The sequence below is a fragment of the Moraxella sp. CTOTU49097 genome (genome assembly GCF_032064105.1).
Taxonomy (GTDB): domain Bacteria; phylum Pseudomonadota; class Gammaproteobacteria; order Pseudomonadales; family Moraxellaceae; genus Faucicola; species Faucicola osloensis_B.
In genome coordinates, this window is sequence record NZ_DAMBOA010000004.1 from 19,306 (window position 1) to 76,976 (window position 57,671).

A 57,671-nucleotide genomic window follows, 5' to 3' on the forward strand; every position below is an offset into this window, starting at 1 on the left:
CATCAGCGGCTTTGGTAAAACTGCCTTTTTCTACGATGGTGCGAAACACTTGCAAACTTTTGAGCGTATCCATGTGTATCCTTAAGTGAGTTAATGCATACAATTAATTAATGCTTGAATGCGTCATTTCAATTATCAACTAATAAGAAATAATATATCAATATTTTATGTGTTTTTCTCTTAATAAGATATCAATATAATGGCGTCATCACATATATTCATGACTGTAATTTTAGACTAATAGGACACAACAATGAACAATGTTTCTCGATACCAACCTTATGTACTTGGCTTGCTTCGCATTGTACTGGGCTACACCTTTATGCTACATGGCATGGCAAAATTATTTGGGGTGCCGCATGTGGCGATGTTTGATGGCTTGCAATTGTTTTCGCTGATGGGCTTAGCAGGCGTGTTAGAATTGGTCGGTGGCGTGTTACTGATTTTGGGCTGGTTCACGCGTCCTGTCGCCTTTATTTTGTCAGGTCAAATGGCGGTGGCATACTTTATGATGCACGCGGGCATTGATAATTTTTGGTTGCCACTGCTCAACCAAGGGGAAGCCGCTGTGCTGTATAGCTTTGCTTTCTTATACTTATCTGTCGCAGGCGCGGGTGCTTTCTCCGTTGATAATCGCGGACAAGCTGTCAGTGCCTAGTTAATAAAATCTTAGGTAATAAAAATCTTAGTTGATAAAAGTTTTAGATGATAAAAGTTTTAGATGATAACAATAGGAGGTCGCCATGAAGGGTTTAACATTAACCGATGTATTAGGCGCAAGCATTGATGAGCCAACGCTGCCGAGTTTATTTATCTCGCATGGCGCACCGACGATTGCGATCGAAGATACACCATTTACTCAGGCGCTGCATCAGCTCGGTGCAACTTTACCCAAGCCTAGGCTTATCATCATCATGTCGGCGCACTGGGAAAGTGGCGAGTGGTTGATCAACGCCAATCCAGCCCCGAGCACTTGGCATGATTTTGGGGGCTTTCCTAAAGCGTTATTTGAAATCCAATACCCCGCAGCCGGTCATCCAGCCGCTGCGCAAAGTATCGCCAAGCAGCTAGCGCAAATGCAAGTGGCGGTTAAAGTGGTCGACAATCAACCATTTGACCATGGTGTTTGGACACCGCTGCTACACATGTACCCCAATGCCGATGTGCCAATCGTGCAGGTGTCGTTGCCACACGGGTTTAGCCCCAGTCAGTTGTATCAGCTTGGGCAGTTGTTTGCGCCGCTACGGCAACAAGGGGTGTTGATTGTGGCATCGGGCAGTATTACCCATAACTTATACAATGTGCGTTTTAATAGCCAACAGATTGAGCCGCAAGCCAAAACCTTTAAATACTGGATAATAGATCAGCTAAAAGCCAATGACAAAACGATGTTTGATTGGCAGACGCATAGCTTGGCGCGCCACAATCACCCAACGCCCGAGCATTTACTGCCTGTATTTTTTGCACGTGGTGCAGGGGATGTGATGTCGGTGGTGCATGAAAGCTTTGCTCACTACAATCTGGGTATGGATATCTATCGGTTTGATTAGTGGATAAAAAAAGGCGAATTAACCGCAGTAAATTTGCCTTATCATCAATCTATCGCAAAAGCTTTATAAGGCTTCCTAAGAATGTCATTTGTATTGCTTTATTTTTGCACTTTTACCCAATATTGTAGCGGCTGAACCAACCTCAAAAAAAGCCGCAAAAAAAGCCATTATTCTAGGATAATGGCTTTTTTATAGCGATAGAAAAGCTTTGATAATTACCGCTCAAGGATTAAGTTGAAAATTGTTTACTTGTATGTAAAGGATTGTAGCTAGCCGTCAGCAACCCTGCTATCAATCCTCAATATCTGCTAAAATAACACAGATAATTTTAAACTACTGATAATCAATTATGAGTTTATTTCGTTTTTTTGAAAATCGGCTGGAAGTCTATCCAGAAGACAATTACAACCTACCGACGGATAATTTTCTGAAGTTTCTGTGGGCGTGTACCAAGGGTCTGCGCGGTTGGATTTTTGCCTTCATGTTCTTGACAGGCTTGATAGGCGTGTATGAGTCGCTACTGTACAAGTGGATTGGCGATATTGTCAACTGGCTGGGTGCCTATACGCCCGCTAATCTGTGGGCAGAAAAAGGCGATAGTTTGCTAATGATGGCGGCCGTGTTGGTGGTCAGCCCGATTTTGGTTGGGTTAAGTTCGCTGATTCATTTTCAGACCCTGCAAGGCGTATTCCCGATGCAGATGCGTTGGCGTTTTCATCGTCAAATGCTCGGTCAATCCATGCAGTTTTATCAAGACGAGTTTTCCGGTCGGGTGTCTGCCAAGGTGATGCAAACCGCGCTTGCGGTGCGCGATACCATTATGACCATTGCCGATATGCTGGTGTATGTATTGGTGTATTTTGTCAGTAGTGGCATTATTTTATTTCATCTTGATGGTTGGTTACTTATCCCATTTCTGTTGTGGATGGTGATGTTCTTTGCCACTGTGGCGTATTTTATCCCCAAGCTTAAAAACTCTGCCAGTCGCCAAGCCGATGCGCGTGCCTTGATGACCGGGCGGATTACGGATGCGTATGCCAATATCACGACAGTAAAATTATTTAGCCACTCTCGCCGTGAGCTGACTTATGCCAAAGATGCGATGAGCCAGTTTTTGGGTACGGTGCATGACCAAATGCGCTGGGTGTCCCGCCTTGAGCTGGTTAATCATTTGATTAATGTGGTGTTGGTCGGCACTACGGTAGCCCTCGGTTTGTACCTGTGGTATTACAACGGCTTGAGCGTGGGGGCGATTGCGGCAGCGACTGCGATGGCGATGCGTCTTAATGGATTGACCCACTGGATAATGTGGCAAACGGCGGCATTGTTTGAGAATATCGGTACCGTGCAGGACGGCATGAAAACCTTGTCAAAACCGCATACCGTGGTAGATAAGCCGAACGCTAGGGATTTACTCATCACGCAAGGCGAAATCAACTTTAGCCATGTCGATTTTAATTATGGTCGCAGTGGTAATAAAACCAATGACGCCGATGCCAAACAAAAACTACTCGATGATTTTAACCTTGAGATTAAAGCAGGTGAAAAAATCGGTCTAGTGGGACGCTCTGGCGCAGGTAAATCAACCTTGGTGAATTTGCTACTGCGCTTTTATGATGTCGATGGTGGTGCGATTTTGATTGATAATCAAAATATCAGCGATGTCACCCAAGAAAGCTTACGCCAACAAATCGGCATGGTCACCCAAGATACCTCACTACTGCACCGCACCGTGCGAGAAAATATTGCCTATGGTCGCCCAGATGCCACCGATGAGCAAATCATCAGCGCCGCCAAACAAGCCCATGCGTGGGAGTTTATCCAACATTTAAGCGACGCCAAAGGCAATGTCGGCTTGGATACCCAAGTCGGTGAACGAGGGGTCAAACTCTCGGGTGGACAACGCCAGCGCATTGCCATCGCCCGTGTCATGCTCAAAAATGCCCCGATTTTGCTCCTCGATGAAGCGACCTCGGCACTCGATAGCGAAGTGGAATACGCCATCACTGACAGCCTTAACGATATGATGGCAGGCAAGACCGTGATTGCAATTGCCCACCGATTATCGACGATTGCGTCGATGGATAGATTGGTGGTGATGGATAGAGGGCAAATTGTCGAGCAAGGTAGCCATGCCCAGCTTTTAGCTCAAAATGGTGTGTATGCCAAATTGTGGGCAAGACAAAGTGGCGGTTTTCTTGGCGAAGATGATTAAATAAAAGAAGTGCCAACTTACTTTAGATTTGATACCGCCCAACGGCAAGCGTGAATGCCAAGTCACAAAACGGGTAGCCATAACTTTTCACTGGGTCTTATAATCAAGTAACCAAGTCACCTTTTAGTCACCTTTTAGTCACTAAAAAGTGGCTAAAAAAGTGATTAATTAGGACAATTGGCATGGAAGAACAACGCATCAAGCTAAATGGCAAAAACGCCAAATACTATAACATCAAAAACCCCACCGCCAGCCAGACTGCCCATTTTTACGGCGGTAACGGCTTTGCCTTAGGCGTCTATGAGCCACTCTTGAGCGATTTAGCGCAACATCTTAACATCACCGCGCTAACCATGCGGGGGGAATGGTACGATAAACCGACCGCGGACAAAATGACTCGTGAAGAAGATGCGGATGTCTTAATCGAATTTTTGCAAAAAACACAGGACAAACCAATCATCGGTATCGGGCATTCTCAAGGGGCAACTGCCACCACCATGGCGGCTGCCAAACGCCCAGACTTGTTTAGCGCGCTTTATTTGCTTGAGCCTGTCACCTTTACCAATCAGCAAGGCAAGCTTTATAGTCTGGTGCCACGCATGGTGAAAATGACCCGAGAACCCTTTAAAAGCACCCAAGTCAAACAAGCCGACTGGCACAGTGTGGATGCGTATTATCAATTTCTTCGCCGTCATAAAGCGTACAAACGTATCACCGATGAACACCTTTTAACCTATGCCAAAAATAGTTTAGAGGCTGGTCAATCTGCTGAACTCACGCTACGTTTTTCACCCAAGCAAGAGCTCGCCAATTATTTTGGTACACCGCTGATTATGAAGCCATTACAACAGCTTATTGCCGACAACAAAGTACCTGTGCAGTTAATCATCGGTAAGCCGTCGATGTTTATCAGTCAACAAGTGCGCCAAATGTGGGATAAATTCGTACCCAATGAGCAAATGACGGTACTCAATGACTATGGACATTTACTGCCACTTGAAGCGCCAGAATTATGCGCCAAGCTCATTTTTCAAAAGCTAAAGTTGACAAGCTAACATGACATTATTTGCCGCCAATCCCAATGAGAATTTATTGCCATACGATGGCATTGTCAATGATTTTGGGCAGGTTTTTGACAACTCCGCTGATGAGCCCAATGCGCTTTATCGGCATTTTTTAACGCATTTACCTTGGCAGCATGACGTTGTCACAATTTTTGGCAAAACCCATGTCACCCACCGCCAAATCGTGTGGATGAGTGAAAACGACTACCACTATTCTGGACAACGTAAGACGGCAACGCCTTGGACCGCGGATGTTTTGGCATTAAAACAGCACATAGAACTGCTGCTAGCTGAGCAACAGATGAGCGCAAATTTTAACGCCTGTTTGTTTAATTATTACCCCACAGGCGATGATGGTATGGGCTACCATGCCGATAATGAAAGCGAACTGGGTAATGAGCCCATTATCGCGTCTATCTCACTAGGGGCAACCCGTAAATTTGTATTCAAGCACCGCATCACCAAGGAAAAAGTCGAGATTCCCTTGCAAAATGGACAGCTCATTGTCATGCGCGGACAGACCCAACGTCATTGGCTACACAGCCTGCCTAAGACCAAAAAAGTAACGGAAGGTAGAATTAATCTGACCTTCCGTCATATAGCGAATTAAATATCATTTAGCTATCGAGCGAGTAGCGCCTGCTAGCTATCGAGAAGCGCCTGCGCCGCAGCAATATCGAGGGTACCTTCATAAATGGCACGGCCTGTGATGATACCTTCAAGATAATCACTGTAGGGTTTTAGATTTTCGATGTCTTGTAAGTCCGTCACCCCACCTGAGGCAATCACCGGAATGCCGCCTTCTTTTGCCAAGTTGACCGTTTGCTCGACATTGACGCCTTGCATCATACCATCACGCGCAATATCGGTATAGACGATAGAAGACACGCCTGCATCGGCAAAGCGTTTTGCCAAATCTACCGCTTTAACATCGGTCACATTTGCCCAGCCATGCGTCGCTACCATGCCATCTTTGGCATCAATACCCACAATGATATGACCGGCAAATTCTTGACACGCTTGTTCAACAAATTCAGGTTGTTCGACTGCTTTGGTACCGATAATAATATAGGTCAAACCCGCTTCTAAATAATGACGGATGGTGTCAAGGCTACGGATACCGCCACCGAGTTGTATGGGTAAATTTGGGTAGGCTTTGGCAATCGCGGTGACGACGTCTTTATGCACCGGCACACCATCGAAAGCACCGTTTAAATCCACCAAATGCAGGCGTCGAGCGCCTTCTTTTACCCAGCGGCTTGCCATTGCGACAGGGTCGTCACTAAATACGGTATCGTCTTCCATACGCCCTTGTTTTAGGCGGACACATTTGCCGTCTTTGAGGTCAATGGCAGGGATAATTAAAGTTGGCATAGTTGATAACGTCGTCATGGGGTTGTCCTGTTGTCAGTTGGCGCAAATTGAGCTAGGTTGGTCAAAATGCGTGTCGCTAGAATTTGGCAATAATTTTACCGTATAATGCCAACTAAGGTTAAGATATTTTGCATGTGGGTATTAGCATAACAGGGGTAGCGATAATGTTATACGTGGTGATAGCAGGGATTTTTATATTAGGGTATATGGCGATTGCCTTTGAGCACAACATCCATGTCAACAAAGCTGCCAGCGCGCTACTGACTGCGATTGCGTTATGGGTACTGCTGAGCTTTGGTATCGATACGCTTGTTGCCAACCATTCGGTGACCGCCAGTCTTGCCAATCATCAAGATTCCTTGCATTTTGTCGGTGAGCAGTTACGTGAGCATCTGGCAGAAATCGCCGAGATTTTGTTCTTCTTGATGGGCGCGATGGCGATTGTTGAGCTGATTGATGCGCATGATGGCTTTCGAGTGATTACCGATAAAATCCATACCAAAAATGCCAGTAAGCTACTCGCCATTATTACGATTATCACCTTTTTTCTCTCATCGTTACTCGACAACTTAACCACCACCATTGTGATGGTATCACTGGTGTCCAAATTGATTGATGACCAAAAAATGCGATGGTATTTTGCCGGTCTTATTGTGATTGCTGCCAATGCAGGCGGCGCTTGGTCACCTGTGGGTGATGTCACCACCACCATGCTATGGATTGGTGGGCAGATTACAGCAACAGGCATTATGGCAAATGTGTTTATCCCAAGTATCGTATGTACATTAATCCCAATGGGCTTGGTGATGATGCAGCTAAAGGGTCAAACCGTGACCGCGCCTGTACTGCCAAGCGGACAAGAATCTGACAGTGAATTGGCTAGTATGCCTATAGAGCAGCGTATCGAAAGCCTACGTGCTACCATCAAATCAAACGCTCAAGACAGCATCAGTCAAAAAACGCGCATGACAGTGTTACTACTGGGTTTGGGGGCATTGGCATTTGTGCCAATTTTTAAAACCATTACCCATTTGCCCCCTTATGTGGGCGTGTTGTTTGGCTTGGCTGTACTGTGGATGGTCACTGAAATCATGCACCGTCACCAAGATGATTATATCCGTGAGCGTATCGGGGTTGAAGGCGTACTAAGCCGCATTGATATTCCCAGTATTTTATTTTTCCTCGGTATTTTATTGGCGGTGGCAGCACTTGCCACTGCGGGCATACTCGGTGACGTAGCAAAATGGCTGGATGCCACTTTTGGCAATGTGTATCTCATCAATGTCATGATTGGCTTGTTATCCTCAATCGTGGACAACGTGCCTTTGGTAGCAGGGGCAATGAATATGTATCCGCTGACCACCGATGCCAGTATCGCGCAAGCGGCGGCAGGTGAGGCAGCGCGCCTTGAGCTGTTTCGTCAAGATGGCATGTTTTGGGAGTTTTTGGCTTATTGTGCGGGGACAGGCGGTAGCTGTTTGATTATCGGCTCAGCCGCGGGCGTGGCAGCGATGGGCATGGAGAAAATCCCGTTTATGTGGTACATGAAAAAAATCACTTGGCTTGCACTGATTGGCTATCTGGTCGGGGCAGGGGTATATGTGCTGATTGAAACGATGAAACGATAATTGGCTGCTATTGACATAATAGGCTATTCAATCATTAAACAAGGCGCAAATAAGCGCCTTTCTTATTGACTGGTTTTATGCACTGGTTTTATCGACTTGTGAGTGATGCTATCGCCTCAATGTGATTAAACTTGCGCTAAATATAAAAAGTCAAAATTTAGCCCAAAAAGCTATTGATTTTGATAAAAATATGCTAAACTATTGCCCTTTTTGGTGTACCTAAACTTTGCTAAAACTGTATTTATGCCGTTTTTTCAATTGTTTGGGTCTTTTAGGCTCTAACCACTGAACTAGATTCAATTGATTGCATTCACAGAGAGAACATTATGGTAGTTATCCGTTTACAACGCGGTGGTGCGAAAAAACGCCCATTTTATCAAATCGTGGTAACCGACTCACGCAATGCCCGTGACGGTCGTTACATCGAAAACATCGGGTTTTTTAACCCACTAGCGCAAGGTCAAGAAGTGCCATTACGCATCAACGCTGACGCTTACCAAGCGTGGATCAACAAAGGTGCCCAACCTTCTGACCGTGTTGCCGCTTTATTTAAAGCAGCTAGCAAAGCACAAGCAACGGCTTAATTTTTTATAAAAATTAAGTAGAGCGGACTTTAATATGGCAAAACAACCGACAGACTTGCATACCAATGAGGCTAACGCATCGCTGTTTAAAATCGGTGAGCTAAAAAAGCCTTATGGCATTCATGGCTGGCTATGGGTATTTAGCTTTACTGAAGACCGTGAAGCGATATTTCATATGCAGCCTTGGGTCATCAATACTGCCATGGGTCAAAAGACCTTAACGGTAAAAAACTGGCGACAACAAGGTAAAGGCTACGTGGTACAACTTAACGAAGTGCCCGACCGCAATATCGCAGAAACCATGTTTGGCGTGAGCCTTTGGGCAGAAAAAAACAATCTGTCTGAGCTTGCAGAAGACGAATATTATTGGTCAGATTTGATTGGTTTGACGGTGATTAGCCAGTCAGAAAATGTCATTTTAGGACGGGTAAAAGAGCTGTTTGAAACAGGGGCGCATGCCATTATGGTAGTCGAGCCGACTGCTGATAGTGTGGATGGTGAAGAACGACTGATTCCCTGGCACAAACAGACCATTGGCGAGGTGAATTTAGCCAAGCAAACCCTGATGGTTGATTGGGGCAGTGATTACTAAACGTTGATAACTAGCATTGATAACTGACATTTGCGTATTCATCCTTGATGGGTGCTTAGCATTTATTCGATGGGAGTTGTCAATTAACAAGGCATTGTTAATGCCAAGCTAAAGTGAGTGTAGCGTATGTTTTTTGCGGTAATAACCATTTTGCCCGAAATGTTTGCTAGTATTACTGACTTTGGCATCACTGGGCGGGCGCTCGCTCGCAAGCAAGCGGAAATCTTGCTGATTAACCCAAGAGACTTTACCACAGACAATTATCGGCGCATCGATGAGCGTCCGTTTGGTGGGGGCCCTGGCATGGTGATGATGGCAGAGCCGTTACAAAAAGCCATCGACTACGCCAAAACGCAAGCCAATGCGCGCGGTAAAACCTGTCCTGTGGTTTATTTATCGCCACAAGGCAAGACACTGAGCGAAAGCAGGGTGCTTGATTTTTGCCAATATGACGGCTTGATTTTGTTATGCGGTCGTTATGAAGGCATCGATGAAAGACTACTGAGTCAGTATGTCGATATCGAGTGCTCAATTGGTGATTACGTGCTGACAGGCGGTGAATTGCCCGCGATGGTATTGATGGATAGTGTGATACGCCGATTGCCCAATGTAATGGGTGATGATTTATCGGCGCAGCAAGACTCCTTCGTGGATGGCTTGCTCGATTGTCCACAATATACCAAACCGACTGAATTTCAAGGGATGAAAGTGCCTGACGTGCTGTTGTCAGGACATCATGCTAATATCGCCAAGTGGCGATTTATTCAGCAGGCAACACGCACCCAGCTAAGACGTCCTGATTTGTGGCAAGCCTTTGTGCCAACCAAACAGCAACAAAAATGGCTGACAGAAGCAGAGCAATCTGCTAAAGACAGCAACCCAGATTCATCCACTTGACGGATGCCCTAATCGTGTCGATTGCTATCAAGGCACATAAAATTAGCGGGGAGTATGCGCATTTGCTGACGCCAACTAACCATAGTCAGCTTAGCCTCTGTCCCCAGTGAGAGGAGAAAATCTCATGAGTAACAAACATCCTTTGGTTCAACAAATCGAAAATAGCCAGCTTAAGCAAGACGTACCAAGTTTTGGTCCTGGTGACACTGTTGTCGTACAAGTAAAAGTGCGTGAAGGCGACCGTGAGCGTCTACAAGCATTTGAAGGTGTTGTTATCGCTAAACGTAACCGCGGCTTAAACTCTGCGTTTACCGTACGTAAAATCTCTAGTGGTGTAGGTGTTGAACGTGCGTTCCAAACCCATTCACCACAAATTGCAAAAATTGAAGTAAAACGTCGTGGTGATGTACGCCGTGCCAAACTTTACTACCTACGTGACCGTTCTGGTAAATCAGCACGTATCCGTGAAAAACTGTCAGTGCGTAAAGAAGAAGCGCAAGCTTAAGGCTTTAACTGCGTTATTTATTATCTGCCTAAATGGGTTAAACTTTGATTGTCATGGTTTAATCAACACCAAAAAAGCAAAAACCCCAAATAAATCTATTTGGGGTTTTTTGTTGGCTAACTTTAGCCTTTTATGAGTGGGCTAGTCATGATTAATTAAGCTATGCTCTTTGGTATCTTTCATACGAGTATAAACAATCAATGAAATCCCAATCATAATCGTCACATACAAGAAAAACCATTCTTCATGACCTGCTTGCTTGAAGGATAGTGCCACATACTCCGCTGTACCGCCAAACAAAGTATTAGCAATGGCATAGGGTAACGCCACGCCCAACGCACGAATATGCGCAGGGAACATTTCAGCTTTGACTACGGCATTAATTGAGGTATAGCCTGTGACAATTATCAAACCAAACAAACATAACGCAAACGCCATCCACGGGTCTGTCGTGCCTGCCAAGGTGTTAAAAATAAAGTAAGTAAATAACACCCCCATCACACCAAATCCTATCATCAGCGGCTTACGCCCGATTCTATCGGATAATGCCCCAGCCACAGGTTGCAAAAGCATAAAAATAAATAATGCAATAGCGGTGATTTGGGTCGCTGACTCTTTACTAAAGCCTGACGTGTTGACCAAGAATTTTTGCAAATAAGTGGTGTAAGCATAAAATGCCAAGGTACCGCCTGCGGTCAATCCAATAACCGTAAATGCCGCTTTCGGGTGTTCTTTAAATAACGCCAATGCGCTGGATTTTTTTTGCGAACTACTTGTATCAACTTTATTAAAGGATTCTGTTTCAAGCAAGCCACGGCGAATATAAAATACGAAAAACGCCAATAAAGCCCCAATGACAAACGGAATCCGCCAGCCCCAAGCTTTGAGCTCAGCAGGGGTTAAGACTTGCTGTAAAATAATCAGAAGCACCAGCGCAATTAACTGCCCAGAAATTAGCGTAACATATTGAAAACTGGAAAAAAATCCGCGTTTGTCTTTACCCGCCATCTCGCTGAGGTAAGTGGCACTTGCCCCATATTCGCCACCTACACTGATACCCTGAATTAAACGAGCAGTCACCAACAGTATTGGGGCGAAAATCCCAATACTGTCATAACTTGGGGTAACCGCAATCATCAATGAGCCTAAGCACATTAATGTTACCGATAGTGTAAGACCTGCTTTACGACCTTTCTTGTCCGCATAAACGCCCATTATCCATGCACCGATCGGTCGCATGACAAAACCCACCGCAAAAATCGCTGCGGCACTTAATAATTGAGCCGTTTGGTTGCCTTTTGGAAAAAATACAGGGGCAAAATATAAGGTAAAAGCCGCATACGCATACCAGTCGTACCATTCGACCATGTTACCCGCTGAACCGCCTAAAATAGATTTTAACCGTGTTTTTTGGTCAATAGTTTCAATCGATTGAGACATTGAAAATCCTTGTCAAAGACTTGTTGAATACATGCTAAAGGTTATTTTTGCGCTGTCCAGCCTTTGGGGCGTTCGTAGTCTTCATTATCCAAAAATTTATTGCGCTGCTCGGTAATAAATTTTTTGGCTTCTGGGTCAATCATGCTCAAGTGATTTTCATTGATGAGCATGGTTTGGTGCTCTAGCCATTCATTCCACGCTTTGGCAGACACGGTGTTTTGCAATTCTTCACCCAGCTTGTTAGGGAACGGCGGTTTTGACATTTTGGGTAGCTTTTGTTTGTATTTACGGCACATGACCATGTGGTCAGCGGGGTTATAAGTTTCCATTTGTTATCCTGTTAATAATTACTAGTTTGTGTCGCTTGCATCGGCATAAATCCAAGCGGTAGCGCCACTGTCAAAGTGACCTTCCACTCGTGCGTAGGCATCGACTTCGTAGCGGTCGGCTTGGGCAAGCTCATCATCGGTAATGTCAAAAATCACACCTGCCACTTTGTCGGTTGGGTTATTGGTTTTAAGTAGTATCGGATGAAAACGTTTGCCACTTTTGGCGACCACATCGTCATCGGTGATTTCGATTTCACCCAACTGGTAGCCAATGAGTTGGTCTTTACTACCCACCAGTGTACGCCCAAAGGTGGCAAGCTGTACATTTTCTTGTTGTAATGTGCCATACGAGAACAGTTTTGGCATATTAATAGCCTAATTGTTCGATACGCTGACGCCCACGCTCAATCGCCATTTTGACTTGATTAGGCGCTGTACCGCCGATGTGGTTACGGGCATTGAGCGAGCCTTCAAGGGTTAGATATTCAAACACGTCCTCACCAATCAAGTCGCTAAAGCCTTGAAGCTCATCGAGCGATAATTCACTCAAATCTACGCCTTTTTGCACGCCTAACGCTACTGCTTTACCCACTACTTCATGCGCGTCGCGGAAGGCTAAGCCTTTACGCACTAGATAATCCGCCAAATCGGTGGCGGTCGCATAACCTTTCATGGTCGCGGCACGCATATTTTCTTTATTTGGAATTAAGTTTGGTAGCATATCAGCAAAGGCAAGTAGGGAGCCGGTTAAAGTATCTACCACATCAAATAGCGGCTCTTTATCTTCTTGGTTGTCTTTGTTGTAAGCCAGCGGTTGGTTTTTCATCAAGGTCAATAGGGTAATCATATCGCCAAACACGCGCGCCGCTTTACCCCGTACCAGCTCTGGTACATCGGGATTTTTCTTCTGTGGCATAATCGATGAGCCTGTGCAAAAACGATCGGGGACGACCACAAACCCAAATTGCGCTGACATCCACAAGATGATTTCTTCACTCATACGTGACAAGTGCATCATTAACAGGCTTGCGCTACTGGCAAATTCAATGGCAAAATCACGGTCGGATACGGCATCGAGCGAATTTTGACAAATCCCTTCAAAACCCAAAAGCTCGGCAGTAAATTCCCGCTCAATCGGATAAGTGGTACCTGCCAGCGCTGCGGCGCCTAGGGGCATTTGGTTGATACGTTTTCGACCATCAATCAAGCGCTCGCTATCACGCATTAGCATCTCAAACCATGCCATCACATGATGACCAAAACTGACAGGCTGCGCGGTCTGCAGATGGGTAAAGCCGGGCATGATAGTGTCGGTATGCTGGCTTGCCAAATCAAGTAAGCCCGTTTGTAGACGTTTTAGTAATCCTAAAATAATATCGGTTTGGTCACGCAGATATAAACGAATATCGGTTGCGACTTGGTCATTACGGCTACGCCCTGTATGTAGTTTTTTGCCGACATCGCCAATAATAGCGGTCAGACGAGACTCCACATTCATGTGCACGTCTTCAAGCGCCACCGACCACACAAATTTGCCATCGGCGATTTCTTGTTTGATTTGGGTCAAACCGCCAACGATTTGGTTTTTTTCCGCCTCGGTAATAATGCCCGCTTTGGCAAGCATGGTGGCATGAGCAATTGAGCCTGCGATGTCTTGATTGGCAAAACGTTGGTCAAATCCGACAGACGCGGTAAATTCAGCGACAAAACTGTCAGTGGCTTCGCTAAAACGTCCACCCCACATACTAGATGTGCTAGAATCAGCGGAAATTTGATTGCTCATAATACGTCCATTTTTTGTGTAAGTGTGAAAGGAATAAAGACAATGAGATTGCTGGAGCTGTTAATTCCCTCTGCAAAATCTAGGGCTAGTATAGCAAAAACTGAGGATACCTCACAAATTTCACTCAAGCGGATTAAAGAGCCGCTCACCAGCACTTTTTTCCTGCCCAATCTAAGCGAAAAACAGACCATCAAACTGTGGGCAAGCTATATCGCGTTTTTTTCACTGGTTTCGATTGTAACGCAGTTAACTTTTACCCATGATATCAGTTTGATTATCCGCCATAGCATTGAAACGGTGGTGATTACTAGCTTAGTTGTGACGGGTGAAATGGTTTTTGTGGCGAATTCTGCCAAAAAATTCAGAGAATTTAATTGGCGTTCAAAACAAATCACCGCCTATCTGCTGTCAACCGTGTTTATTATTGTGCCGGTACTGAGCTTGCTAGGTCGGTTGATTTTATTCTTTACGTTCGGCTATGAAGTCAGTTTAAATGCGCTGATATTAGAAACCATTGCAAATACTTTGTTTGCTTTTTTGATGATAGCGGTGCTGCTCACTTATTTTGAGATACAGTACCAAAATATTCGCCGCGTTGAACTGCGTACCCAACAAAAACTCATCGAACAAAACGAGCAGTTAAAGGCGCGTATCACCCCGCATTTTTTCTTTAATTTACTCAATACTATGCAGTATCTGATAGAAACCGATGCGTATGAAGCGGAGAGAATGATTCGTCATATCTCAAATCTATATCGGGTGAGCTTTGATGACACGCGTGAGATTGCGCTCCTTGATGAGATGGCGCTATGCGAAAGCTATTTGAGCATCGAAAAATACCGTTTTGATAAAAAGCTGAAAGTAACTTGGCAGTTGCCCGATGAAGATTTGCTCTATGATATGGTGATTACCTCGTTATCGCTGCAAATGGTGATTGAAAAACTGATTGTACTGATTGTTGAAAACAGCACCGACCCCATTCACATTACTATTAGTATCGATTGGCAAAACGATGTTGCTAAAATTGATATCGAAATTGAGCTACCGGCAACGACGTATCAGCTGATTTGTCACGATATTCACCAAAAACTGCAGTTTAACAGTCAACTGGCAATTTTACGTCAGTACTTTGGTGATGAAGCTAGCATTCACTTTGAATTATCTGGACATGTGTTAGTGACTCAAATTCGCTATCCCCTCAAAGATGTCGCGGCTTTTTAGCCCAGTCATTTTGTTAGTTGGAATGGGCATAAAAAAGTCACCAATCTGACGCGGCATTTCACATTTTATCTAACAAACTATGGTATATTAATTTGCGTCTACTTAAAACAGTGCGTTTATTAGTTTATCTAATCAGTTAAGCGCTATTTTATGAGTGTTTGATTGCTCACCAAGCGGTTTTGTTGGATTTGGCATTAGATTGTGAAGAAAGTAAGACTTGTAGGGTTAAATACATGTGTTTTTGACCTCAAAGGAGCAAAGGAGTAAACAATGAGAGTTGTGATCTGTGACGATGAGCCACTGGCCCGAGAGAGGCTAACGCGTATCGTAAGAGAAGAAGGACATGAGGTTGTTGCACAGGCAGCCACAGGTATTGAGGCCATTGCAAAAGTCAAAGAAACCGCACCCGATGTAATTTTGTTAGACATTCGTATGCCAGAAATGGACGGTATCCGCTGCGCCAAAGAGCTCAATGAACTTAACAATCCACCAGCCATTATTTTTGTGACCGCGTACGACCATTATGCGATTGCCGCATTCAAAGCACACGCGATTGGCTATTTGCTAAAGCCTGCCAACAAAGAAGAGTTGTTACAGGTACTATCAAGAGCGTCATTGCTTAGTAATGCACAGCTCAATGAAATCAGTCGATTAGAAGACCCGTTAGCACAGTCCAATCGTCAGCATATTGCGGCGCGTACCCATCGCGGGGTGGAGCTGATTGCGCTGCAAGATATCTATTACTTTACGGCGGACCAAAAATACGTGCAAATCCGTCATAAAGGCGGCACGGTTTTAATTGATGAAACCCTCAAAGAGCTTGAGCAAGAATTTGGTGATGCGTTCTTTCGTATCCATCGCAATGCGTTAATCAATGTTAACTACCTAGAAATGCTTGAAGCGATTGACCAAGGTCAGTACCAAGTGCGTTTCAAAGGTTTGCCCGACCAGCTTGCAGTTAGCCGCCGTCATTTGCCATTACTACGCGATAAAATCCAATCAATGTAGTGTATGTAGTGTCGTCTTTCGTATGTTTCCGTATGCTTTAGCCAGCAGTCAGAGAAATTATCCTGACATTTTGCTATACTGATGGCTAACTCGCTGAATTAATGCCAGATACCCATCTGACAAATGCCTAGCTTAGAGAGTTAGGCATTTTTATTGCTTGCTAAAAAAGATACTGCTATGACTACGTTAACCACTTTAAATATTGCCACTCGCCAAAGCCCGCTTGCATTGTGGCAAGCTGAACATATCCAAGCGCGGTTGCAATCGTTGTACCCAAGCCTGACCGTCAATCTAGTACCGATGGTCACCAAAGGCGACAAAATCCTAGATACCCCGTTAGCCAAAATCGGCGGAAAAGGTCTGTTTGTTAAAGAGCTTGAGCAAGCCTTATATGAAAAACGTGCCGATATCGCCGTGCATTCACTCAAAGACGTACCTATGGTGCTTCCTGAAGGTTTGACGCTTGGCGCATATTGTGAGCGTGAGCAGCCAACCGATGCGTTTATATCAAATCACTATGCGAGTCTAGATGCGTTGCCACAAGGGGCTAAACTTGGCACGTCAAGTTTACGCCGTCAATGCCAAATCCAGCAATATCGTCCTGACTTAGAGATTATCAGCTTACGCGGCAATGTAGGCACGCGCTTATCCAAGCTGGATGCAGGTGAGTATGATGCCATTATTTTGGCAACTAGTGGCTTGACGCGTTTGGGGCTTACCGATCGTATTCGCCATGAACTTGATACGCATATCAGTTTGCCAGCGGTCGGACAAGGTGCGCTTGCCATTGAATGCCGAAGTGATGATGCCGATGTGCTTGCACTACTAAAACCGCTCAATGATGAGCCAAGCCGTTTATGCGTGATGGCAGAACGCGCCATGAATCGTCATTTGCAGGGTGGTTGCCAAGTACCGATTGCAGGCTTTGCTACCATTCAAGAGGGACAAATTTATTTACAGGGTCGGGTCGGCAGTGTAGATGGTAAAACCTTGTTAAAAGCAGAGCATCATAACGCGTTAGTTGATGACGTACGGGAGTCTGAGCAAATTGCTGAAGCCATGGGCGTGGTGGTGGCTGAAGCGCTCATTGCACAAGGTGCGGACAAAATCTTGGCGCAGATTTATCAAGACCGCTGATATTGAACGATACGCATAGCCATGCAATTTATTAATACCAGACCCGATCAGCGAGCCAAGGCGCTAAGTCTATTTTTGCGCCAGCATGGCGTTAAAGTGATTGAGCTGCCGCTGTTGGCATTGGTAGAAAAGCCGTTGACAGTGGCAGAGACAGCAGTTTTACAAACGATTGACCGTTATCAAGTGGTGGTACTAGTCAGTGAAGCGGCAGTAAAGTATGGCTTAGCAAGGCTTGCCGCCTTGGTCAAGCTAACGGAATTGTCCAAAAAGATTACCTGGGTTGCGGTGGGTGACAAAACCGCGAATTACTTTAACCAGACCTGGCAGCAGCTCACAGAGTTGCCAGCGCCCACGGTTATCTTTCCTGATGAAAAACGCGCGCAAAACAATGAAGGGCTATTGAATTTGCCGGTAATCCAAGCGCTTGGTAAAGGCGATTATTTGCAGGTATGGCGCGGCATCGGCGGGCGAGAATTATTGGCGGATACATTGGCGGCAAAAGGTGTGCAAGTACATTTGCTAAACTTGTACCAACGGGTTTTACCAAGCGCAACCACCCACGCATTCGCGGTTTGGCAGCAAACGCAGAGCCACAACCAACCCATCATTGTACTCATCTCAAGTTTGACTGCCTGGCAAAACTGGCAACAACTAACAGCAAACACTCAAATGGTTGCCAATTGTTATTATTTGGTCTTGCAGTCGCGTATTGCACAGCAAATGTTATTACAGCAGACCAATCTTAACATAACTATCATCCCTGACTTAATGCCTGCGACGATTCTACAAGCATTAACCCTTTGTCAATAGCTGCATGGCTTTCGGTTTGGCTAAGCTGTTTTGCGCTGAATCATCTACCCATGACAGCGTTTGCAGCGCTTGTTGCAGTGTTTGCGTCAGCCGCATACCTTGCTCTATGGTCAGCGTCATGGTCAGCGGGGTCAAAAACCAATGAAAATGGGTAAGGCTATGTTTGACAGTATCAGGGCTATCTAAATTAACCTGCTGGATATTTAGCAGCTGCTCGGCTTGTAAGAATTCAAAAATAATCTGCTCAGCGATATTGTATTCGACTTCAAATGTCGTCTCTTGCTGCCAAGTTGCCAGTAGTGGCGCGCCTGGTTTTTTTTCGCCCGATTGTTTTTTGATAAATGCCAATGGTAAACACCACAGTCCGCCCCAAATCCCAGTGTCAGGACGTTGTAGCCACAAGGTTTTGTCATCGCAAACTAGCTTTAACGCTAGCGAAAACTTAGACGGATTGGGCGATTTTTTACTTTTTACCGGATAAAAACTTTGCTTACCTTGGGCATTTGCTACGCAGTCGGCTTGCACAGGACACAATAGGCAGGCAGGTTTGGCTTTGGTGCATAGCGTCGCCCCCATATCCATCATCGCTTGGGCGTAGTGTCCGCTGTCACGGGTCGGTGTTAGGCGCTCGGCGAGTTGCCAAAGCGCTTTGGTTGTGGCAGTTTTGGTGATATCGCCGTCAATACCAGCCCAACGGGTCAGCACACGTTTGACATTACCATCGCAAATCACCCCCCTGTCACCGCCATATTGGTCAGCTCTGACGCCCATCGCCACAATCGCGCCTGCCGTAGATTGACCCACCCCTGAAATCTGCTCCCAGTGGGCAACCGTTTGCGGAAATTTGCCAGTTTGCTCGATGATATCCACCAGCTGCTTGGCACCTTTATGCAGGTTGCGCGCACGCGCATAGTAACCCAGCCCTGCCCAGTGCTCAGCGACTTGCTCCCAAGATGCGTTTGCCAAATCCTGCACGGTGGGGAAACTTGCCATAAATCGCTCAAAATAAGGAATCACCGTCGCCACTTGGGTCTGCTGTAGCATGATTTCAGATAACCACACCGGATAGGGGTCTGGCGTGTCAAGCAGATGCTGCTGCCACGGCAAATCATGACGCCCGCTATGGTCAAACCAGGTCAAAATACGCGGCGCAAAACTATCAAGCTCTATTTCGGTATGCGCTTCGGTATGCGCTTCGGCATGATTGTGGCTTAAGTGCTGATTGGGACTTTGCATTATTGAGTGGCTAGTGTTCGGATGTGCGTTCAAAATTCACCATCGGGTTACTATCGTGATAGCTATATAAGACTTTCTAGTTAGTATTCAATAGTGACTGACAACAGAGTTAACAAAGCTGGACCCAAACTGGGACGTAGGCATAAAAAAAGCAATATCATGATGGATATTGCTTTTGGGACTAACGATGTAACGGCTGTATGTTATACAAGATTGTCCTGCATAAACGCAATCATTTCATCCCAGCTGGCTTTTGCAGCATCGGCATCATAACCCAAATCCACGCCATTTTCTTCGGCGCGTTTGTCAGCATTAGGATTGGTAAAGCCGTGCTTGGCGCCTTCGTACACATCGACTGTGTATTCTACATCGGCGTTATCCAGCTCTTTTTTTAGTCCTTCAATGGCATCCATCGATACCATGCTATCGGCTTCACCATGTGCCACCAATACTTTGGCGGTGAATTTGCCTTTTTGTGCCGGTTGTTTTGGGGTAGGGTTGCCGTGGAAAGTCGCCACTGCTTTAAGTGGGAAGCCTTCACGCGCCATGTCTAGGGCGATTTTACCGCCAAAGCAAAACCCAATCGCGCCCAGACGGTTTGCGTCAACGGCTTCAAGGTCGGTAAAGTCATCCATAATGAGTTTACAGCGCGCCATCAACATGTCTTGGTCGGCGAGCATTTGGCTCATCCATTCATTGGCTTGAGCGGCATCTGTGGTCAGTTTACCTTCCCCATACACATCCATGGCGACGGCAGCAAAACCCGCTTCGGCTAAACGCTCAGTGACTTTTTGTGGATGCTCAACCACGCCCCACCATTCAGGCGCCACCAAAATCCCTGGGGCAGGGTTATCGTGGCTAGCTGATTCTGGTAGACAGACATAGCTTTTGAGCTCCACGCCATCGGTGGTGGTAGATTCGAGTTGTAAAATTTGAATTGGCATCATGGATCCTTATGTTAAGTTATCTTAAATGACATTTTTGATTTGCTATTGTTATAAAACACTGGCGTTATAAAAACGCTGGATTCATACGCTACTCAGAGCGTGGCAAGTCAGTGCAACGGTTAATACAGGCATTACTGTATACTGAAATCATCGCATTTTCCGTTATAATACTGTCACTGTTTTATACAAGCCAAAAGTTGAAAACATAATGAGCCAATCTGTTACCTTACGCCCGCAATTTTGGGAGCGATTTTCGTTAGAACAATTGACCCAAGCTGAATGGGAAGCCTTGTGTGATGGCTGTGGGGCGTGTTGTTTGATTAAATTTAAAGACGATGACACCGATGAAGTTGAATACAGTGATGTCGCCTGTCGACTGCTTGATTGTGCCACAGGGGCTTGCCAACATTACCCAACAAGGCGCGACTATGTACCTGACTGCATCAGCCTAACCATCGATAACATTGGCGAGATGTACTGGCTACCGGCAAGTTGCGCCTACAAGCGCTTGTACTACGGGCAACCATTACCAAGCTGGCATTTATTGCTCACTCAAGATGCCGCCGTGACACAAACTATGATGCGCCAAAAAAATATCAGCGTGGCGGGACGCTGTCAGTCCGAAACTGAAGTCTCTGAGCTTGAGCAAGAAGAACGGGTGATTCATTGGATTCGCCAATAGCGCTTGTTTATTCAAGGCTTTGCTAGTATTCAACAAGCTGATGGATGAGTAAAATCAGCCAAAAAATACAATAAAATTAAGAAAAATACCATTGCAATCATCATGGGCTTAAGGTAAGGTAAAAAAATCTTTCGCCATATGAGGGTCTCGTCGGCTATGTCAGACGACAATTCGAGTTCACACCTGTCAAACAAACAACAAAGCAGTAGCTGGTCACGCGGTCTGAAACGCTGGCTATCCACCGCCCCTGAAACCCGTGATGAACTAGTCAAATTGGTACATGATTCGCGTCGATTTTTGGCGCCCGACACCGTCGATATGTTAGAGGGTGTCTTAGATTTACCCGCTATTCAAGTGCGAGAAATCATGACCCCTGTCAGCCACGTTGCAGGCATCACCCAGCACCAAAACTTGCAAGACATCATGTCGCTCTATATGGAAACCGCCCATTCGCGTTATCCTGTATTTACCGATGACAACAAAGACACAGTAATGGGTATCTTACTTGCCAAAGATTTGATTCCGTTTTTGGTCGCCAAGGCGCAAGGTCAAAATATTGACCATTTTAATCTTGAGAAGATTGTACGCCAGCCAATTTATATCAGTGAAACTGCGCGCTCTGACAACCTGCTGCGTCTGTTTCAAAAAAACCAAATTCATATGGCAATCGTCATTGATGAGTTTGGGGTGACAGCAGGCGTGGTGACGATGGAAGACTTACTCGAGGAAATTGTCGGTGATATCATCGATGAGCATGACGACATCGAAGAAGACACCGATATCAATCATATAGTGCCTGTGCCAAACCAGCCTGACACATGGATTGTGCAATCCATCACCTCAGTCTCAGACTGTAATGAACAGCTAGGTACCCATTTTGATAGTGAGGATGTCGCCAGTATGGGTGGACTGGTCATGCAAGAGCTTGGCGAAGTCAATGAAGTATTGGGTCAAACCGTCTTTATTGATGATTGTCGTTTGACGGTATTGTCAGCAGATGGTCGATTTATCCAAGAAATTGAACTGGTTAAAGGGTATAATCAGCTCGACGATTAGTCCCATTACTTATGTTTGCAAAACCGTTTAACCCTAAAGGCAATACTCGCCAATGCGTCTTACTACCCAGTCCCTAAAAAAGCAACTTTCTATACAATCTCATCACGATAGTGCCAAATCTGCAAATACCAAACAGCCCCTGTTACCCAAACTGGTGCTGGCTTGGCTTGCGGGTGCGGCATTTGTCTTTGCGTTAGCGCCTTATGATTTTTGGCTAGTGGCACTGTTATCGCCACTGGTGCTATATTGGCTATTATTGCCCCCAATGTCAAATTGGCGGGCGTTTTGGCTTGGTGAAATGTATGGCATGGGATTGTGGAGCGTGGGTGCGTTTTGGTTGTTTACCTCCATCCATACCTATGGCGATACCCCTACCTTGTTAGCCTTACTGATGATTGGTTTTGTTGGCTTAGGGATGGGATTGTTTCATGGTGCCTTGGCGGTCATTTTTAACCGCTTTGTGGCAAAACAGCCGCTAAGCTTTGCGTCGTTATGGGTGGTACAAGAGTGGTTAAAGACCTGGCTATTTACGGGTTTTCCTTGGCTATTTGTGGGCTATGCTTATACAGCACAACCTTGGCTGACGAGCCTTGCGCCAATCTTTGGGGTGTTGGCGCTGAGCTTTGTATCGGTGTTTGTCTCAGCCAGTCTGGTGGAAGCGGCGCGAAAAAAATACCGTTATTTAATCCCATCGGCTGTGATGTTACTGGCAAGCGTTGCGCTGTGGCTTATTGCCCCGCAATGGACGACCCCCAAAGGCACGCCGAATCTGAAAGTCTCCTTAGTACAAGGCAATATTCCGCAGGACTTAAAATGGCTGCAAGAATACCAAATCCAAACACTGGGTATCTATGCAGGCTTGAGTAAAACAGAATGGGGGCAGGACATTGTCTTATGGCCAGAGTCGTCAATTCCGATGTTTCAAACCGATGCCATGCCCTTTATCAGCCAAATTGCTGCCCAAGCCCGCGAAAGCAATAGCGCATGGCTCACCGGTATTCCGTATGTCGATGTCAATGAATATGACCCAAAAGTTGATAAATACGAGCCATTTTACAACAGTGTGATTGCTTTGGGCGCCGATGCCAAAGGCTTATACAAAAAGCAAAATTTGGTACCCGTGGGCGAATATATCCCGTTTGAAGGTATGTTAGATTGGGCATTACCAAACTTGATGGGCGGCACCATGAGTTTTCGCAGTGGTTCTGCGCACCAAGCGCCCTTGCAAGTCAAAAACCACCCAGTCGGCGTGGCGATTTGTTATGAAGTCGCCTATCCTGATACCACCCGTCGCAATGCCAAAAATACCGACTTTTTATTGACCGTATCCAATGATGCTTGGTTTGGCACATCGGCAGGTCCATTACAGCATCTACAAATGGTGCAAATGCGCTCGATTGAAACCGGTCGCTGGTTTATGCGCGCGACCAATACGGGCGTGACCGCAATCATCAATGATAAAGGCAATATTGTTGCCAAAGCGCCAGCCTTTGAGCGGACGGTGCTACGGGGTGAGATCCAATCGCGCGTTGGTAATACGCCATTTATGCGCTGGGGTAGTTATCCTATCTTGGCACTGGCAGCGCTATTGCTACTGATTAGTTGGCTGATTCGTAAAACACGTTAAAAACCTTAGATGCAGTAAGGTTTTGTCACCAATTGCAAAAATTTAGTATATAATGGTTACAAAGTTCCGTATAATAGTTAAAAAATAGACTTGAATTCATTTAGATTCAACAACTCTTGCCCCAATGATTTACAGTGAGGTTTACGATGGCTCATCATGAAGTCGTGGAAAACAATGTCAAAAAAGAACTTAGTTACGCTTTAATTGGCATTTTAGCGTTTCTAGGCTTGGTTTTATTAATCCTTATTTCAGCAATTGTTCGCCCCGCTGGTAACCATGTCGACGTTGCAAAACTCAATGCTGAAGTGGAAGCCAAAGCCGCTGCATCTGCTGCTGCCGCTGCCAAACCAGCAGGTTCGACGCCTGCGGCAACCTCACCTGCGGCGGGTGAAACCACCACCGCCACTGCCAATGCAGACACCGCAACAGGTCCAAATGCCACGGTTGCCAGCCCAGATAATGCCTCGATGACGCCATCTTCTGCACCAACGGCTACTGCAAAAACATCGACCATTGAAGCGCGCAATGCCTCAACGGCTGAAGCCAAAGCAGAGATTAAAGCCAAAACAGGTGAAACCCCAAATATCGCACCACCTGTTGCCTCAGCGGTCAAATCTCAAGAACAATCAAAATAAAACATCGATACCTAAATAAAAAAACCACAACTGCATAAAAAAACCACGTTAGATAACGTGGTTTTTTTGTGCGCTAAGTCGTCACTGTCAAGCTTAAGCTTTTTGGTAAGTGACAAACTGATAGCTTAACCCGTTTTGCTCATCCGTGAATTTTTCACTTTCTGATGTTTTGACAAAATCACTGGTAATCTCTGGATAAAATGCCGTTGCGTTGTCAATCACGGTATCGACCTGAGTGATTTCTAAGCGATCACTAAACAGCAGCGCTTGTTGGAAGACTTTTTCGCCACCAATCACCCAAATCGTTTGTAAACCTTTACCATGCGCCAGTGATGAGGCTTGGGTCAATGCGTCATCTAGGTTGTGCATCACAATAACGGCATCATCATCTACTTGGTAATCCAAGTTGGTGGTAATCACAAAATTGGTACGGTTGGGCAAGGGTTTTGCGCCCATGGATTCAAAGGTCTTGCGACCCATAATCACGATACCGCCATTGGTATGTTTTTTAAAATGTTTCAAGTCCTCAGAGATGTGCCAAGGCAATTGATTGTCTTTGCCAATGGCGCGGTTTTGGCTCATCGCCACGATTTGGGCGACTTCCACATTAGAATAACTCATGATTTATCCTTATTGTTGTGAGTTTTGGCATTGGATTGTAAGCTTATACAGAGACTTCAGCCTTAATTGTGGCATGGCTTTGATAATTTTCAATTTTTATATCGTTAAAATCAAACGCAAAAATGTCAGTAATGTCAGGGTTGAGCCAAAGTTTGGGTAGCGCAAACGGCTCGCGGCTAAGCTGCTCATGCACTTGCTGTAAATGATTGTTATAGATATGACAATCACCGCCCGTCCACACAAACTCACCGACGCCAAGCCCGGTCACATGGGCTATCATGTGGGTAAGCAAGGCATAGCTGGCAATGTTAAAAGGTACACCCAAAAACAAATCCGCCGAGCGTTGGTACAACTGACAAGATAATTTGCCATCGGCGACAAAAAACTGAAACAGGGTATGACAAGGGGGCAAGGCCACTTCGTTGGCCTCCAAAGGATTCCAGCCAGAGACAATCAAACGGCGCGAGTTTGGGTTGTTTTTGATTTCATTCACCACCCAACTGATTTGGTCAAAACCGTCTGAATGGTAGCTGCCGTCCGCTTTTTTGCTTGCCCCGAAGTTGCGCCACTGGTGTCCGTATACCGCGCCAAGTTCACCTTCAGGCTTGCCAAAGCGGGCAGTTTGCTCGGCGGTTGCCCATTCATTCCAAATGCGTACACCATTGTCCTGCAAGTATTGGACATGGGTATCGCCTTTTAAAAACCAAAGCAGCTCATAAATCACGCTTTTGGTATGGATTTTTTTGGTGGTCAGTAGGGGAAAACCCTCATTCAAATCAAACCGCATCTGCGCGCCAAAATAGCTGATGGTACCCGTGCCCGTACGGTCGCCTTTTTGCATGCCGTTATCTAGCACCAGTTTAAGTAAATCCAAATAGGCTTGTTCGTTCTTTGACGTAATCATGCGTGATGAGTTCCTTGGTTAGTTTTCTTTGTTAGTCCACATTCTTTTGACTGCCCCAATCGTAAATTTGGTTTTTATACGCCCAAATCAATAAAACCAAACCGCCGATAATCATCGGTAGGCTTAAGATTTGCCCTTTTGTCATCCACCCTAATAAAATAAAACCTTGGTCAGCATCAGGTTGGCGGAAGAATTCGGTAATAAAACGCGCAATACCGTAGCCCATCACAAACAAACCACTGACTGCCATACGCGGACGCGGCCGGCTGGCAAACCACCAAACCAAAACAAACAGTACCACCCCTTCAGTAAAAGCCTGATACAGCTGTGACGGATGGCGGGGGAGTAACAAATAATTGTTGCCATCAATCATAAAGGTCTGCGCAAGGCTTTGCAGGGCAGGGCTTTGTTTGAGCAGTTCATTGTCTTCATTGACCGCTTGCGGGAACAGCATCAGCCAGTTGTAACCACCGTCAGACACCCGACCCCACAATTCGCCATTGATAAAATTGCCAATACGACCAAACAGCAGTCCGGTTGGCACGCAGGGAATAATAAAATCTAGCACATTCCAAATGTTCTTTTTGTATTTGCGGGCAAAAAATAGCATTGCGATGGCGACACCCAAAAATCCCCCATGAAACGACATACCGCCTTGGTTGATTTTGAACAAATACATCGGATTGGCTAAAAATTCGCTTAATTGATAAAACAGTACATAGCCGATACGACCGCCTAGAATCACGCCCATCGCCCCGTAAAATACCAGGTCAGCGACCATGTCGGCATTCCAGTCTGGGCGTGATTTAGTACGATACCAAGCCAACGCATAAGCGGCAGCAAAAGCCAGTAAATACATCAGCCCGTACCAGTGGGCTTGGACAGGTCCCAAATGCAGAGCGACAGGATCCCATTGCGGGTGAATTAAAATGAGTGGAAACATGGCAATTTAGTCATTATCGAAAATGCCAATATTATAGCAGTTTTGGCTAGCTTGGGCTATTTTTTGCTGTGCCCTTTTAGTTATTACCAACGGCTATCGTTCTCACAAGGCTCGCCATTACAAGCGCATTTCAATGCCTTGCTGTGCCATAAACTGCTTGGCTTCGCCCACGGTATATTCGCCAAAATGGAAAATACTCGCCGCTAGTACCGCATCAACACCGCCTTGCAGTACCCCATCTGCCAAGTGTTGCAAATTACCAACACCACCCGAGGCAATCACTGGCACATTCACACTATCTGTAATGCGTTTCATCAAGGCGATATCATAGCCGTTTTTGGTACCATCTGAATCCATTGAGGTCACAAGCAGTTCACCCGCCCCAAACCCTGCCATTTTGACCGCCCATGCCACCGCATCAATGCCAGTCGCTTTGCGTCCCCCATGGGTAAAGATTTCCCATTGATTGTCAGCCACTTTTTTGGCATCAATCGCGACCACAATACACTGACTGCCAAAACGCGCTGCCGCTTCACCGACAAACTCAGGGTTAAAAATTGCCGCTGAATTAATCGATACTTTATCCGCGCCCGCGTTTAGCAAGTGACGAATATCATCGACTTTACGCACCCCGCCGCCCACGGTCAGCGGTACAAATACGGTCTCTGCCATGCGTTCAACCGTGTGATAGGTAGTGTCGCGTCCATGATGGGTAGCGGTGATATCCAAAAAAGTGATTTCATCCGCGCCTTGTTCGTTGTAGCGCTGCGCCACTTCAACAGGGTCGCCCGCGTCTTTGATATCGACAAATTGCACACCTTTGACCACCCGACCATTGTCAACATCAAGGCAAGGGATAATTCGTTTTGCTAACATATTCGATTTCCTTCTATAATAGCCGTAAGTTTATCAAATTTACTTTGCCATTACCGCAGTTTTATCGGTGTGCTGCGCTTCAAGGATGCCTTATGTCTGTATATACCCAGTTGACTGACCAACAATTTAGTGATTTTTGCCAACAATTTGGCGTGGATTTTGCCAAAGCCATACCTATCACACAGGGTATCAAAAACAGTAATTGGTTTATTGAAACAACCACGGACAAAGCCGGCGAGCCGTCTTATGTATTTACCTTGTTTGAAGAACGCAAACCGCATGAAATTCAAAAAATGGCGATTATCCTAAATCGCCTAAAAGACCAGCTACCCGTAGCAGCACCGCTAGCCGCCAAAAACGGCGAGTTTTTGCTGTATTTTGACAACAAAGCCATTGTGGTGTCACCAAAACTCTCGGGCGGTCACCCAAAAGCAACCACACCTGATATGTGCCGTCAAATGGGCGAGGCTTTAGCCGTTCTTCACCAAACCTTGCAAACCTTGACCCCTGCACAAAACTATGGCGTTGAGTTATATCCTTGGCATTTGGTGCGTGACCGTGAAACCAAGTTTATGCCAAGCGATGAAGCCAAACTGATGAATGATATTTGGCAAGCCTACGAAACCGTAGCGAGCAAAAATTTGCCAACAGGTTTATGTCATCTAGATATGTTTGCCGATAACACGCTGTGGGATTTTAGTGATGAAACCCAGCCAACACTCACAGGTTTGCTTGATTTTACCGAAGTCAGTGTTGAACATTTTGTGATGGATGTGGCGATTACTATTAATGATTTTTGCACCACTTGGGGCAACGCCAATGATGGCGAAGCGGTGAATTTTGATGACGCCAAAATGCAAGCGTTTTTACAAGGGTACGAGAGCAAACGCGCTTTGAGCGATGATGAGAAAAAGGCATTGCCGATTATGCTTGCTATGGCGGGCGTGACATTTTGGCTGCTGCGTTTGAATGTGATTTATTATAACCGTCAGCAAGGTCGCACGGGCGATAATATTATGGTGAAAAATCCTGATTTAATGAAACGCCTAGCTAGCTTTCATTGGGGGAAGGTTAAATAAGGCATTGCGGTGTTTTTATCGCATGGCATAATTTACCAAATCGTCAATAGGTACATTGATAAAACAAATAGATTGGTAAAACAAGGACAAAAGAGAGCCCCGATTACGTTTATCCTAAAAAGAATAACGCAGGATTGGGGGCGTATTCACTCTAATTGTTATACTATCTTCACTGTCAAATCCAGGCTTACAGGACAATAGAAATGAACGATAGCAATCACTGGCAAAAACTTGCCCAATACCCGACTAACTTATTGGCAGAAACCCACGCCATCTATTTACAAAACAACGGCATCAACGTACAGACCCAACTCGTTGATTTGATGGGATTGAACACAGGCGGTGTGCTATGGGTTGCCCCTGAAGATGTTGAGCAAGCCAAAGCTTTGCTCGATAATATCGATGACACCTCGCAACTAGCGGATGACGACTTGGTAGACAATAACGACTCAGCAAAATTGCAGTAGAAAGGAACCCTAATCACCATGTGCCAACTTCTGGGTATGAATTGCAACACACCCACCGATATTCATTTTAGCTTTGCGGGGTTTCGCAAGCGGGGCGGGCAGACCGATATCCATACCGATGGGTTTGGTATTGTATTTTTTGAAAAAAATCCCGACCTATCGCAGGGTAATCGTAAAGCTGGGGTACGTCAATTTCACGATGACAAGCCAAGTTTTTGCTCACCGGTGGCGGATTTAGTCAATAGTTATCCGATTAAGGCGATGAATGTGATTAGCCATATTCGCAAAGCCACGCAAGGCACCAATTGTTTGGCTAATACCCACCCATTTGTCCGCGAGGTATGGGGCGAGGAATGGGCATTTGCGCATAATGGGCAATTACAGATGGATTTTATTGACCAGCTCAGCCCTGTGCCCACCCACTATCAGCCCGTAGGTACAACCGATTCGGAGATGGCGTTTTGTTATCTGCTCAATCGACTCAAATCACAGTTTAGTGAGCCGCCCAGTGACGAGGTGTTATTCCAGTTTTTTACCACGATTTGTCGTGAGTTATCGGCGTTGGGCTTGTTTAATTGTCTCATTAGCAATGGCGATTGGCAGCTAGCCTATGCAGGGAGCTTGCTGTTTTTTATCACCCGTAAAGCGCCATTTGGTGAGGCGAAACTCGCTGATAGTGAGCTGGCGATTGATTTTAGCGAGGTGACCTCGCAGACCGATAAAGTGACCTTGATTACTACCATTCCTTTGACTTACAACGAACACTGGCAACAGCTGTATGTGGATGAATGTTTGATGTTTCGGGATGGTGATATTTTATTTAAAGATACCCCTGATAATCCGACCTGCTTAACCATTGAAGAAGGCATTGCCATCGCCCGCAAAGTAGGGGCGACGCTGTAATCTGCCATTTTTTGCTAGACTCAAGGTATAAGTCAAATTAATCAAACACAATCGCCGTTTGGTATTTGATACTTAACCGACTGGCTTCAAATAATGCTACCCAAACCGCAATTTCACGGTAAAAGTCTTGCTGTGAGTCGATGATTTGGCTTAGACGAGTCATTTCTGGGTCTGATAACTGCCCATCAACGAGCTGAATCCCAAGATAGCTAGCTATATCTTGTAGCACTGCCATGAGTTGTTGGCTTGAGCCGATATCTTGATTTTGTGCTTTATCATACAGCACTTCGTCAAAGTCCACAGGCAGATAATAGCCTTCATTATCGGCGTGATTAATCAGTGGGTCATCCATAAAGTCCACATAATCAACATCTTGCAGATTGGCACGCAATTCGTCATCATTGATAGGCGTCAGGCGAGTTTGTGGATTATGAGAGATTTGCACTTCAACCCAACGTAGATAATGCAGCCAAAGATACGGAAAGCTTTTAAGCGGTGCTCGGCTTTTCTCGGCGATAGGCTCGTCTGGCTCTCGATAAGTGGGTAAACCCTTGTCCTTTAGCACTTGATTAAGATGGCTAAACACTTGCTGATAATGGGCAAAGCCTTCTTCATCGAGTTGCTTCATTTCAGCCAATTTATTAACACCAATATATAACGACATGACCAGTCCTTTTGATGAATTTTGCTATACATTTGTCTTGTAAAAACAGTTTAGCAAATCTCTTAAAAATTGTTGTTATGAAATGGTTATTTAAACGATAAACTAAGCATTTACTTTTTTATAGTTTGATTGAGAAAGCCATGCTCAAAGTTGCTTATTCCGATATTTTTAAATATGACGTTCCCGAACGTCACCGTTTCCCTATGCAAAAATACCCGATGATTGCAGAGCGGTTATTGGCGGAGGGTACATTGACCCAAGCCAATTTTTTTGCCCCGCAGCGATTGAGCGAAGACGAAATTCTCACCACACATACACAAACGTACTGGCAGCATCTAAAACACCAAACATTGCCCGCCAAGGACGCGCGCGCCATCGGCTTTGAGATGACGCCAAGGCTCGTTGAGCGGGAACGGGTGATTACCCACGGCACTTATGAATGTGCGTTATTTGCCAAACAATTTGGTGTCGCGCTCAATATCGCAGGCGGTACCCACCATGCGTTTGCCGATCATGGCGAAGGGTTTTGCGTGTTTAACGATGTGGCGGTGGCGAGTAATTTATTGTTGGCACGTGGACAGGCGACCCAAATTCTGACCGTGGATTTGGATGTCCATCAAGGCAACGGTACAGCGCATTTGATGGCAAATGAACCCCGAGTATTTACCTTTAGCATGCATGGCGCAAAAAACTATCCGTTTCGCAAGCAAGCATCCGATTTGGATATTGATTTGCCAAACGAGACAGGCGATGAGGCATATTTAGCCATATTAATGGATACGCTGCCCAGACTTATTGCAAAAGTGAAACCCGATATGCTGTTTTACCAGTCCGCTGTGGATGTGCTCGCCACCGATAAGCTCGGTAAACTTGCGCTCACCCGTGACGGCTGCGCCAAGCGTGATGCATTTGTATTTAGCCAAGCCAAAGCTCATGGAATTCCAGTGGCGGTGGTGATGGGTGGCGGTTACTCAGAAAACATCGACGATGTGGTGGAAGCTCATTGCAATACCTTTCGCATGGCAAAAAGGTTGTATGAGTGAGTGTTAAGAGATAAAAAAAGCCCTGTTTCCCAGAGCTTTTAAATTGACAGAGCTTTTAAAATAAACCGTTGTTCTGCTAATCAATGCGCTAATGCATACGCTGATAATTAAGCTAATACTTTCTCAAGCGCTTGCTTAAAACGGCTGACTGTGCCGTCGACATCTGTTAATTTATCTAACCCAAATAGACCCAAACGGAATGTTTTAAAGCTGTCGGGTTCGCCAACTTTCAGTGGGACCCCGCCTGCAATTTGTAAGCCTTGGGCTGCAAATGCTGCACCTTTGTGCATATCATCACGCTCAGTATAAACTACAATCACACCCGGTGCTTGGTAGCCTTCAGCTGCGACGCTGATAATATCGTGTTGATTGAGGACAGAGAGCACTTTTTCACCCAATTCAAATTGGGCGCTTTTGAGCTTATCAAGTCCAATCGCTTCGGCTTCTTTGACGGTATCGCGGAATTTGGTCAGCCCATCGGTTGGCATCGTCGCATGATACGCATGACCGCCATTTTCATAAGCGCGCATGATAGTGAGCCACTGTTTGAGATCCAGCCCAAAACTGGTCGATTCGGTGGCTTCCACTTTGGCAACGGCTTGTTCATTCATCATCACTAACCCCGCACATGGCGTGCTTGACCAGCCTTTTTGTGGGGCAGAGATGAGCACGTCAATGCCCAACGCTTTCATATCAAGCCACACGCAGCCTGATGCAATACAGTCAATGACCAGTAAACCACCGACACTGTGCACCGCATCGGCAAGTTGCTTGATGTAGTCATCAGGGAGCATCAAGCCTGCCGCGGTTTCGACATGGGGGGCAAATACCACCGCAGGTTTTTTGGATTGAATCTCAGCGACAGCCGTCTCGATTGCCACTGGCTCAAACTGCTGTTGTTGCCCAATTGAATCGCTGTTGTCACCGATGTGTGCGGTCAGGACGGTCACGTCATCCGTAATACGACCTTTTTCAAGGATTTGCGTCCAGCGAAAACTAAAAAACCCGTTGCGGATGATAAGCACTGTTTGGTCAGTGGCAAGCTGGCGCGCAACCGCTTCCATACCGTAACTCCCTGTACCCGGCACGATTGCCACCGCATCGGCGTTATACACGTTTTTTAAACTTGTGGACAAATCATTCATCACAGTTTGGAATTTTTTGGACATGTGATTGAGCGAGCGGTCGGTGTAGACCACAGAGTATTCTAATAAACCGTCTGGATCAATATCTTGGCGTAGGGCTGGCATGAGACTCTCCTTTAACATCGTTGTCTTTATGGCAAATAAAATTAGTCTAGCAAAAAAGCCCTTTTAAAAAACAAAAAAATTGTAGAGCGGTTGTTAAATTTTTTGTTATCAATGGCGCAGCGATTAAGCCAAAAACTGTCCGCAGCAGCGTTTGTATTTCTCACCACTGCCACAAAGACAAGGCTGCTTTTGGGTGACAGACATGACCACTGTCGGATCCAAAAAATACCAACGGTTTATGCGACCGCTGGGGATGTTGACGAAGGTAGAAAGTTCATGATGCGCATCCTTGCCAGTGGTTGAGTGAAAGTAGGCTTTAAACTCAACTTGTGCATGGCGTTTGCCAAGTTTTGCTAGATGGTTGACGACTTCAAGTCCTGCCCAGTTGGTCTGTTTTGCCCAGTCGCTAATCGCTTGGGTATCGAGTAGCGGCTGCTGAAAAGGCGCGGTGGTGGCAACGATATATTCGACATGTTGAAACACAAACGCACAGTAGCGTGAGCGCATAAGCTGTTCGGCTGTGTCGGCGATTTTTTGCCCCAAATGCAGGGGCGCACAGCAATCAGCATAAGACAGTGTAGAGCCGCACGGGCAAGGTGACGTATGTGTCATGTTAATGAATGTTCGGTAGGTTGATGGCGGTAGGCAAGATATTTTTCTTTAAAATAAGCCAACTAATCGGGTCTTGTAGCGTCTGCCAAAATACTTTAAACGGCGGGGCAAACACAATCAGGGCAGCCAGCACGGCATATAAGCCCAAATACCAGCCTATTTGATCGAATTTAAACACTTTAAACGCGGTACCAAAAGATTTTTTGACACTCAGCCCTAACAGGTTGACGCTAAACATCTCATCTAACAGCAGATGAACAATGGCGCCAAACATCAAAAATAGCCCCAAAAACCAACTGATAACAGCGCCTTGCTTAAAGCCATAAAAGCTGGCGTATACGAGGGTCATCGCCATAATCCCCAGATAGGGAATCGAGTGCACGATGCCACGATGCACCGTCAGTTTGCTATATAAATTAAACACACCGTAGCGCATCAGCAAATAAGAGGCTAACCACAATCCTGCCAATGCCACCAACGAAAACTGTCCGACACACAAGATAACGATAAAAAATGCCGTCAGCAGCGATACGACATTAAATCCTACGGTCGCGGGTACCGAGTGGTCCAAATCAATATCGGGCAGCAAGCCACCAATGGTACCAGCCACCACACACATCAAATATTCAGGCGCGGTCAGCATCCCGGCTTTATAAATCACCAAGCCAGTGACGCCACTTGCGACAAAAGCCACGCTTATGTGGGTGTTAAAATTTGCCATAGTCTTCGCCCAGTTTCCCAATAGCTTAAAATCAGCGAGTCAACACTCGAGTGGTAAAATCCCGAGTGGTAAAATTTAGTGGCTAAAATCATGTAGCTAGAATCAAGTAGCTAAAAGCAGATAGCCAAAATTATTTATCCCATACGCAATTGCGCGCTCAATTATATGCTAATTTTGATGACAAAGCGTGAACTAAGGGCAAGGAAAATTGATTTTGCGGGGTGGGCGCATGCGGCATGGAGAAAAGCAAAACATTGTAAGCTATGTAACCTATTTAACCTAGGATGTGGCAAGGCAACACTATATACCAAAAATGCCTACCACAAACAGATAGCAAAAACAAAAAAGCCATCGTCCGTTAGACAATGGCTTTTTTTAAATAAGTGGCGTCCCCACGGGGATTCGAACCCCGGTTACCGCCGTGAAAGGGCGATGTCCTAGGCCTCTAGACGATGGGGACGCAATCGCACGAGGTGCTCTAAGCAGACTTAATAGTGGTGGAGCTAAGCGGAGTCGAACCGCTGACCCCTTGCATGCCATGCAAGTGCTCTACCAACTGAGCTATAGCCCCATTTTTGGGAATTATTTAGACTGCTTTGCCTAAGAGTGGGCGTATTTTATTGAAAACTTATTTTGCTGTCAAGATGATTTTTGCCTAAAAACACAAAATTTTTATCCATTCTTGCTATAATGATGCCTGGTTAATGTTGCCTTCATATAACGACTGTAGATTAGTTATTTTTTGTTGTGTTGTCTAAAATTATAAGGATAGCCCATGTGGTTGGTAAATTTTATTTTGCATATCGGTGATCATTTACAAGAGCTGGTCAACAACTATGGTAATTGGATTTACGCGATTTTGTTTGCCATTGTGTTTTGCGAGACGGGTCTGGTGGTGTTGCCATTTTTACCAGGGGATTCGATGTTGTTTGCCGCAGGCACCATTGCCGCAGTGGGCGATATGAATATCTTTGTGCTAATTGGTTTATTAATTGTGGCGGCAGTATTGGGCGATTTTGTCAATTTTGAGATTGGCAAACACTTTGGGCAAAAGTTATTTTCCAATCCCAATTCCAAGATTTTTAAGCAAAGCCATTTGCAAAAAACCCACGATTATTATGAAAAATACGGCGGACGCACCATTATTATTGCCCGTTTTATTCCCATTGTACGCACTTTCGCGCCGTTTGTAGGCGGGATGGGTAACATGAATTATGCCCAGTTTGCTCGCTATAACATCGTTGGCGCGGTATTATGGGTCGTATCTTTTACCACGCTAGGCTATTTTTTTGGTCAATTACCCTTTGTCAAAGAACATTTTTCGTGGATTATGATTGCGATTATCGTGTTTTCTGTGGTACCAATGATTGTTGAAATCATTCGCCATCGCAAGGATAAATAAATCACTTCGATGAAACGTGATTAGGTCGTTGCGTCATATTTTTTCATTAGCTGTTGAATATGCTTAATTTGAATATCTTTAAGCTTTTCTGAGAGGTGCTGATTTTTCTTTAAAATACTTTGCCCTTCTGGTGTTTTATAAAAGTTGATTAAAAGCTCCAATTCTTGCGAAGTGTAAGTATGCTGATAGACGATCACCATTTCTTGTTCGATATCAACGGCTTTTAAGTCATTTTTAATGCTATTGATTGTTACTAATTCTTCAGTAGTAGCGTTCTGAGTAGATGTTTCAAAGGTTTCATCAATCAAAACTAACCATTGACCCTTGATATCATTGAGTTTTACCCATTCTTGGGCTAAATCTCGTGGTTTTTTATAAGCATATATAGATGCTGTATGTTGAGAAGCAGGGATGGTTTGAGCAAAAGCGTCGGTGCTACCTAATAACATTACCAATAAAATGATTTTTAGCTTCATTATTTCTCCTTTTGTTTTTTCTAGTTAGTTTATCATAACATTTCGATAAAACTCGCTTTGAACATTCATTTATAAATCAATGCCAATCGGCTATAATAACTCCCAATTTTCAAATTTAGCATTAGATAACCCCATGTCACAAGTTAAACCACAAACACAAAAAGTCCGCACCCGTATTGCCCCAAGCCCCACAGGCTTTCCCCACGTTGGCACCGCCTATATCGCACTATTTAACCTTGCCTTTGCCAAAGCGCATGGCGGCGATTTTATCCTACGCATTGAAGACACCGACCAAACGCGCTCCACCGCGCAATCTGAACAAATGATTTTGGACGCGCTGCGCTGGGTCGGTCTTGACTGGTCAGAAGGTCCAGACGTGGCCGGTCCACATGCACCGTACCGCCAAAGCGAGCGTAAAGACATCTACAAACAATACGCCGAAGAACTACTGGACAAAGGTCATGCATTTCGCTGTTTTGCCACAGCCGAAGAGTTAGACCAAATGCGAGCCGAACAAATGGCGCGGGGCGAAACCCCAAAATATGACGGTCGCTATGCGAACCTTTCCCGTGAACAATCGGACAAGCTCGCCGCCGAAGGCAAGCCATTTGTCATTCGTATGCGTGTGCCAGACGAGGGTGTATGTAAATTTGACGATATGCTACGTGGCGAGGTCGAGATTCCTTGGTCACAAGTGGATATGCAAGTGCTACTTAAAACCGATGGCTTGCCGACCTACCATTTGGCAAACGTGGTCGATGACCATTTGATGCAGATTACCCACGTCATTCGTGGCGAAGAGTGGATTAACTCTGCCCCAAAACATCAACTGTTGTATAAATATTTTGGTTGGGATATGCCAGTACTCTGTCATATGCCACTGCTTAGAAACCCAGACAAATCCAAACTATCCAAACGCAAAAACCCAACGTCTATCACTTATTACCGTGATGCAGGTGTGTTGCCAGAAGCCTTGCTCAACTATTTGGGACGTATGGGTTATTCGATGCCAAATGAAGCCGAAAAATTCACGTTGGATGAAATGATTGCCAGTTTTGACATCAAACGGGTGTCATTGGGCGGTCCGATTTTTGACGTGGAAAAACTCACTTGGCTCAATGGCGAATGGTTGCGTTCACTGTCACCCGAAGCCTTAAAAACCAAAATTCTTGATTGGGCAAATGACAGCGACAAACTCACCGCGATTGCCAAAGCCATCCAGCCACGCATTAACTTGTTGTCGGATGCGGTGAATTGGTCGGGCTTTTATTTCCAAAACTTGCCAACGATTAGTGAGGTGGACTTTGAGCATAAAGTGCTATCCACTGAGCAAACCGTGGAGATTCTACAACTTGCGCAATGGCAGTTAGAAACCCTGCCTGTATGGACGGAGGAGCATATCCAAGCGGTATTGTCTGGCTTGGCGGACGAGATGGGCATTAAATTGCGTGATTTTATGTCACCATTTTTTATTGCCATTGCAGGTAGCAAGTCAAGCACGCCTGTGATGAATTCAATGTATTTGATTGGGGCGGATATGACATTGCAGCGCCTGCGTCATGCCATTGAGGTATTAGGCGGTGTCAGTAAGAAAAAAGCCAAAGAATTGGAAAAACGTCATAAAGCATTACCAAGCTTTTTGACCCAATAAGCTTAATTGTTTTGTATATATAAAAGTCCGTCGCTATGGCGGATTTTTTATTTTAATGGAAGTAACCTAGGGTCATGCTAAATAACATGAATAAACCTAACAAAAATGGTATCATACCTAGCAAAATTCAGATTCTAATTTTTACAATTTAAAGGTAATCATCATGGCAAATCTTCAAAACGAACTCGCCCAAGTACAGCATATCAGCGGTGAACTACACACCAATGCCCACGCCAAAATCGGTATGGTGGTAGGACGTTTTAACAGCTTTGTGGTAGAAAGCTTGGTTAGCGGCGCGATTGATACCTTACTGCGTCATGGTATTGCAGGTAGCAATATTACTGTCGTACGTGTACCGGGTGCTTGGGAAATTCCGCTGGCGGTTGCCCGTATGGCACAAACCGATAAATTTGACGCTATCATCGGTTTAGGCGCGGTGATTCGTGGTAGCACGCCGCACTTTGATTTTGTCGCTGGTGAATCTGCCAAAGGTTTGGGCGCAATTGGGCTGGATTATGACGTGCCTGTTATTAATGCGATTTTGACCACGGACAGCATCGAACAAGCCATTGAGCGCTCTGGTACCAAAGCCGGTAACAAAGGCTCAGAAGCAGCCATGGTCGCGCTTGAGATGATTAACGTGTTGGGTCAAATTGACGCACAAATGGCTGGTGAATAAGGTAGCGATATGACTGACAATTCAACCCACACCACGCCACAGCAGGCGAGTCAAGACAACGCCGTCAATTATAAAACCAGCCTGACCGCGATTCGTAAAGCACGCCGTTTTGTGGTGCAAGGGTTATATGAATGGCTATTGACAGGCAACCCATCGCACGAAATCGAAGCGCATACCCGCAGTGAGAATGCCATGCACACGGTGCATTTGGGCTATTATCACGAGCTACTGAGCAAAATCATTGAGCAAAGCGATGACTTAATTGCCTATATCGACAGCCTACTTGATCGCCCTTGGACACGGCTAGATAAAGTTGAGCAAGCGGTATTGCTTGTCGGTGCGTATGAGATGAAGCAGCACTTGGAAGTGCCTTACAAAGTAGTGATTGATGAAGCAATTCAGCTCAACACCCATTTTGGCTCATCAGATGGCTATAAAATGATTCATGTGGTGATGGATAAAATCGCCAAAGACGTGCGTATGCCTGAAGTAGAGGCTGATGCCAAAAAAGCCAAAACAGAGGATGTGCCGCAGCCGCCATCGCAAGCGACCACTGAAGAAGAAAAATAATACCGTAAAGGGCGTACTCGCTACGCCCTTTTATGCTTGATACGGATGGCTAAGATGTCCGAATTTTCTTTGATTTATCAACATTTTCAACACTGCACACGCAACAATCCTTTGACCCAAGTGGGTATTGGGGATGATTGCGCGATAAGCAGTATGCCAAGCGATTGCGAACTGGTGAGCTGTATTGACACGCTGGTTGCAGGTCGGCACTTTCCTTTATCAACATCCGCTTATGCCATCGGCTATAAATCGGTCGCGGTCAATTTATCCGATTTGGCAGCGATGGGGGCGATACCCTATGCGATATTGCTGGGTATTAGCTTGCCCGCTAAGCTTGCACAGGATGACTGGCTCAAACCATTCGCCCAAGGCATCGCGGACATTTGCAACCGATTTGATGTCGAGCTCATCGGTGGCGATACCACCCAATCAAACACCTTAACCATCTCTGTCACTGCACTGGGGTTTGTGCCAACTGGGCAAGCTATTACCAGAGGGGGCGCAAAAGTCGGTGATATCATCTGTGTGAGCGGTGAAATTGGCTCAGCAAGTTTTGCGTTACAGCAGATTTTAAACGCTGAAAAATCTGAGCGGCACGATATTGCTTTACAATCAATCCCTTTACAGCCGGCACTCGATTTACCTGTTCCGCAAGTGCAGTTGGGGCAAAAATTACGTGGGTACGCCCATAGCATGATTGATATTTCAGACGGGCTAGGGCAGGATTTGGGTCATATTCTAACCGCATCACAGGTGGGTGCCGTGGTCGATTTGGCCAATATTCCAACGCATCCACGATTACAGGTTTTGCCAAATGCTGATAAGTGGCAACATCAGCTCAATGGCGGCGATGATTATCAGCTGTGTTTTACCATAAGTGAGCAAAATTTTGTCAAATTTAATCAACAGTTTTCGGATAAAATTTTTGCCATTGGCAAAATTGTCACAGAAAACGGCTTGAGGCTGACTTATAATAACCAATCAATTGAATTTTCGATTACTGGCTATCAGCATTTTTAGCCAAAGAACTCCCTATGACTCAACTGCACAAACCCGACGTCCGTAAAGCCAATGTTTGCCCGCCTTGTCCGCCAACCGCGAGTGTTTGGGAAAAGCTTATTTATTGGCTCGGTATCGGCTTAGGCTCAGGATTGCCAAAGCGCGCTGCTGGGACGTGGGGCACGGTGGGTGGACTGGTGGTTGCCATTCCGATGTTATGGCTGGGGTTTTGGGGGTTTTTGGCGGTTACGGTGGTGGGCGCTCTAGTCGGTAGTTATATCTGCGGTAAAACGTCTGATTTGATGGGTGTACACGATGACCCGCATATCGTATGGGATGAATGGGTCGGCATGTGGGTGTCACTCCTGCCAATTTTATGGCTGCATTTCTACGATGATGCTTTATTGCAAGGTCATCAGTTAAGTTTACTGTTACTATACTTTGCTGCATTTGTCGCGTTTCGTTTTTTTGATATTTTAAAACCCTTTCCGATTAAATGGGTGGATAAAAATGTGAGCGGCGGTTTTGGTATTTTGATTGATGACATTTTGGCGGGGCTGATGGCAGGGGTTGTGCTAATAGTCTTTGTAAGTGTGCTCGTTACTTATGTTTAATCTGTTGTATCATTAAAATTAGTTTAAAAAAGATAAGGGATTCCCATGACCAACTTAACCACCATTATCATGGCAGCAGGCAAAGGCACTCGCATGAAATCGAGCAAGCCAAAAGTCCTACAACCGCTGGCAGGCAAGCCTTTGCTACATCACGTGCTCGCCACTGCCAAACAATTGGGTAGCCAAAAAAATATCATTATCTATGGTTTTGAAGGTCAGCAAGTCAAAGATGCCTTTGCCGATGAACAAATTGATTGGGTGGAGCAAGCTGAGCAATTGGGCACCGGTCACGCGGTGCAAATGACTTTGCAGGTGTTGCCTACGGATGGGAAAAGCTTGATTTTATCCGGGGATGTGCCACTCATTGGCGTCGATACCTTAGAGAAATTGGCAAATACAGACAGCCGTTTTGCCATGCTGACCCTAAACTTAGCCAACCCGTTTGGTTTGGGGCGTATTGTGCGTGACAACGACCAAGTAATCGCCATTGTCGAAGAAAAAGATGCCAACGATGAGCAAAGACAAATCACTGAAATCAATAGCGGTGTGTACTGTGTCGCCAATGATATTTTGCATCGATATCTCAATAACTTGACCAATAACAATGCCCAAGGCGAATATTACCTGACCGATATCGTCAAAATGGCGGTAGATGACGGCATCGAAATCGCCACCGTATCGCCGACCCATCAGTTTGAAATCGAAGGCGTGAATGACCGTCTGCAGTTGGCAAATCTAGAGCGTACTTGGCAAACGCATCAAGCCCAAGCGCTGATGCAACAAGGCGTACATTTGATTGACCCAAGCCGTTTTGATTTACGCGGTTCGCTCAAAGTTGGCAAAGATGTGCAAATCGATATTAATGTCATCATTGAAGGTGACTGTGAGCTAGGTGACAACGTCAAAATCGGCGCAGGTTGTATCATCAAAAACAGCAAAATCGCCAGTGGCACTGTGGTGCAACCTTACAGTTTATTTGACAATGCGGTAGTGGGCGCAGACAACCAAATTGGACCATTTGCCCGTCTGCGCCCCAATGCGGTCACTGACAAAGAGGTGCATATCGGTAACTTTGTGGAGCTTAAGAACACCCAAATGGCAAGCGGCGCCAAAGCCAATCATTTGGCGTATTTGGGCGATGCCACCATTGGACAAAGGACCAATATCGGTGCCGGTGCCATCACTGCCAATTATGATGGCGTCAATAAGTTTAAAACCGAAATCGGTGATGAGGTCAGAATTGGCTCAAATGCGGTGCTGATTGCCCCTGTGACCATTGGTGACCGTGCCACCATTGGCGCAGGCAGTGCCATCAGTAAAGCCTGCCCTGCTGAAAAACTGTCCATCGCCCGTGGCAAACAAGTCATCATTGAGGGTTGGCAACGTCCTGAAAAAAAATCTTGATATTTAAATTTTTGCCTAAATTTAACAAATTCTTGCTTAATACGATAAACTTGCTTTATACGATAAAGCCGTTTGATTAAGCAACAATAAAACAATCTAACGACTGTGTAAACGGGGGGATTGTTTTTCACAGCAGTCAAAGTTGATTGCTCACACCAAAAACTGGATACTAAGGAACAGTTATGTGCGGTATCGTTGGCGCCATTCGTGCGCAAGACAATGTGGTAGATTTTTTAACCGATGGCTTAAAACGCCTAGAATATCGGGGTTATGATTCATCGGGTATTGCGGTGCAAACCGATGAAGGACTCAAACGCGTGCGCCGAGTGGGGCGTGTTGCCTTGATGGAAGCCGCTGCCAAAGAGCGTGGCGTTTACGGTCACACCGGCATCGGTCACACTCGCTGGGCGACCCACGGCGGCGTCACTGAGCCAAACGCGCATCCGCATATCTCGGGTGATTTGATTTCGGTGGTACATAACGGCATCATCGAAAACTTTGAAGCCGAGCGCGCCCGCCTTCAGCAAAATGGCTATCATTTTGAGTCACAAACCGACACCGAGGTCATCGCCCATGCAGTGCACCAGCACTATGTACAAAACGGCGGTGATTTATTCAATGCAGTACAAGCGGCGACCCAGCAATTTCATGGTGCGTATGCGATTGCTGTGATTGCCAACGATATGCCACAAAACATGGTGGTGGCGCGTATGGGCTGTCCATTACTCATTGGCTTAGGTGAACATGAAATCTTTATCGCATCGGATGTCTCAGCCGTTGTCGCCTTTACCCGTCAAATCATGTATCTTGAAGATGGCGATATTGCCCAGTTGACCGCAGATGGCGTGGCACAAATGATTGACAAACAAGGCAATCCAGCGACCCGCAAAGCCACTACTTCGCAAGTGTCATTGGCGTCTCTTGAGCTAGGGGCTTATAGCCACTTTATGCAAAAAGAAATCTATGAGCAGCCAAAAGCGGTGTCAGATACCGCCGAAATCTTTTTGGATGCCGGGTTTATCGCCAACAACTTTGGTGAAAATGCTGAAGCCGTTTTCAATGATATCGACAGTATTAAGATTCTTGCCTGTGGCACGTCGTATTATGCTGCATCGACCGCCAAATATTGGTTGGAAAGTATTGCCAAAATTGCCACCGATGTCGAAATCGCGAGCGAATACCGTTATCGTGAGGTGATTGCCAATCCAAAACAATTGATTATTACCATCTCGCAATCAGGGGAAACGCTAGATACCATGGAGGCGCTAAAATACGCACAAGCCTTGGGTCACAAACATAGTCTATCCATCTGTAACGTGATGGAATCTGCCTTGCCTCGCGCCAGTGAACTAGTAGTCTACACCCGAGCCGGTGCGGAGATTGGGGTCGCCTCAACCAAAGCCTTTACCACCCAGTTAGTGGCTTTATTTGGTTTGGCGGTGACACTTGGTCGTGTGCGTGGCTATGTGGATGACACTAAATTGGTCGAATACACCAATGCGCTGCGCAGCTTGCCCAATGATATTCAATATGCGCTCAATCTTGAGCCACAGATTAGCAGCTGGTCAAGCAAATTTGCTGATAAGCCAAGCGCGCTGTTTTTGGGGCGTGGTATTCATTACCCGATTGCATTAGAAGGCGCATTAAAGCTCAAAGAAATCACCTATATCCATGCAGAAGCCTATCCCGCTGGCGAGTTAAAACACGGTCCACTAGCATTGGTTGATGAAAACATGCCTGTGGTGGTGATAGCGCCAAATGACAGCCTACTTGATAAAGTCAAAGCCAATATGCAAGAAGTATCGGCACGTGGCGGTGAGTTGTTTGTCTTTACCGATCTTGACAGTGATTTTTCCGATAGTGAAGGCGTACACGTGATTCGCACCCCACGTCATATTGGCGTGTTATCGCCCATTGTACACACCATTCCTGTCCAGTTGTTGTCTTACCATGTTGCGCTTGCCAAAGGTACAGACGTTGATAAACCCCGTAATTTGGCCAAAAGCGTCACGGTGGAATAAGCTAAGCTAACACAAAAAAACCGCTAATGATTAGCGGTTTTTTTGTGGGACAAAGTATTAAGAAGGGTCATCATCATAGGTATAATAGCTATTTGCGGTTTCATCGAAGCTGTCGATACGTTCAGGATAATTGCCTTCATTAAAGCGCTTTTCGTTATGGTCATGGGCGTGACGCACATCGTGATTGTAAGCAATTAACGCCTCGTTATTTGCCAAAAAGCTATCAGGATTTGCCATGACCCACATTTGGTTAAAAACATCTGAGCGCGCCGATAAATTCAATAACACGCCAGGTTCCGTAAAATAATAAAACTTGGATAATAGCTTAATCTGCCCATTTTCCAGTCGTCTAGCGATATGATACGCTTGTAAATCTTTTGGGTGTTTTAAACCCACCGCACCGACAATCGCTGCCAATGATTTAAGCGTGTTTTTATGAAAATTATAGACCCGCTGTGCCTTATCAGGAATATGTAATGCCCGCTGACGATAGGGGTCTTGGGTGGCAACCCCAGTTGGGCATTTGTTGGTGTGACAGGCACGTGATTGGATACAGCCCACCGCAAACATAAAGCCACGCGCAGAGTTACACCAATCTGCACCTAGCGCTAGCATGCGAGCGATATCAAAGGCAGAGATGATTTTGCCACTGACACCGATTTTGATTTTGTCACGCACCCCTGCACCCACCAGCGTATTGTGTACAAGCAAAAAGCCATCGAGTAGCGGCATGCCAACATTATCCATAAACTCAACAGGCGCAGCCCCTGTACCGCCTTCTGCACCATCAACCACGATAAAATCAGGGTAATTATCTGCTTCAATCATGGCTTTGACAATCGCCATAAATTGCCAAGGCTGTCCGACACACAGCTTAAAACCAACCGGCTTGCCCCCTGACAGTTCACGCAGCTGTTGCCAAAACTGCACCATCTCACGCGGGGTGGTAAATGCTGAGTGGCTGGCTGGGGAAACGCAGTCTGAATCCATCGGCACATCACGGGTTTCAGCAATTTCAGGAGTGATTTTTTCTTTGGGCAACACCCCGCCTTTACCAGGTTTTGCCCCTTGCGACAGCTTGATTTCAATCATTTTGACTTGCTCAATGCGCGAGCGTTCAGCAAATTTTTCGGGACTAAACGTGCCATCATGATTACGGCATCCAAAATACCCGGTACCCAGCTCCCAAATCAAATCGCCGCCGTGTTTTTTGTGGTACGGACTAATCGCACCTTCACCTGTGTCATGAGTAAATCCACCGAGTTTTGCGCCCTGATTGAGTGCTTCAATTGCTGCGGCTGACAGGCTACCAAAACTCATGGCAGAGATATTAAACACCGACATCGAGTAGGGCTGTAGACATCGTTCACCGCCCACCATAATACGAAAATTGGTTTCTTTGAGGGGATAGCTAAGGGTGGATTGTAAAAACCATTCTTTGCCAGACTGGTATAGATTTTCTAAGGTACCAAAGGCATTGGTATCACTGACGTTTTTGGCACGTTGATAAGCAAGCGCACGCTGCTGGCGCGAAAACGGCACGGCGGCTTGGTCATCTTCAATCAAATACTGGCGCAGTTCAGGTCGGAATTCTTCCAATAGATAGCGAATATGTCCCGAAATTGGGTAGTTACGCAATACAGCATGGTGTACTTGTATCAAATCATAAATACCCACCACAAAGCCCACCAGACCAATCACTATCAGCCACCATTTGAGTAGCACAATCCCTAGGGTAAGGATAGCAAAGGCAATGGCAAACACGCTGTAGCGAAACACAACGCCTTGCAAATAGGGCTCTTTACGGTTAGGGGTTACCGTGATATCAGTTCGCTTGTCAACCATGACAATCTTCCTTATCAGATAGGATCGCGGACAAAATGATCAGCGCAAATTTGTTGTTATTTTAAATCATGGAGGGGGTAATGCGATGGCAAAATGGTCAATCACTTGTCAGCAAGGTAGTGTGACAAGTGATTGTGTGTTTAATATTTTGTGATTAAGCTTGAAGGGCAGCGGCGTGGTGCGCAAAATGGTCAGCGATAAAACTACTGATAAAATAGTAGCTATGGTCATAACCGTCCTGCATACGCAGCTTCATCGGATAATTGGCATCTTTGGCAGCTTGCGCAAAGCGCTCAGGTTTGAGCTGCTCAGCCAAAAACTCATCCCCACTACCTTGGTCAATCAATAGCGGTAATTTTTTGCTATGTGCAGACTGTTTCATCCATGCTAAGCTATCGTAGTTTGCCCAAGTGCTTTGGTCATCGCCTAAGTAAGCGCTAAAGGCTTTTTGTCCCCAAGGCACTTGTGATGGGGCAACGATGGGTGAAAAAGCCGACACGCTGGCATAGCGCTCAGGGTTGCGCAGGGCAATCATCAGTGCGCCATGCCCACCCATACTATGACCGAAAATACTGCGCTGGTCACTGGCAGGGAAGTGCTGTTCGATGAGATTAGGCAACTCATCAACGATATAGTCATACATCTGAAAATGCGTTGCCCAAGGCGCTTGGGTGGCATTGACATAAAAGCCTGCCCCTTGCCCCAAATCATAAGCGCTGTCATCAGGCACATCGTTACCGCTTATATCGACACCCCTAGGACTGGTATCGGGTGCCACCACAATCACGTTGTGACGACTGGCATACTCAGCAAACCCAGATTTTTGAATAAAGTTTTGCTCAGTACACGTCAGCCCTGACAGCCAATACAGCACCGCACATTTTTGAGCTGTTGTTTCAGCTGTTTCATGGGCGATAGCTTTGGGTGGCAAATAGATGGCAAATTTCATCTCCGTGTGTGTGGTAGCACTGGTATGCTGCCACACTTGTAGGTCTCCACCGTGCAATTTATGCGATTCAATTTTTTTCATGGTGAATTTTCCATTCTTTTTGATGCCAAATTCGGTACTGGTTTAGTAATGCAACACTGAACGAATGGACTCACCTTTATGCATCAAATCAAATGCGGTATTAACATCTTCAAGACCCATGGTATGGGTGACAAAAGGTGCCAGTTGGATATCACCGTGCATGGCTTGCTCCACCATACCTGGCAGTTGTGAGCGACCTTTCACCCCACCAAATGCAGAGCCTAACCAGCGGCGACCTGTCACCAGTTGGAACGGACGAGTGGAAATCTCTTGACCTGCAGCCGCGACACCAATAATCACGCTTTGACCCCAGCCACGATGCGCGCATTCAAGTGCCGAGCGCATGACATTGACGTTACCGATACATTCAAAACTGTGGTCCACACCCCAACCCGTCATCTCAACAATCACTTGTTGAATGGGTTGGTCATAATCTTTTGGATTAACAAAATCAGTCGCGCCAAACTCACGGGCTAACTCAAATTTTTCAGGGTTGGTATCAACCGCAATAATGCGACCTGCTTTGGCAAGTTTGGCACCTTGAATAACAGCAAGCCCAATACCACCAAGCCCAAATACCGCGACGCTATCGCCTTCTTGTACTTTAGCGGTATTTTTTACCGCACCTAGTCCTGTGGTCACGCCACAACCTAATAGACAGACTTGCTCAGGATTGGCTTCAGGATTGATTTTAGCAAGCGATACGTCAGCAACGACAGTATATTCACTAAATGTCGAACAGCCCATGTAATGATAAATTGGTTGACCTTGATAGCTAAAGCGGGTAGTACCATCAGGCATCACGCCTTTACCTTGGGTGGCACGCACCGCAACGCATAAGTTGGTTTTGTCACTTTTACAAAATAAACATTCACCACATTCAGCCGTATATAGCGGAATGACATGATCACCAGGTTGTACACTGGTCACCCCTTCACCGACTGCCATCACAATACCTGCGCCTTCATGACCCAAAACCACTGGGAAAACCCCTTCAGGGTCATCGCCACTTAAGGTGAATGCGTCCGTGTGGCAAACGCCCGTATGAGTAATTTTGACGAGTACTTCACCTTTACGCGGTGGCTCAACGTCGATTTCGACGATTTGTAATGGTTCTCCCGCAGCGAAAGCTACCGCAGCACGGGATTTGATGGGTTTGCTAAAATCTAATGGCGCTGTGGCCGCAGTCATATCAGTCATCGGTTTATCCTTGTTATATTGGTTTTATTAAAAATGCCTTTGGTCAGCATTATAACATAACCAATTATCGCATGATTAAGCCCAAAATTGTAAGCAATTGGGTTTAATTAAATCATCATTAAAATTAAAAATTTGAATTGGATTTTTAAAAATATTTAACAAGAGAATTTTGCCCATACCTTACAAAAAGTCATCGATAAAACGCCCGTTAAAAGAGTAGTGATTATCACGTTGGGTGATTTGCTAGGCGTTAAAGGCAAGTTTGTCAATCTTGGCGTCAAATATGTCAAAAAACTGGTAGCACCTTACCAAATTGACAACAACTATCAGCCGTTACGCTTAAGTCAGGTATTAACAGCTGCTCAAAATTTACCTTATCAACCGCCAAATAAATCACTGGATGATGTTGCCTTTATTCAATACACAGGCGGCACCACAGGCAGACCCAAAGGCATTTTGCTCACCCATCGCAATATTTTGACGGCCATTGAGCAATACTATCAATGGTTTTTACCCGTACTACAACAAAATGACCAACATACCTTTCATAGTATCCTAGCCTTGCCGCTGTATCATATCTTTGCCTTTATTTTTGCCATGTTAGGGATAAAATCTGGCATGAGCATGACGTTGGTAACCAACCCTAAAGACATTGATGACTTTATTAAAATCCTTGCCGCTCGGCCGTTTCATATCTTGCCTGGGGTCAATACCTTGTTTCAGGCATTAATCAATCACCCAGATTTTAACAATGTCGATACCCGTCAACTAAAATTATCCATCGCAGGCGGGATGGCAGCGACCCCAACCACCGCCAAAACTTGGCTTGAGATGACAGGCTGTCCAATGATAGAAGGATGGGGGATGTCTGAAACCATAGGGGCAGGCACCTGTAACCCGCTGACTAACCATCAATACTCTGGTGATATTAGCATCCCTTTGCCAAGTATTGATATCAAAATCTGTGATGATGACGGCAATGAAGTGGCTTTAGGCGAAGTGGGCGAGGTTTGTATCAAAGGTGATAACGTCACCAAAGGCTATCATAACATTGATAACCGCGATTACTTTTTAGCCGACGGCTCTCTCAAAACAGGCGACGTTGGTATGATGCTACAAAATGGCCATATCAAGCTGCTTGACCGCAAAAAAGACATGCTGATTGTCAGTGGCTTTAATGTCTATCCCACCGAAATCGAAGCGATATTATTAACCCACCCCAAAGTCCAAGAATGTGCGGTGATTGGCATTGATGATGCAATGCAAGGGCAATCAGTAAAAGCCTATATTGTCAAAGGAGACGACAGTTTGACAGTCGATGAGCTAAAAACGTTTAGCCACGAGCAGCTGACAGGCTACAAACGCCCACGTCATTATGCATTTATTGAGCAATTGCCCAAAACCGCGGTTGGCAAAATTCAAAAGACTCAATTACGACTGATTGATCAATAGGGCTTTTTACCGCTTTCTACGCCCTTTTTCTTTATCTAACCGCTTAATACAAGCGCTTAGATAAGCTGGGGCAACCTGATAGACTAGAACAGGCTGGGCATTTGATGGCTAGTGTGAATCATTTGTCACTATTTTATCAACTTTTCAGCCTGTTTTTTCAATCATCACTTTTTTATTCAATGATACTTTTTTATTTAATGATACTTTTACATTTAACAATCATCCATAGGGTTTTTTAAGCAACCCTATGATTATTAAGCACATTTTTTCAGTCTAACCGACACGGTTTTAAAGGCAGGCATGCCTGATTTTTTATCAAAATCTGTCATCGCAATCAGTGGATTGGCTTCAGGGTAGTACATGGCTAGATTGCCTTTAGGGATATCATACAAAATGACTTGAAAGCCTGTGACTTTTCGCTCAATACCATCGCCGTATTCACTTTGGATAGTCACCTTATCACCTGCTTTTAAATCCAATCTATCAGCATCATCAGCATTCATAAAAATTACTTGCCGCGTGTCAAAAACGTTGCGATAGCGGTCATCCAACCCATAAATGGTGGTATTGAATTGGTCATGAGAACGGATACTGGTTAGTGTTAATAAATCATCGGGCTGAGCCGTCAATTTATCTGCATAAATCTCGGTTAACGGTGTAAAGAAAAAGGTGGCTTTACCAGATTGGGTCTGCCATTCATAAAGGTTGGCAGGATGCGGTAGATGAAAGCCTTGTTTGGTATAGACTTTTTGGTTAAAGTTATCAAAGCCTTCAATGGCTTTAGCAATGTCATTACGAATTCGGTCGTAATCTTCTACATACCAAGCCCAACGAATCGGGCTATGCCTAAGTGTAGCCGCAGCGATACTTGCGATAATCTCAGTTTCAGCGCGCAATTTATGTGAAACAGGCTGACGCGCTCCTTGTGACAACACCACATTACACATGGAATCTTCAATACTAATGTATTGGTTATTGTCGCCTTGCTTATCAATTTCTGTTCGTCCTAAACAAGGTAAAATAATGGCTTCTTTACCATGAATCAAGTGGCTACGATTGAGCTTGGTCTGTATCTGTACCGTTAACTCACAGCCGCGAATACCCGCTTCTGTACGTGCTTTATCGGGGGTTGCCACTGCAAAATTGCCCGCTAGGCTCATAAATACTTTAACCTTGCCTTGTTGCATGGCTTCAAGGGTCTCTACAACGTTATAGCCATGCGCTCTAGGGGACTTAATGCCAAAAACTTTGTCGATTTGATCAAGTAGCTTATCTGAAGGCTTGTCCCATACACCCATGGTACGGTTACCTTGAACATTACTATGCCCACGAATCGGCGCAAGTCCCGTCCCTGTCTTGCCAATATGCCCCATAACCAAGGCTAAATTTGCCAACATATGCACATTGTCCGTACCATGACGATGCTGGGTGATGCCCATACACCATGTTAAAATAGGACGTTTACTCTCTCGATAAAGCTGGGCTAGTTGCTCAATTTGCTGCGCGTCTAACCCTGTAATATGATAAATGGTTTGCCAATCGGTCGCCCTTACCCCTGCAATCATTTCATCAAAGCCTACGGTCTGGGCTTGAATAAAGTCATGATCAAAAATAGTGGCTTTAACGTTATCCCGTGCCTCGCGATCCCAATTATCTAAATGCTTGAGTATGCCCGTCATTAACGCATAGTCTGAGCCAATGTTTAGCTGGAAAAAATAGTGACTAAGTGGCGTGCTACCATTTGTCAGCATTTGGCTTGGGCGTTTTGGATCTTGAAAACGGGTAAGTCCCCGCTCTTTAAGCGGATTAATCACAATGATTTTGCCACCACGCTCAGCGACATTTGCCAATGTTTCTAGCATACGTGGGTGATTGGTACCTGGATTATGCCCAAAACTCCACACGCTGTCACAATGCTCAAAGTCATCCATTATGATGGTTGCTTTACCTAAGCCGATACTATCTTTTAACCCCACACTGCTTGCTTCATGGCACATATTGGAGCAATCTGGCATATTGTTCGTGCCATAGCATTTGGTAAATAACTGATACAAAAACGACGCTTCATTACTGGCTCGACCAGAGGTATAAAAGACAGCTTCATTCGGGTCATCCAATCGATTGAGATGACTGGCAATCAACTGATAAGCAGCTTCCCATTCGATGGATTCGTACTCATCAGTCGCCGCATTGTACTGCATAGGCTCAGTCAAGCGTCCTTGGTTTTCCAAGAAATAATCACTTTGCGCGAGCAGTTCAGTGACGGTATATTTGGCAAAAAAATCAGCCGTCACAGTTTTTTTGGTGGTTTCAAATGCCGTTGCTTTAGCCCCATTTTCACAAAAATTAATGGGCTTTTTTTTGCCGTTTGGAAATGCACAACTTGGGCACTTAGTGCCAAATGGCTGATTTAGGTCTAATAATGTGATTGGCGCACGGGTCAATGCCTGCTGCTTTCGCATATTACCTTGCACGGCTATCAACGCACCCCAACCCCCAGCTGGCCTAATAAGCGCATCAAGTTTATTATCGGTTTGGTTCAAATCGGTGGTATGAGTCAAACCATGAGGAAGATTGACATAGTCAAAAATTTGATTCGTCAACGTATGGAAGGGTTGCATTAATCGCATGGCGTTTTCCAAAATATTTGAGGAGAGATAAATTAGAAACCTTTGCACTAACAAATAAACAAAAGTTTGTAAAAGTGATATAATACAGTAAAGTCAAAAAGATAGCAAAAGACACGAATATGGCATGGAAACAAACAGGGCAACTCTCCCTAGCAGACAGTCTCATCAATGGTCATAAAGCCATCGAAGAACTTGATGAACTACACAACCTTATCAACTGGCAAACTATCGAGCAAACCTTACGCCACGTTCATAGCAGTGACCGTGGCGAAAGTGCCTTTCACCCTGTCATCATGTTTAAAATCTTACTACTACAAAAACTCTATAACCTATCCGACCCAGCCATGGAAAAACAACTGGCAAGAGATTTACTATTTCGTCGCTTTGTTGGTCTATCGCTTACCGATAACGTACCCGACCACAGCACCATCTGGCGATACCACAAACACTTAGGTGAACTTTGACTCATTAAACCCTTATTCAACCAAATCAGTCAACAACTAGCCGAGCAAAATATCATCATCAAAGCAGGCAGTGTTAGCATCATTGATGCCAGTATCGTTGAAGCCAAAAACAAACGAGCTAAAAAAGGCAAACATACCGACAATACCCAAGATAACGAAGCTGCCTACGTCAGTAAAAAAGACAGCACAGGCAAAGTAAAAACCACCTACGGCTTTAAAATCCATCTTAATTGTGATGAAGACAGCTTTGTCAAAAAGATTCGAACTACCCCAGCCAATGTCCATGATTCACAATGTTTTACCACGCTTTTAACAGGTGATGAATCAGCCGTTTACGCCGACAGTGCGTATAAAAGCCAAGCCCATGACGACAATCTTGCCGAGCATAAACCGCCTATCAACAATCATATCCATGATAGGGCATGGCGTAATACACCACTTACCGAACAACAGAAACGTACCAATACCCAAAAGAGCCAAACCAGAAATACGGTAGAACGGGTATTCGGTCATTTTAAATTACATTATGGGATGAGCAGGGCTCGTCATCTTGGCTTAATGCAATTTCATACCAGTACATTGCTTGCTAGCATTGTGCATAATTTAAAAACCGACCTAGGTTTGAAGCGAAAATACGGACTACCTTAAGGTTAGTGTGTCTGTTGGTTGGCAAAACTAGCCAATAGACGTTAATTTACTGCAATTTAGGAGACTTTTATGCCAATTCGGTGACTTTTTTCGCTTTTTTAACACCAATTCCAGTTTTTAGTTGAGTTTGAAATTGGTGTCGACAGAAGGTCGCTGGTTTGTGCAAAGGTCTCTAACAATTAAAAAACCATGAAAAAACGCCTGTAACTACAGACGTTTTTTTAAATCTAAGCAGAAATTAAGCAGGTTGTTTATCGGCTTTAACCACATTGATAAGGTTATCAACCACCTCTGGTTCTGCCAAGGTTGAAGTATCGCCTAAACCTTCAAATTCATGCGCGGCAAGTTTACGCAGGATACGGCGCATGATTTTACCGGAGCGCGTTTTTGGTAAGGCTTCGACCAAATATAGCGAGTCTAAGTTGGCGATTGGACCAATCTCACCACGGACATGACGGTTGATTTCCCCTTTAAGCATCTCGCTTGGCTCTTCGCCTGATTTTAAGATGACGTAAGCGGCAACGCCTTGACCTTTAAGCTCATGCGGCATACCCACAATAGCTGCTTCAGCGACGGAAGGATGCGATACTAACGCACTTTCAATCTCTGCCGTACCTAGGCGGTGACCAGAGACGTTTAAGACATCATCCACACGACCTGTGATCCAATAATGACCGTCTTCATCGCGCAGGGCACCATCACCTGTGAAGTAAGCGCCTGGATAGGTGCTAAAGTAAGTTTCTAAGAAGCGCTTATGGTCTCCCCAAATGGTACGCATTTGACCCGGCCAACTGTCTTTGATGATTAAGTTGCCTTCGGCAGCACCCGATAATTCAGCACCTTCGGCATCGACAATCGCTGGCATGACACCATACAGCGGATTCATCGCGGAGCCTGGTTTGAGATCAACCGTATTGGGGATTGGCGTCATCAAAATACCCCCGGTTTCAGTTTGCCACCAAGTATCGACAATCGGACAACGTCCTTCGCCCACCACGTTATAGTACCAGTTCCAAGCTTCAGGATTGATAGGTTCACCCACCGAGCCCAACAGACGTAAGCTAGAACGGTTTGATTTACGGACGTAATCATCGCCTTCTTTCATCATCGCGCGAATGGCAGTTGGCGCAGTATATAGGATAGTAACATCATGCTTATCAACGATATGACCGATACGCGCCCAATCTGGGTACTGTGGCACCCCTTCAAACATCACGGTCGTTGTGCCATTGGCAAGCGGTCCATACACCACATAGGTGTGACCTGTGACCCAGCCCACATCGGCGGTACACCAAAATACGTCATTGTCTTTGATGTCAAACACGTCACGGAAGGTGGATAGCGCATAGGTCAAATAACCACCGGTGGTGTGTACCACGCCTTTGGGCTTGCCAGTTGAGCCTGAGGTGTAAAGCAAAAATAGCGGGTCTTCGGCATTCATTGGCTCTGGCGGACAGTCTTCAGAGGCATTATCGATTAAGTTGTGATACCAAATGTCGCGGCGACCACTCATTGGGATGGATTCACCGGTACGGTACACCACAATGACCTTTTCAACACATTCGGTGCCGTCATGGTCTAGCGCACGATCCACATTTTGTTTAAGCGGCGTATGTTTACCGCCACGCACAGATTCATCAGCGGTGATGACAATTTTTGATTGGCTATCGATGATACGGCTGGCTAGGCTGTCTGCTGAAAACCCGCCAAATACCAATGAGTGAACCGCACCAATCCGCGCACAAGCCAGCATCGCAACCGCCGCTTCAGGAATCATCGGTAAATAAATGGTGACGCGGTCGCCTTTTTTGACGCCTTTACGACGCAATGCGCTACCAAGGCGGCATACTTCTGAATGTAGCTCTTTATATGAGATAATTTTATGAAGTGAGGGGTGGTCGCCTTCCCAAATAATCGCAGGCTTGTAAGGGTTTTCAGCAACGTGACGGTCAAGACAGTTGACCGATAGATTAAGCTCACCATCTTCAAACCATTTAATGCTAAAATTGTTTAGGTCATAATTGACGTTTTTGATTTTGGTGGGTTTTTTTATCCAATCAATCCATTCAGCGCGTTTTGCCCAAAACGCTTCGTTATTTTCCACAGATTCTTGATAGGTTTCGGCGTATTTTTGGGGAGTGGTATTGGCTTTAGCGGCAAATTCAGCGCTATGAGGGTAGCTCTTCATAAAACATTCCTTGTTATGACAGGGTGGTGGGGTAATACTCTAAATGGCTACGAACTGACAAACGGCTCAAATAGGTAGCGGGCTTAACTTAAAAAACAACATTTTCACCTTGATAAGCTAACATTGATAAGCTGGCAGTAACACGGGCTATCAACAGAGCGATGAAACGAGCCATCAATAAACGTCCGCTCACTATGAAAATGCAATACAATCTCATCCTTGATTCTAGAGTGCCTTTTCCTTAGTTTGGCAAAAAATCACAAATTTTGCAATGTTACTCAGGATATTTTTAAGGATATTTTTTCCGATCTTGGGCAAATATCCTTATTGTAAGCGGATTCTCATTTGGTCTTTTACTTAAAAAATAGCGGTCATCATGCAGCAACAACATACTTCATCAAATACTTCACCAAAGATTGACACGGTTCAAAATCACACTGGGTCAACAAACGCACCGTCCACATTGGCGTATGATGTCATCATCATCGGGGCAGGGGCATCAGGACTATTTTGTGCATTGACAGCGGGCAAGCGCGGACGGCGGGTACTGGTGGTAGATCATGCCAATAAAGCGGGCAAGAAAATCCTTATGAGCGGCGGTGGGCGCTGTAATTTTACCAACTATGACATTGAGCCAAAGCATTATTTAAGTAGCAATCCGCACTTTTGCAAATCGGCATTGTCCCGCTATCTAAATTGGGATTTTATTGGCATGGTTAGCCAGTATCAGATTCCCTATCATGAGCGTGAGCATGGACAACTATTTTGTGATACCTCTGCCAATGATATTTTGCAAATGCTACTGACTGAGTGCCGCGCCAATCAAGTAACTATTCAACTAAAAACCAGCATCCAGCAAATCCAAGCGTTACCCGACAATACGGGGTTTGTGTTAACTGTTAATCAACCAGCTAGTCAACAACCTCATCAACAGGCTAATCAACTAGCCAATCAAAAAAGTAGCGAGCAAACCTTAACTTGTCACTCGTTGGTAGTCGCCACAGGCGGGCTGTCAATTCCGACCATGGGTGCGACAGGATTTGGTTACCAAGTAGCGCAGCAATTTGGGCATACCATTATGCCAACATCGGCAGGACTCGTACCCTTTACCTTTACCGATAAAATTGGCGATGCGATTAAATCGTTATCGGGGGTTAGTTTTGAGGTCATTGCGTTTAATGAGCGCATCAGTTTTAGGTTGCCCATACTATTTACCCATCGCGGTTTATCCGGGCCTGCGATGTTACAGCTATCGAATTATTGGCAGGTGGGCGAGCCAATTTTTATCAATTTATTCCCAAGCCTGGATATGGCAGCATTTTTAGCCGAGCAAAAAAAACAGCACCCAAAGCAGCTGATCAGAACCGTGCTAAATGACCAGATAGGCGCGGCGGCGCTACCTAAAAAAGTGATGGCTACTTTGCAAAGTTTATTATGGCAAGACATGGCGGAGACTGAGCTTGCCAATATTAAAGACGAGAAGTTAGCGCAGCTCGGCGAGCAGCTCAATGCTTGGCGTTTGACGCCATCAGGCACTGAAGGCTATCGTACAGCTGAAGTCACGCGCGGCGGCGTTGCTACTGATAAAGTCTCCTCAAAAACCATGCAAAGTCAGTTACAACCGAATTTGCATTTTATCGGAGAAGTGCTCGATGTTACTGGTTGGCTAGGTGGCTACAATTTCCAGTGGGCTTGGGCAAGTGGGTTTGTGGCTGGCGAAGTGGTTTAGCTATAAATATAAAATGGTTTAGGTTTGAAGTAAGTTAGCTATTGATAAACCTAAAAAAGTAGTTAAAAAAGGCATCAGCGAAATGCCTTTTTTATTTTAACCCATTTATTTTAGCTTATTTACTTTAATCAAGTTTGGTGGGTGTTTAGTGCTGGCGCGCAACCGGTTGTTGCAGTGCTTGAGGTAACTCAAGAATGGTCAGATTACTGGCGGCAATATCATCGGGACGCCCGACGACCAAGGCTTCAAAACCTGTCTCAGTAGCA

Annotated in this window: 54 protein-coding genes, 2 tRNA genes and 1 pseudogene (1 of these 57 running past the window's edge); 33 read left to right on the forward strand and 24 right to left on the reverse strand. The window is 45.4% G+C overall.

The features are described from left to right. The first annotated feature begins 253 nt into the window (after positions 1 to 253). From RT064_RS03780 to RT064_RS03800, 5 genes are all read left to right on the forward strand, one after another. Complete coding sequence (locus tag RT064_RS03780) at positions 254 to 658, forward strand: DoxX family protein (RefSeq protein WP_313061642.1); 405 nt, start codon at positions 254 to 256, stop codon at positions 656 to 658. A gap of 85 nt (positions 659 to 743) precedes the next feature. Further along, complete coding sequence (locus RT064_RS03785; protein WP_313061644.1) at positions 744 to 1,550, forward strand: DODA-type extradiol aromatic ring-opening family dioxygenase; 807 nt, start codon at positions 744 to 746, stop codon at positions 1,548 to 1,550. A 349-nt stretch (positions 1,551 to 1,899) separates the two neighbouring features. Further along, positions 1,900 to 3,765: an ABC transporter ATP-binding protein gene (locus RT064_RS03790; RefSeq protein ID WP_313061647.1), complete on the forward strand. Its 1,866-nt coding sequence runs from the start codon at positions 1,900 to 1,902 to the stop codon at positions 3,763 to 3,765. Between the two features lie 182 nt (positions 3,766 to 3,947). Beyond that, positions 3,948 to 4,820, forward strand: coding sequence for an alpha/beta fold hydrolase (locus RT064_RS03795; RefSeq protein WP_313061650.1), 873 nt, complete (start codon positions 3,948 to 3,950; stop codon positions 4,818 to 4,820). A 1-nt stretch (position 4,821) separates the two neighbouring features. Beyond that, positions 4,822 to 5,439: an alpha-ketoglutarate-dependent dioxygenase AlkB family protein gene (locus RT064_RS03800; protein ID WP_313061653.1), complete on the forward strand. Its 618-nt coding sequence runs from the start codon at positions 4,822 to 4,824 to the stop codon at positions 5,437 to 5,439. Positions 5,440 to 5,471: 32 nt separating this feature from the next. Here RT064_RS03800 and hisA read toward each other — a convergent pair whose 3' ends face one another. Next, on the reverse strand, positions 5,472 to 6,203 hold the full coding sequence (gene hisA, locus RT064_RS03805; protein WP_409519526.1) for a 1-(5-phosphoribosyl)-5-[(5-phosphoribosylamino)methylideneamino]imidazole-4-carboxamide isomerase: 732 nt from the start codon (positions 6,201 to 6,203) through the stop codon (positions 5,472 to 5,474). Between the two features lie 164 nt (positions 6,204 to 6,367). On the opposite strand from hisA, the gene RT064_RS03810 reads away from it, so the two are divergent. The 5 genes from RT064_RS03810 (at position 6,368) to rplS (ending at position 10,409) form a co-directional block, all read left to right on the forward strand. Beyond that, positions 6,368 to 7,831: an SLC13 family permease gene (locus tag RT064_RS03810; protein ID WP_313061658.1), complete on the forward strand. Its 1,464-nt coding sequence runs from the start codon at positions 6,368 to 6,370 to the stop codon at positions 7,829 to 7,831. A gap of 326 nt (positions 7,832 to 8,157) precedes the next feature. After that, the gene (rpsP, locus tag RT064_RS03815; protein ID WP_007115987.1) at positions 8,158 to 8,415 is read left to right on the forward strand and encodes a 30S ribosomal protein S16; all 258 of its coding nucleotides are present in this window, start codon (positions 8,158 to 8,160) and stop codon (positions 8,413 to 8,415) included. A 34-nt stretch (positions 8,416 to 8,449) separates the two neighbouring features. Next, a complete protein-coding gene (gene rimM / locus RT064_RS03820) occupies positions 8,450 to 9,007 on the forward strand; it encodes a ribosome maturation factor RimM (protein ID WP_062333456.1) in 558 nt (185 codons plus the stop codon). 126 nt (positions 9,008 to 9,133) lie between these two features. Continuing rightward, positions 9,134 to 9,904 carry a tRNA (guanosine(37)-N1)-methyltransferase TrmD gene (gene trmD, locus RT064_RS03825; protein ID WP_313061664.1) on the forward strand — a complete coding sequence of 257 codons (771 nt, stop codon included), beginning with the start codon at positions 9,134 to 9,136 and terminating at the stop codon, positions 9,902 to 9,904. Between the two features lie 124 nt (positions 9,905 to 10,028). Continuing rightward, positions 10,029 to 10,409: a 50S ribosomal protein L19 gene (gene rplS, locus RT064_RS03830; RefSeq protein ID WP_007115984.1), complete on the forward strand. Its 381-nt coding sequence runs from the start codon at positions 10,029 to 10,031 to the stop codon at positions 10,407 to 10,409. 141 nt (positions 10,410 to 10,550) lie between these two features. On the opposite strand, the gene RT064_RS03835 is transcribed toward rplS, so the two are convergent. Genes RT064_RS03835 through argH form a run of 4 tightly spaced genes read right to left on the reverse strand, consistent with a single transcriptional unit; the run spans position 10,551 to position 13,922 of the window. Continuing rightward, a complete protein-coding gene (locus RT064_RS03835; protein ID WP_313061667.1) occupies positions 10,551 to 11,849 on the reverse strand; it encodes an MFS transporter in 1,299 nt (432 codons plus the stop codon). Between the two features lie 41 nt (positions 11,850 to 11,890). Next, positions 11,891 to 12,178 (reverse strand): oxidative damage protection protein, encoded by a 288-nt coding sequence (locus RT064_RS03840; RefSeq protein WP_313061668.1) that lies wholly within the window; start codon positions 12,176 to 12,178, stop codon positions 11,891 to 11,893. Positions 12,179 to 12,199: 21 nt separating this feature from the next. Then, complete coding sequence (locus RT064_RS03845; protein WP_313061670.1) at positions 12,200 to 12,544, reverse strand: gamma-glutamylcyclotransferase family protein; 345 nt, start codon at positions 12,542 to 12,544, stop codon at positions 12,200 to 12,202. A gap of 1 nt (position 12,545) precedes the next feature. Beyond that, a complete protein-coding gene (gene argH / locus RT064_RS03850; protein WP_313061965.1) occupies positions 12,546 to 13,922 on the reverse strand; it encodes an argininosuccinate lyase in 1,377 nt (458 codons plus the stop codon). Between the two features lie 81 nt (positions 13,923 to 14,003). Between argH and RT064_RS03855 the strand changes: the two genes are divergently transcribed. The 4 genes from RT064_RS03855 (at position 14,004) to RT064_RS03870 (ending at position 18,137) form a co-directional block, all read left to right on the forward strand. Further along, entirely contained in the window at positions 14,004 to 15,182 is a 1,179-nt protein-coding gene (locus RT064_RS03855) for a histidine kinase (protein WP_313061673.1), read from the forward strand. 270 nt (positions 15,183 to 15,452) lie between these two features. Next, complete coding sequence (locus RT064_RS03860) at positions 15,453 to 16,190, forward strand: LytR/AlgR family response regulator transcription factor (RefSeq protein WP_101964397.1); 738 nt, start codon at positions 15,453 to 15,455, stop codon at positions 16,188 to 16,190. A gap of 177 nt (positions 16,191 to 16,367) precedes the next feature. After that, complete coding sequence (hemC, locus tag RT064_RS03865) at positions 16,368 to 17,327, forward strand: hydroxymethylbilane synthase (protein ID WP_204155318.1); 960 nt, start codon at positions 16,368 to 16,370, stop codon at positions 17,325 to 17,327. 21 nt (positions 17,328 to 17,348) lie between these two features. Continuing rightward, the gene (locus tag RT064_RS03870; RefSeq protein WP_313061679.1) at positions 17,349 to 18,137 is read left to right on the forward strand and encodes a uroporphyrinogen-III synthase; all 789 of its coding nucleotides are present in this window, start codon (positions 17,349 to 17,351) and stop codon (positions 18,135 to 18,137) included. Here the strand turns inward: RT064_RS03870 and mutY are convergent. Both mutY and RT064_RS03880 read right to left on the reverse strand, forming a co-directional pair. Further along, the gene (mutY, locus tag RT064_RS03875) at positions 18,120 to 19,373 is read right to left on the reverse strand and encodes an A/G-specific adenine glycosylase (protein WP_313061681.1); all 1,254 of its coding nucleotides are present in this window, start codon (positions 19,371 to 19,373) and stop codon (positions 18,120 to 18,122) included. The two genes, RT064_RS03870 and mutY, sit on opposite strands and share 18 nt — an antisense overlap. 203 nt (positions 19,374 to 19,576) lie before the next feature. Beyond that, entirely contained in the window at positions 19,577 to 20,317 is a 741-nt protein-coding gene (locus RT064_RS03880) for a dienelactone hydrolase family protein (RefSeq protein ID WP_313061683.1), read from the reverse strand. Between the two features lie 211 nt (positions 20,318 to 20,528). Between RT064_RS03880 and RT064_RS03885 the strand changes: the two genes are divergently transcribed. From RT064_RS03885 to RT064_RS03900, 4 genes are all read left to right on the forward strand, one after another. Beyond that, positions 20,529 to 21,002 (forward strand): YcgN family cysteine cluster protein, encoded by a 474-nt coding sequence (locus RT064_RS03885; protein WP_065264383.1) that lies wholly within the window; start codon positions 20,529 to 20,531, stop codon positions 21,000 to 21,002. A 156-nt stretch (positions 21,003 to 21,158) separates the two neighbouring features. After that, a complete protein-coding gene (locus tag RT064_RS03890) occupies positions 21,159 to 22,058 on the forward strand; it encodes a CBS domain-containing protein (protein ID WP_313061688.1) in 900 nt (299 codons plus the stop codon). A gap of 52 nt (positions 22,059 to 22,110) precedes the next feature. Continuing rightward, a complete protein-coding gene (gene lnt, locus RT064_RS03895) occupies positions 22,111 to 23,685 on the forward strand; it encodes an apolipoprotein N-acyltransferase (protein ID WP_313061692.1) in 1,575 nt (524 codons plus the stop codon). 146 nt (positions 23,686 to 23,831) lie between these two features. Then, on the forward strand, positions 23,832 to 24,320 hold the full coding sequence (locus RT064_RS03900; RefSeq protein ID WP_062333498.1) for a hypothetical protein: 489 nt from the start codon (positions 23,832 to 23,834) through the stop codon (positions 24,318 to 24,320). Positions 24,321 to 24,413: 93 nt separating this feature from the next. Here RT064_RS03900 and RT064_RS03905 read toward each other — a convergent pair whose 3' ends face one another. The 4 genes from RT064_RS03905 to hisF form a co-directional block, all read right to left on the reverse strand. Further along, positions 24,414 to 24,941, reverse strand: coding sequence for a dihydrofolate reductase (locus RT064_RS03905; RefSeq protein WP_313061695.1), 528 nt, complete (start codon positions 24,939 to 24,941; stop codon positions 24,414 to 24,416). Between the two features lie 43 nt (positions 24,942 to 24,984). Continuing rightward, entirely contained in the window at positions 24,985 to 25,845 is an 861-nt protein-coding gene (locus RT064_RS03910) for a thymidylate synthase (RefSeq protein WP_313061698.1), read from the reverse strand. Between the two features lie 31 nt (positions 25,846 to 25,876). Further along, complete coding sequence (gene lgt / locus RT064_RS03915; RefSeq protein WP_313061968.1) at positions 25,877 to 26,776, reverse strand: prolipoprotein diacylglyceryl transferase; 900 nt, start codon at positions 26,774 to 26,776, stop codon at positions 25,877 to 25,879. 129 nt (positions 26,777 to 26,905) lie between these two features. Further along, a complete protein-coding gene (hisF, locus tag RT064_RS03920; protein WP_007115145.1) occupies positions 26,906 to 27,664 on the reverse strand; it encodes an imidazole glycerol phosphate synthase subunit HisF in 759 nt (252 codons plus the stop codon). Between the two features lie 92 nt (positions 27,665 to 27,756). Between hisF and RT064_RS03925 the strand changes: the two genes are divergently transcribed. From RT064_RS03925 to RT064_RS03935, 3 genes are all read left to right on the forward strand, one after another. Beyond that, on the forward strand, positions 27,757 to 28,743 hold the full coding sequence (locus RT064_RS03925) for a homoserine kinase (protein WP_313061700.1): 987 nt from the start codon (positions 27,757 to 27,759) through the stop codon (positions 28,741 to 28,743). A gap of 203 nt (positions 28,744 to 28,946) precedes the next feature. Then, a complete protein-coding gene (locus tag RT064_RS03930; protein WP_313061702.1) occupies positions 28,947 to 29,210 on the forward strand; it encodes a hypothetical protein in 264 nt (87 codons plus the stop codon). An 18-nt stretch (positions 29,211 to 29,228) separates the two neighbouring features. Beyond that, positions 29,229 to 30,113, forward strand: a complete 885-nt coding sequence (locus tag RT064_RS03935; RefSeq protein WP_313061704.1) for a class II glutamine amidotransferase — start codon at positions 29,229 to 29,231, stop codon at positions 30,111 to 30,113. A gap of 37 nt (positions 30,114 to 30,150) precedes the next feature. Here the strand turns inward: RT064_RS03935 and RT064_RS03940 are convergent, their stop codons facing one another. After that, a complete protein-coding gene (locus tag RT064_RS03940; protein WP_204155328.1) occupies positions 30,151 to 30,777 on the reverse strand; it encodes a hypothetical protein in 627 nt (208 codons plus the stop codon). A gap of 140 nt (positions 30,778 to 30,917) precedes the next feature. Between RT064_RS03940 and RT064_RS03945 the strand changes: the two genes are divergently transcribed. Beyond that, positions 30,918 to 31,820 carry a histone deacetylase family protein gene (locus RT064_RS03945; RefSeq protein WP_313061707.1) on the forward strand — a complete coding sequence of 301 codons (903 nt, stop codon included), beginning with the start codon at positions 30,918 to 30,920 and terminating at the stop codon, positions 31,818 to 31,820. A 107-nt stretch (positions 31,821 to 31,927) separates the two neighbouring features. Here RT064_RS03945 and RT064_RS03950 read toward each other — a convergent pair whose 3' ends face one another. The 5 genes from RT064_RS03950 to RT064_RS03970 form a co-directional block, all read right to left on the reverse strand. Further along, a complete protein-coding gene (locus RT064_RS03950; RefSeq protein WP_313061710.1) occupies positions 31,928 to 33,070 on the reverse strand; it encodes an aminotransferase class V-fold PLP-dependent enzyme in 1,143 nt (380 codons plus the stop codon). Between the two features lie 123 nt (positions 33,071 to 33,193). Continuing rightward, positions 33,194 to 33,682, reverse strand: a complete 489-nt coding sequence (locus tag RT064_RS03955) for a YchJ family protein (protein ID WP_313061712.1) — start codon at positions 33,680 to 33,682, stop codon at positions 33,194 to 33,196. 1 nt (position 33,683) lies between these two features. Continuing rightward, positions 33,684 to 34,403: a metal-dependent hydrolase gene (locus RT064_RS03960; protein ID WP_313061715.1), complete on the reverse strand. Its 720-nt coding sequence runs from the start codon at positions 34,401 to 34,403 to the stop codon at positions 33,684 to 33,686. Between the two features lie 384 nt (positions 34,404 to 34,787). After that, positions 34,788 to 34,863 (reverse strand) — tRNA-Glu (locus RT064_RS03965). A gap of 35 nt (positions 34,864 to 34,898) precedes the next feature. Further along, positions 34,899 to 34,974 (reverse strand) — tRNA-Ala (locus tag RT064_RS03970). A 204-nt stretch (positions 34,975 to 35,178) separates the two neighbouring features. Here RT064_RS03970 and RT064_RS03975 point away from each other — a divergent pair. After that, positions 35,179 to 35,805, forward strand: a complete 627-nt coding sequence (locus tag RT064_RS03975; RefSeq protein ID WP_313061717.1) for a DedA family protein — start codon at positions 35,179 to 35,181, stop codon at positions 35,803 to 35,805. 20 nt (positions 35,806 to 35,825) lie between these two features. Here RT064_RS03975 and RT064_RS03980 read toward each other — a convergent pair whose 3' ends face one another. After that, complete coding sequence (locus RT064_RS03980) at positions 35,826 to 36,281, reverse strand: DUF2059 domain-containing protein (protein WP_313061720.1); 456 nt, start codon at positions 36,279 to 36,281, stop codon at positions 35,826 to 35,828. Positions 36,282 to 36,414: 133 nt separating this feature from the next. Here RT064_RS03980 and gltX point away from each other — a divergent pair, with 133 nt between their 5' ends. From gltX to glmS, 7 genes are all read left to right on the forward strand, one after another. After that, on the forward strand, positions 36,415 to 37,932 hold the full coding sequence (gene gltX, locus RT064_RS03985; RefSeq protein WP_313061722.1) for a glutamate--tRNA ligase: 1,518 nt from the start codon (positions 36,415 to 36,417) through the stop codon (positions 37,930 to 37,932). Between the two features lie 163 nt (positions 37,933 to 38,095). Continuing rightward, positions 38,096 to 38,611 carry a 6,7-dimethyl-8-ribityllumazine synthase gene (gene ribH / locus RT064_RS03990; RefSeq protein WP_007115135.1) on the forward strand — a complete coding sequence of 172 codons (516 nt, stop codon included), beginning with the start codon at positions 38,096 to 38,098 and terminating at the stop codon, positions 38,609 to 38,611. Between the two features lie 9 nt (positions 38,612 to 38,620). Next, positions 38,621 to 39,181, forward strand: coding sequence for a transcription antitermination factor NusB (gene nusB, locus RT064_RS03995; RefSeq protein ID WP_313061724.1), 561 nt, complete (start codon positions 38,621 to 38,623; stop codon positions 39,179 to 39,181). A gap of 54 nt (positions 39,182 to 39,235) precedes the next feature. Continuing rightward, positions 39,236 to 40,201, forward strand: a complete 966-nt coding sequence (gene thiL / locus RT064_RS04000; RefSeq protein WP_313061726.1) for a thiamine-phosphate kinase — start codon at positions 39,236 to 39,238, stop codon at positions 40,199 to 40,201. 14 nt (positions 40,202 to 40,215) lie between these two features. Further along, the gene (locus tag RT064_RS04005; RefSeq protein WP_062333543.1) at positions 40,216 to 40,794 is read left to right on the forward strand and encodes a phosphatidylglycerophosphatase A family protein; all 579 of its coding nucleotides are present in this window, start codon (positions 40,216 to 40,218) and stop codon (positions 40,792 to 40,794) included. Positions 40,795 to 40,839: 45 nt separating this feature from the next. After that, positions 40,840 to 42,198, forward strand: a complete 1,359-nt coding sequence (gene glmU / locus RT064_RS04010; protein WP_313061730.1) for a bifunctional UDP-N-acetylglucosamine diphosphorylase/glucosamine-1-phosphate N-acetyltransferase GlmU — start codon at positions 40,840 to 40,842, stop codon at positions 42,196 to 42,198. Positions 42,199 to 42,380: 182 nt separating this feature from the next. Next, positions 42,381 to 44,219 (forward strand): glutamine--fructose-6-phosphate transaminase (isomerizing), encoded by a 1,839-nt coding sequence (gene glmS, locus RT064_RS04015; protein WP_313061733.1) that lies wholly within the window; start codon positions 42,381 to 42,383, stop codon positions 44,217 to 44,219. A 57-nt stretch (positions 44,220 to 44,276) separates the two neighbouring features. Here glmS and RT064_RS04020 read toward each other — a convergent pair whose 3' ends face one another. From RT064_RS04020 to RT064_RS04030, 3 genes are all read right to left on the reverse strand, one after another. Beyond that, complete coding sequence (locus tag RT064_RS04020) at positions 44,277 to 46,064, reverse strand: FMN-binding glutamate synthase family protein (RefSeq protein WP_313061737.1); 1,788 nt, start codon at positions 46,062 to 46,064, stop codon at positions 44,277 to 44,279. 154 nt (positions 46,065 to 46,218) lie between these two features. Continuing rightward, complete coding sequence (gene fghA / locus RT064_RS04025; protein WP_313061738.1) at positions 46,219 to 47,094, reverse strand: S-formylglutathione hydrolase; 876 nt, start codon at positions 47,092 to 47,094, stop codon at positions 46,219 to 46,221. A gap of 42 nt (positions 47,095 to 47,136) precedes the next feature. After that, on the reverse strand, positions 47,137 to 48,246 hold the full coding sequence (locus RT064_RS04030; RefSeq protein ID WP_313061972.1) for an S-(hydroxymethyl)glutathione dehydrogenase/class III alcohol dehydrogenase: 1,110 nt from the start codon (positions 48,244 to 48,246) through the stop codon (positions 47,137 to 47,139). Positions 48,247 to 48,513: 267 nt separating this feature from the next. Here RT064_RS04030 and RT064_RS04035 point away from each other — a divergent pair, with 267 nt between their 5' ends. Next, the gene (locus RT064_RS04035; RefSeq protein ID WP_313061739.1) at positions 48,514 to 49,746 is read left to right on the forward strand and encodes an AMP-binding protein; all 1,233 of its coding nucleotides are present in this window, start codon (positions 48,514 to 48,516) and stop codon (positions 49,744 to 49,746) included. Positions 49,747 to 50,000: 254 nt separating this feature from the next. Here the strand turns inward: RT064_RS04035 and RT064_RS04040 are convergent, their stop codons facing one another. Next, complete coding sequence (locus tag RT064_RS04040; protein WP_313061743.1) at positions 50,001 to 52,376, reverse strand: FdhF/YdeP family oxidoreductase; 2,376 nt, start codon at positions 52,374 to 52,376, stop codon at positions 50,001 to 50,003. A 119-nt stretch (positions 52,377 to 52,495) separates the two neighbouring features. On the opposite strand from RT064_RS04040, the pseudogene RT064_RS04045 reads away from it, so the two are divergent. Further along, positions 52,496 to 53,488: pseudogene (locus tag RT064_RS04045) on the forward strand (IS5 family transposase). Positions 53,489 to 53,726: 238 nt separating this feature from the next. On the opposite strand, the gene acs reads toward RT064_RS04045, so the two are convergent. After that, on the reverse strand, positions 53,727 to 55,676 hold the full coding sequence (gene acs / locus RT064_RS04050) for an acetate--CoA ligase (RefSeq protein ID WP_313061745.1): 1,950 nt from the start codon (positions 55,674 to 55,676) through the stop codon (positions 53,727 to 53,729). 376 nt (positions 55,677 to 56,052) lie between these two features. Here acs and RT064_RS04055 point away from each other — a divergent pair, with 376 nt between their 5' ends. Beyond that, positions 56,053 to 57,405, forward strand: a complete 1,353-nt coding sequence (locus RT064_RS04055) for a BaiN/RdsA family NAD(P)/FAD-dependent oxidoreductase (protein ID WP_313061749.1) — start codon at positions 56,053 to 56,055, stop codon at positions 57,403 to 57,405. Between the two features lie 145 nt (positions 57,406 to 57,550). Here RT064_RS04055 and ygfZ read toward each other — a convergent pair whose 3' ends face one another. Further along, positions 57,551 to 57,671, reverse strand: the final stretch of a protein-coding gene (ygfZ, locus tag RT064_RS04060; protein WP_313061751.1) for a CAF17-like 4Fe-4S cluster assembly/insertion protein YgfZ. Its footprint extends 608 nt past the window's final position; only the last 121 of its 729 coding nucleotides appear in the window; its start codon lies beyond the right edge, outside the window; it ends in the stop codon at positions 57,551 to 57,553.

Excerpts from the sequence above, each read along its gene's own strand:
- rpsP (WP_007115987.1), top strand. The coding sequence starts at position 8,158 with ATGGTAGTTATCCGTTTACAACGCGGTGGTGCGAAAAAACGCCCATTT.
- RT064_RS04055 (WP_313061749.1), top strand. The coding sequence starts at position 56,053 with ATGCAGCAACAACATACTTCATCAAATACTTCACCAAAGATTGACACG.
- nusB (WP_313061724.1), top strand. The coding sequence starts at position 38,621 with ATGACTGACAATTCAACCCACACCACGCCACAGCAGGCGAGTCAAGAC.
- rplS (WP_007115984.1), top strand. The coding sequence starts at position 10,029 with ATGAGTAACAAACATCCTTTGGTTCAACAAATCGAAAATAGCCAGCTT.
- RT064_RS03860 (WP_101964397.1), top strand. The coding sequence starts at position 15,453 with ATGAGAGTTGTGATCTGTGACGATGAGCCACTGGCCCGAGAGAGGCTA.
- RT064_RS03870 (WP_313061679.1), top strand. The coding sequence starts at position 17,349 with ATGCAATTTATTAATACCAGACCCGATCAGCGAGCCAAGGCGCTAAGT.
- RT064_RS03950 (WP_313061710.1), bottom strand. The coding sequence starts at position 33,070 with ATGCCAGCCCTACGCCAAGATATTGATCCAGACGGTTTATTAGAATAC.
- RT064_RS03880 (WP_313061683.1), bottom strand. The coding sequence starts at position 20,317 with ATGCCAATTCAAATTTTACAACTCGAATCTACCACCACCGATGGCGTG.
- acs (WP_313061745.1), bottom strand. The coding sequence starts at position 55,676 with ATGAAGAGCTACCCTCATAGCGCTGAATTTGCCGCTAAAGCCAATACC.
- RT064_RS03945 (WP_313061707.1), top strand. The coding sequence starts at position 30,918 with ATGCTCAAAGTTGCTTATTCCGATATTTTTAAATATGACGTTCCCGAA.
- RT064_RS03845 (WP_313061670.1), bottom strand. The coding sequence starts at position 12,544 with ATGCCAAAACTGTTCTCGTATGGCACATTACAACAAGAAAATGTACAG.
- RT064_RS03800 (WP_313061653.1), top strand. The coding sequence starts at position 4,822 with ATGACATTATTTGCCGCCAATCCCAATGAGAATTTATTGCCATACGAT.
- RT064_RS03885 (WP_065264383.1), top strand. The coding sequence starts at position 20,529 with ATGAGCCAATCTGTTACCTTACGCCCGCAATTTTGGGAGCGATTTTCG.
- RT064_RS03790 (WP_313061647.1), top strand. The coding sequence starts at position 1,900 with ATGAGTTTATTTCGTTTTTTTGAAAATCGGCTGGAAGTCTATCCAGAA.
- RT064_RS03840 (WP_313061668.1), bottom strand. The coding sequence starts at position 12,178 with ATGGAAACTTATAACCCCGCTGACCACATGGTCATGTGCCGTAAATAC.
- RT064_RS03835 (WP_313061667.1), bottom strand. The coding sequence starts at position 11,849 with ATGTCTCAATCGATTGAAACTATTGACCAAAAAACACGGTTAAAATCT.
- argH (WP_313061965.1), bottom strand. The coding sequence starts at position 13,922 with ATGTGGGGTGGACGTTTTAGCGAAGCCACTGACAGTTTTGTCGCTGAA.
- RT064_RS03900 (WP_062333498.1), top strand. The coding sequence starts at position 23,832 with ATGGCTCATCATGAAGTCGTGGAAAACAATGTCAAAAAAGAACTTAGT.
- hisF (WP_007115145.1), bottom strand. The coding sequence starts at position 27,664 with ATGTTAGCAAAACGAATTATCCCTTGCCTTGATGTTGACAATGGTCGG.
- hisA (WP_409519526.1), bottom strand. The coding sequence starts at position 6,203 with ATGCCAACTTTAATTATCCCTGCCATTGACCTCAAAGACGGCAAATGT.
- RT064_RS03930 (WP_313061702.1), top strand. The coding sequence starts at position 28,947 with ATGAACGATAGCAATCACTGGCAAAAACTTGCCCAATACCCGACTAAC.
- RT064_RS04005 (WP_062333543.1), top strand. The coding sequence starts at position 40,216 with ATGACTCAACTGCACAAACCCGACGTCCGTAAAGCCAATGTTTGCCCG.
- RT064_RS03975 (WP_313061717.1), top strand. The coding sequence starts at position 35,179 with ATGTGGTTGGTAAATTTTATTTTGCATATCGGTGATCATTTACAAGAG.
- hemC (WP_204155318.1), top strand. The coding sequence starts at position 16,368 with ATGACTACGTTAACCACTTTAAATATTGCCACTCGCCAAAGCCCGCTT.
- rimM (WP_062333456.1), top strand. The coding sequence starts at position 8,450 with ATGGCAAAACAACCGACAGACTTGCATACCAATGAGGCTAACGCATCG.
- RT064_RS03925 (WP_313061700.1), top strand. The coding sequence starts at position 27,757 with ATGTCTGTATATACCCAGTTGACTGACCAACAATTTAGTGATTTTTGC.
- RT064_RS03905 (WP_313061695.1), bottom strand. The coding sequence starts at position 24,941 with ATGAGTTATTCTAATGTGGAAGTCGCCCAAATCGTGGCGATGAGCCAA.
- RT064_RS03960 (WP_313061715.1), bottom strand. The coding sequence starts at position 34,403 with ATGGCAAATTTTAACACCCACATAAGCGTGGCTTTTGTCGCAAGTGGC.
- RT064_RS03910 (WP_313061698.1), bottom strand. The coding sequence starts at position 25,845 with ATGATTACGTCAAAGAACGAACAAGCCTATTTGGATTTACTTAAACTG.
- RT064_RS03935 (WP_313061704.1), top strand. The coding sequence starts at position 29,229 with ATGTGCCAACTTCTGGGTATGAATTGCAACACACCCACCGATATTCAT.
- glmU (WP_313061730.1), top strand. The coding sequence starts at position 40,840 with ATGACCAACTTAACCACCATTATCATGGCAGCAGGCAAAGGCACTCGC.
- RT064_RS04040 (WP_313061743.1), bottom strand. The coding sequence starts at position 52,376 with ATGCGATTAATGCAACCCTTCCATACGTTGACGAATCAAATTTTTGAC.
- lnt (WP_313061692.1), top strand. The coding sequence starts at position 22,111 with ATGCGTCTTACTACCCAGTCCCTAAAAAAGCAACTTTCTATACAATCT.
- RT064_RS04020 (WP_313061737.1), bottom strand. The coding sequence starts at position 46,064 with ATGGTTGACAAGCGAACTGATATCACGGTAACCCCTAACCGTAAAGAG.
- ribH (WP_007115135.1), top strand. The coding sequence starts at position 38,096 with ATGGCAAATCTTCAAAACGAACTCGCCCAAGTACAGCATATCAGCGGT.
- glmS (WP_313061733.1), top strand. The coding sequence starts at position 42,381 with ATGTGCGGTATCGTTGGCGCCATTCGTGCGCAAGACAATGTGGTAGAT.
- RT064_RS03810 (WP_313061658.1), top strand. The coding sequence starts at position 6,368 with ATGTTATACGTGGTGATAGCAGGGATTTTTATATTAGGGTATATGGCG.
- mutY (WP_313061681.1), bottom strand. The coding sequence starts at position 19,373 with ATGCAAAGTCCCAATCAGCACTTAAGCCACAATCATGCCGAAGCGCAT.
- RT064_RS03785 (WP_313061644.1), top strand. The coding sequence starts at position 744 with ATGAAGGGTTTAACATTAACCGATGTATTAGGCGCAAGCATTGATGAG.
- RT064_RS03795 (WP_313061650.1), top strand. The coding sequence starts at position 3,948 with ATGGAAGAACAACGCATCAAGCTAAATGGCAAAAACGCCAAATACTAT.
- RT064_RS03940 (WP_204155328.1), bottom strand. The coding sequence starts at position 30,777 with ATGTCGTTATATATTGGTGTTAATAAATTGGCTGAAATGAAGCAACTC.
- trmD (WP_313061664.1), top strand. The coding sequence starts at position 9,134 with ATGTTTTTTGCGGTAATAACCATTTTGCCCGAAATGTTTGCTAGTATT.
- thiL (WP_313061726.1), top strand. The coding sequence starts at position 39,236 with ATGTCCGAATTTTCTTTGATTTATCAACATTTTCAACACTGCACACGC.
- RT064_RS03890 (WP_313061688.1), top strand. The coding sequence starts at position 21,159 with ATGTCAGACGACAATTCGAGTTCACACCTGTCAAACAAACAACAAAGC.
- fghA (WP_313061738.1), bottom strand. The coding sequence starts at position 47,094 with ATGAAAAAAATTGAATCGCATAAATTGCACGGTGGAGACCTACAAGTG.
- RT064_RS03780 (WP_313061642.1), top strand. The coding sequence starts at position 254 with ATGAACAATGTTTCTCGATACCAACCTTATGTACTTGGCTTGCTTCGC.
- RT064_RS03980 (WP_313061720.1), bottom strand. The coding sequence starts at position 36,281 with ATGAAGCTAAAAATCATTTTATTGGTAATGTTATTAGGTAGCACCGAC.
- RT064_RS03955 (WP_313061712.1), bottom strand. The coding sequence starts at position 33,682 with ATGACACATACGTCACCTTGCCCGTGCGGCTCTACACTGTCTTATGCT.
- gltX (WP_313061722.1), top strand. The coding sequence starts at position 36,415 with ATGTCACAAGTTAAACCACAAACACAAAAAGTCCGCACCCGTATTGCC.
- RT064_RS03855 (WP_313061673.1), top strand. The coding sequence starts at position 14,004 with ATGAGATTGCTGGAGCTGTTAATTCCCTCTGCAAAATCTAGGGCTAGT.